Genomic DNA, 57,671 nt, shown 5'->3' with positions numbered 1-57,671 from the left:
GTCGTCCAGCAGGGCGCGTACTTCCTCGTAGCCGGTCACCAGCCAGGCGGGGTGGCCGAGCGCCGTACGGACGGCGTGGATCGGACGCTGCTGCTGAAGCACGCGCAGGTCCGGGGCCGGTCGCAGCGGATGGGGCTGTTTGAACGGCAGTTGCATGAACCCTCCTGATCACGGGGAGTTGCCCGGGCGCGGCAGCCAGGATGCGGGGCGACTCGCGGGCCACATCTCCCGTGTCCATGGATAGTCGGTGCGCGGTGATGGCCGGAAGTCACGTGCACGGGTTGCACAGAAGTCACGCATACCGTGTCAATCCCTATCTGGCTGTGGATTGTGCCGCGTTCGAGTCGGGCGGTGCCGGCAGGGATTGGCGGTAGGAGCTGGGGCTGATGCCGTAGGCGTGGCGGAAGGCGCGGGAGAAGGAGGACGCGTTGGGGAAACCCCAGCGCGCGCCGATCTCGTGAACGGGCTGCCGGAAGTTGGCGGGATCGGCCAAGTCGGCGTGGCAGCGTTCCAGGCGGCGTCGCCGTATGGCGGCGGCCACCGTCTCTCCCCGGCCTTCGAAAAGGGAGTAGAGGGTGCGGAGAGAGACGTTGTGGCCGGCGGCGACGGCCTGCGGCGTCAGCCCGAGGTCGGACAGGTGGTGGTCGATGAAGGCGTCGATGTGGCGCAGCAGCACTTGCCGGCGCGTTTCGGCCGGAAGATGTTGCCAGGCGTCGAGTTGCTGGGCCAGCAACCCGGAGACGAGCTCGAGTGTCGTACGTTCCAGTACGGGCAGTTCCGGCGGCGCGCATTCCGTGCCGTGGGCGTAGACGGAGACGAGGAAGCGGCGGAGAACGGCGCCGATGCCGTGCCTGGTGGTGAATCGACGGCCGAGCGACGCATCGAGCCTGTCCTGGGGAAGGGCGATCATCGTGCGGGGGATGTGCACGAGCGTCACCCCGACGTCCCCGGGGATCGGGGAACCGGCGGTGTAGGGGTGGGAGGTGTCGAACAGGACCGCGTCCCCAGCCCCTATGACGCTGACGTTTCGCCGTTGGGAGATCGCCTTCCGGCCACGGGTGATCAAGCCGAGGAGGTAGTTCTCCGGGTCGCTGCGCTGGATCAGCCGTGGGGTGCGCCAGGAAAGGAGGTCGGATTGCACATGCTGGGATAACTCGATCCGTCCCAGGCGCAGGACCTCCGCGGAGGCCCGGAAGGAGGCGGGGTTCGTGATCTTCAGGATGTGGGGGGCGATGGTCTGCGCCACCACGTTCTGATACCAATCCGTCCGCTCTCTCACCGCGACGGCGTCAGTGGACATGCGTGCCCACACCACGGTCTCCTTTCACGAAGGGAAGGCTGGACAGGTCTCCGAACACCACCCGCTCTCGGCGGTGACATGCCGGGTCGACGTGGCAGATGCGCACGCCTGACTGAAGCAGGTCGAGGGCCGCACGCCCCCGTCACGGTGTGCTGAGGCCCGCCGCAGGCCTCTCGCGCGGAGAGGCGACGACCGTCAGGAGAAGAAGTCCGCTTCCTCGCCTTTCCGCCATTTCACGAAGCGATAGCCGGCGAGAGCGAGGAGCATGGAGCCGAACAGAACCCCGCCCAGTGGCCAGCCGGGGCGCCAGCTCCCGTCGGATGAGTGCACCGCCATCAGGCCGCCGGAGTCCAGGGCGGGGAAACGGTCTCCCGGACCGGCGTCGGATGGCAGGGGTTTGGAGAAATCGACGTCCCGGCGAGGGGAGCCGCCGTCGTGCGGGATGAAGTCGGCCTTCCAGTCGCAGTAGCGTCGACATGACTCGGTGATGACCACGGTTCCCGGAGTGCCGAATCCCATGGCGGCGCGGGCGGAGGCGACCACCTCCCAGCAGAAGAGCAGATAGGCCGCGGCGATCACCGGGGCCATGACGATGATGACGAGCCGCTCTTTCAGGCCCACGTTCCCCCCGTTTCCTCCCGCTGAGCCCCAGCCGCGGGATCTTGCGTGAGTAACGCGCCCATACCCCCCGTTGGTTCCGCCCTGCCCGAGAAGTGCCGCTGTTTCGCGTGGATTGCACAGCCCGACCTCAGGTGATCCGGCGGTGTCGGCGGGCCGCGCATCGTGCGATCGCATGGGCCCATCACGAGTTCGCATTTCACGATCGGTGTCATCAGTGCCCATGATGGTGATGGAAGCCGGCACAGGGAGGATGACAACCGATGCCGCTCCTTTCGACCAGACTTGGAGGAGCAGGATGAGCGAACCAAGCGATGAGGAGTCCGAGAGCGTCGCTCTCGCCGGGACCCTCGTGGACCGCGAGGTCAAGCCTGTGGCGCGAATGACCATGGGAGAGGTCGCAGACGAGATTGAGCGCACGGTCGCCGTCAGGCGGCCGGCCAAGCGGTCCCCCGTCGCGCCATGAGTGCTGATACCGCCGTCACCTGGCTGTTCGTTCCCGGAGATCGTCCGGAGCGGTTCTGCAAGGCCGCTCAGAGCGGTGCCGATGAGGTGATCGTCGACTTGGAGGACGCGGTCGCGTCGGCGGACAAGGAGCGTGCCCGGGAGTCGGCCGCCGTGTGGCTCGCGGGCGGAGGCGCCGCGTGGGTTCGTATCAACGGTTCGGATACCCCCTGGCACGACGACGATCTCGCCTGTCTATCGGGTCTGACCGGGCTCGCGGGCCTCGTCGTGCCCAAGGCCGAGGATCCCGCGGCCTTGGACCGGATAAGTGATGCGTTCGGCGGCTCCGCCGCGCTCGTCGCTCTGGTTGAGACCGCCCGTGGGGTGCGCGACGCCCATCGTCTGGCCGAGATGACGCCGGTCGTGCGGCTCGCCTTCGGGTCCATCGACTTCGCTCTCGACATCAACGCCGCCGAGACCGACCGTGCCCTCCTGCTGGCACGGAGCACGCTGGTCGTCGCGTCGCGGGCGGCGGGCAAACCCGCTCCTATCGACGGAGTGACGCAGGCGCTAGGAGACCCGCGTGCGGCCGCCGGCGACGCCGCCCGCGCTCGGGCCTTGGGCTTCGGTGGCAAACTCTGCATTCACCCGGCGCAGATCGGAGCCGTCGCGTCCGCGTTCGAGCCGGCCGCCGATCAGATCGAGTGGGCTCGCCGGGTCCTGAGCCAGGCCGTGGGGCAGGGAGCGGGAACCACGTCGGACGGGCACTTCGTGGACAAGGCCGTCATTGAACGAGCACGGCAGATCCTCACCAGGGTCACCGGATGAGGCAGCCCTCGCCGTCGGTCGCTCCATCCTGACCATCGTCCGGCACCTGCTCTCCGATCCCACCGCCGACGCCGTCGACTCCGACGGCCGTCTCTACCCCGAGCGCGAGAAACGCCGCCATATCCGCGGCCTCAAGCCCTCGGCCACCGCGTCGCAGTCGCACCCGCCAGCCGGCCCGCCGATTTCCGGATCGCCTCCCGGCCGGGTCGCTGAATGTGCGTCTGCGGATCCGGGTCCTTTCCCGGTGTTCTTGTGATCGGAAAACCCTGCTCCCGCTGGCAGCCGACGCGACAGGCACCCTTGCGGTCACTTCAGTGGTGCCATATTCTGCGAATCCGGTTCATAGTATGAAAGAAGGTCCGGCATGTGGAGTCGCCCAGCAGTAGAGGGCTCTCGGGGCCGGCAAGCTCAGCGCGTGTGGTGGGGCGCAGCACTGACGGCGGTCGTATTGGTCCTGCCCGCGTGCGGGGGAGGCGGAGGTGGAGGTGGAGGCGACAGCACGTCCACGAAGACCGACTCAGGCGCCTGGGGAGCCACACTCAAGCGGGCGGGTGAGCCCGTCAAGGGGGGCACGCTGACGGTCGATGTCCTATCGGGTGCCAAGGGAATCAGTCCGCTGTACTTCAACGAGCAGCCGTCGAACAACACGATCCAGATCATGATGCAGGTCTTCGACCAGTTGGTGACCCTGGAGCCCGGCTCGCTCGACCCGAAACCCGGGCTCGCCGAGACCTGGGAGGTTTCGAAGGACGGCCTTACCTACTCTTTCCAGCTGCGGGAAGCGCAGTTCTCCAACGGGTCGCCGGTGACGGCGGCAGACGTGAAATTCTCCCTTGAGTCTGTCGGTGACTCGCTGTTCGCGAATCTCTTCTCGGCGGTCAAGTCGATTGAAACTCCATCGGAGCGGGCGGTCGTGCTGAAGCTCAGCCACCCGTCACCCGGCCTGATCTACAACCTCGCCTTCCCGGGCGCCTCGATCATGCCCAAGGCAGTGGTCAAGGACATGGGTGAGGAAGCGTACAACAAGGCCCCGGTCGGAAGCGGGCCCTTCGTGGTGTCCTCCTGGACCCGCGAGCAGCGGGTGGAGCTGACGCGAAACGACAAGCACTGGCGTACGGGCATGCCGTACCTCGACAAGGTCGTGCTCAACGTGGTGCCCGACGACAACACCCGCGTCCTGAACGTGCGCTCCGGGACCTCGGACGTCGCGGACTCGGTGCCGTTCTCCCAGATCGACAGCCTGGATTCCTCGGGCGACGTGGACGTCCTGCTGGGGCCCGGTGCGGATATGTTCACCGTCTCGCTGAACAACTCCAAGCCGCCGCTCAACGACCCTCAGGTGCGCCGCGCGCTGGCGCTGGCCACGCCGGTGGACGAGATCATCGGTGTCGTGTTCAAAGGCAAGGCGCCGGCCATGAACACGGTCCTCCCCAAGCTGAAGTACTGGACCGACGCGGCGAAGCGGGTGCCTTACGACCTCGAGGCGGCCAAGGCCGCGCTGGCCAAGTCCTCGGCGCCGAACGGCTTCTCGACCGTCATCCGGTACTCCGCGGAGGACCAGGCGTCGGGCCAGACCGCCCAGATCCTCCAAGAATCCTTCAAGAAGATCGGCGTCACGGTCAAGATCGAGCCCCAGGACAGTGCGACTTTCAGCGAGTTCACTCGCGGCAACTACGAGATCAGGATCCAGCAACCCGGGCAGTCCACCAGTGACGTGCCGATCGACGATCAGTTCACGACCCTGTACTTCAACTCACCGGCGATCGACAACCTTTTCACGTTCTTCAAGGACGACACGCTGGCAGACCTCACGCATAAGGCCGTCAGGACCGTCGACGAGCAGCAGCGGGCCGACTTGTTCAAGCAGATCCACATCCGCTCGATGGAACTGTTGCCCAGGATCCCGATCGCCTACACCCCGAACCGTGCGGCGGTGTCCGCCAAGGTCGGCGACTTCAACTACTTGCTCAACGGGTGGTGGCGTCTCGACCGGGTGTGGAAGACGAAGTAGGCGCGGGGAGGACTGACGTGGTGAAGTACGTGGGGACCCGCCTCCTCGAGGCCGTTCCGGTCCTCCTGGCGATGTCCGTACTGGCCTTCCTGTTGATCCACCTGGTGCCGGGTGACCCGGTGCGGATAGCCATGGGAACGCTGGCCACGGATGCCGACATCGCGACGCGGCGACAGGAGCTGGGGCTGGAAGCCCCGCTCCTGGACCAGTACCTCAGGTTCGTGAGCGGCGCGCTCCACCTCGATTTCGGCACCTCGATCAAGTCAGGGGAGAGCGTCGGTGAGCTCGTCGCCAGGCGTATATGGCCAAGCGTCCTGCTGGTCGGGTCGGCGCTCTCGCTCTCCGCGCTTTTCTCGATCGGTCTGGGTGCTCTCGCAGCGGCCAAGCGGGGCACCTGGGCCGACCAGCTGATCCGGGCCGGGCTGACGATCACCTTCGTCACCCCGCCGTTCTGGTTGGCGTTGCTCCTTATCCTGGTGGTGAGCATCGAGTGGAGGCTGCTTCCGACCTCCGGCTTCGGCTCCACCTTCGGCGGGCAGGTTCAGTCCATCGTGCTGCCCGCCCTGACCATGGCGCTGGCGCTTACTCCGGTCCTGCTCCGCCTGCTCCGCTCACAGCTCATCGAGACGCTTCAGTCGGATTACGTCGAGGCCGCGCGGTCACGTCGGCTCCCCTGGCCCCGGATCCTGTTCAAGCACGCCCTGCGTCCCTCGCTCGGGGCGAGCCTGAGCGTGTGGGGCTACCTGTTCGCCGTCTCTCTCTCCTCGTCCGTGGTGGTGGAGAAGATCTTCGCTATCCCGGGGCTGGGGTCACTCCTGGTCGAGGCGGTGGGGGGTCGCGACTACCCGGTCATCCAGGCCGTCACGCTCGTCATGGGCGCCGCTGTGGTGGTCGGCAGCCTGCTCACCGACATCGTGCATGTCGTGGTGGATCCCCGGGTGCGCGCATGAAGGCCGTGGCTGAGGCGCTTCCGTCTGTGCGGGGCAGGAAGCCGCGTCGTACCGGCAAGGTGTGGCGCAACCTGACGATCGCGGTGAGCCTGCTGTCGTTCGTCCTGCTCGCGTCGCTGGCCGCCGTGCTCTTCCTCCCCGATCCGGGTGCCCAGGACCTTCGAAACACGCTCCAACCCCCCTCGTTGCAGCATCCGTTCGGCACCGACGACCTCGGTCGCGACCTGCTCTCGCGGACGCTCCACGCGACGTGGCTCGACCTCGGGCTCGCGCTCTCCGTCACGGCCGCCTCCATCGTCCTGGGAGGCCTGATCGGGCTCCTCGCCGGCTACCGAGGTGGGTGGGTCGAGCGCGCCCTGATGCGGCTGGTGGATTTCGTGGTCGGATTCCCGTATCTCGTCTTCGTGCTGGTGGTCGTGGCCGTGCTGGGCCCGGGCATCCTGTCGCTGGTCGTGGCACTCATGATGTTCAACTGGGCACTCTACGCCCGACTGGTGCGGTCGGAGATCCTGACGATCCGCGAGGCGGCGTACGTCGACGCGGCCCGCAGCATGGCGCTGCCCACCCCGCGCATCGTGTTCAGGCACGTCCTGCCGAACCTGCTGCGGCCCCTGGCCGTGTACGCGCTCTCGGACGTGATGGGCGTGATCCTGCTCATCGCCTCGCTCTCCTTCCTGGGACTGGGCGTGCCGCCCCCCACCCCGGAATGGGGCGCGATCATCGCCGACGGCCAGGAGCAACTCGGGCTCGCGTGGTGGATGAGCACGCTCCCAGGTCTCGTCGTCCTCGTGGTCGGCTACGCCCTCATGCTGGCCGGGGACTCCCTGGGCGAGATCCTGGGCGTGAACAGGGACCTGACATGAGCGGCCCGCTGCTCGAGGTCTCCGGCCTCTCCGTCGACATCCGGACGTCGGAAGGGAACACGTTCCCGGCCGTGGAAGACGTGACCCTGGCGCTTCGGCCGGGGCAGACGATCGGGATCGTGGGCGAGTCCGGGTCCGGCAAGAGCATCACCCTGCGTGCCATCCAAGGAATCCTGCCCGGTGCCGCGCGCGTGAGCGGGGGCGAGATCCGGATGGAGGGGAAGCCGATCGACCCCGGGGCCGGCCATCCCGCGATCGCCATGGTGTTCCAAGACCCCCTCAACTCGCTCAACCCGGTGTTCACCATCGGGAACCAGATCGTCGAGACGATCCGGTTCACGCGCAGGTGCTCCCGTGGAGAGGCGCGCGCTCGAGCCGTCGAACTCCTGGGCGACGTCGGGCTCTCCGAACCCGCGCGTCGTATGTCGGCCTTCCCCCACCAGCTCAGTGGCGGCATGAGGCAGCGCGTCATGATCGCCCTCGCGCTGGCCCGTGATCCACGGGTTCTGCTGGCGGACGAGCCGACCACGGCCCTCGACGTCACCGTGCAGGACCAGATCCTGCTCCTGCTCGAACGCACCCAGGCGGAGCGCCGTCTCGGCATGGTCATGGTCTCCCACGACATCGGTGTCATCGCGCAGGTCGCCGACTGGGTGATGGTCATGTACGCCGGCCGGATCGTCGAGTCGGGGCCTGCTGACCGCGTCCTGTCCGACCCGGCCCATCCCTACACGGCGGGGCTGTTGCGCGCCGTGCCCCGGATGGACGACGTCGGCACCGGCCGCGGGTTCCGGGCGATCGACGGGCAACCCCCGACCCTCGCCACCCGTGCGAACGCCGGGTGCGCATTCCAGCCGCGGTGCCCGTCGGCGACTGACGCCTGCCGTACGTCGCAGGTGGCGCCGACCGAGCTGGAACCGGGCCGGCAGGTCGCTTGCCTACATCCGGAAGAAAGGTCCAGCCGTGACTGAGAGCCTTCTTGAGGTTCACCAGCTGGTGAAGTCCTATCCCGGCGGGCGCGGCCTCGGCCGCGCTCGTCCCCGGGTTTACGCGGTCAACGGGGTTTCCTTCGACGTCGCGGCCGGAGAGTGCGTCGGGATCGTCGGTGAGTCGGGCTGCGGCAAGAGCACGCTTGCCAGGGCGATCATGGGCCTTACCCCGGTCGACTCCGGTGAAGTGCGTCTCCGAGGGAAGCCCACAGCCGATAGAGCACGCGGCCGGCCGGCGCTCCAGATGGTCTTCCAGGATGCGTTCGGCTCGCTGAACCCGTTGATGACGGTGGCCCAGACGGTGGCGGAGCCCGCCGTCGTCCACGGATTGGTGTCACGCGAGGACGCGTTCGCCTACGTGGTGGACCTGCTGGCGCAGGTGGGGCTGCGGGAGGAGTTCGCCCGTCGACGCCCCCGCGACCTCTCCGGTGGTCAGCGTCAGCGGGTGGCGATCGCGAGGGCGCTGGCGACCGACCCGGACCTCATCATCGCCGACGAACCGGTGAGTGCCCTCGATGTCTCCATCCAGGCGCAGGTGCTGTCGCTGCTGCGCGACCTCGCGGCGCGGCGGGCATTGTCCGTGCTCTTCATCGGGCACCAGCTGCCGGTCGTGGCCAACATCGCCGACCGGGTCCTCGTCATGTACCTGGGGGAAATCGTCGAGGCGGGACCGTCGGCGGAGGTCTTCCGAGATCCCAGGCACCCGTACACCCGCGCGCTCCTGGCTTCCCAACCTGGCCGCCACCGCCGTGGAGCCTCTCCCATGCTGACCGGTGAGCTGCCGTCCCAGTTCGAAGCGCTGGATGGGTGCGCCTTCCGTAGCCGGTGCCCTCAGGTGGTGGCGTCCTGCCATGAGCCGGTGCCCGAGGTGATGTTGGGTGAGAAGCGGTCCTGCCGCTGCGTATTCGCGCAGGGGCCTGCGCGAGAGCTTCAGCCGGCTCCGGCGCGCACGGAATGAGCGGTCCCGACCTCCCCGCACGAAGCCATCCGGAAGCCGGACGAGCGCGGTGCGGTCGATGGACCCATGGGCACCATGCGCAGGTCTTGATAATTTCAGATTATGATATAGGTTTCATATTATGGCAAAGATGATCCAGGGGCGAACCTCTGGCTACCAGCGATCGTCACGCCGGATGCTCGTCGATCTCGAGATCCCGGCATGGGACGAGCGCTTCCTCTCGAAGCTGGACCCGGCTCACATGGCGGACCTCTACGTACGGGCGGGCGCCGAGGCCGTGATGCTCCCGTGCAAGAACCTCAGCGGCTGGCTGTTCTGGCCGATGCCCGGAGGCACGATCCATCCCCGGATCGGCGACCGCGACATCGTGGGCGAGACGACCTCGGCCGCGCGCAAGGCCGGGCTCGAGGTGTGTGCGTACTTCGCCGCCCTCTACGACAACAAGCCGTTCCACGACCATCCGGAATGGCGTTTCGTTCCCGCCCAGGGGTGGGGCAGGACCGAGACCGTGGCCGACCGGCACGGTCACTGCTGCCCGAACTCGGCCGACTACCGCGATTACGTGGCGGCGCAGATCGACGACCTGTTCACCCGGTACTCCTTCGACTGTGCCTTCGTGGACATGACGTTCTGGCCGGGTGTCTGCGTCTGCGCGAACTGCCGCCGGCGGCTGAAGGAGACCGACGGCCTGGAGATCCCCGAGCGCGTCGACTGGACGGACAGCGGGTGGACGACCTTCCAGCGGCGCCGGGAGGAGTGGATCGTCGAGTTCCAGACCTTCATCAGCGAGCGCATCAAGCAGGCGACCCCCGGGATCGCCGTCTATCACAACTTCGCCCCGGCACCCCATGACTGGCGGACGGCGCTGCCCTTCGACACCACCGACGCGCAGGACTTCCTCGGTGCGGACCTGTACGGCGACGAGACCGAGCAGTTGCTGGTCATGAAGCTCATGCGCACCTTGAGCCGACGGCAGCCGGCCGAGTACATGACGTTCGCCCCCCAGTCCTTCGCCGAGCACGTGGAGCTCAAGTCGGACGAGGAGCTCCGCGAGCACGTGCTGTCCGCTGCGGCCGAAGGTGTCGCCTCACTGTTCATCGAGGCGCTGGATCCCCTGGGGACCGTCAACGACGACGCCTTCGAGCATGTGGGCCGTGCTTTCGACGCCCGCAAGGGCCTCGACGACCACGAGCCGGACCTGCCCGTGGAGGAGGTGGCACTCTACTTCTCCTCGGACTCCAAGTTCGGCTTCGCGTCCCAGGGCACCTTCCTGCGCGACATCGCGTCCGCCGACCGTACCTATCCCCATCTCGCGTCGCTCCGGGGAGCGGCTCACGCGCTCCAGCGTTCCCAGATCCAGTTCGGCGTGGTGACCCACCGTCAGCTGGACTCGCTCGATCGGTACAAGGTCGTGGTGCTGCCGAACGTGCATCGGATGTCGGCCCGCGAGGTGGACGCCTTCCGCGCCTTCGTCGCCGGTGGCGGTCGCTTGTACGCCAGTGGCTACACCTCGTTGCTGGAGAGCGACGGGACCTTGCACGACGACTTCATGCTGGCCGACGTCTTCGGGGCATCCCTGGTCGAGGAGGTGCCCGCGAGGGTCGCCTACCTCCGTCCGTCCACCGACGAACTCGTCGGCTGCTGCCGGCCTCAGCGTTACCTCAGTCACCGCCCGGGCGACCAGACGCTCGCCGGCGGTCTCATGCGCATCCAGGCCACGGCGGAGGCCGAGGAACTGGCTCACCTGACCCTTCCGTACGCCAGTCCCGCGCCCGGTCACTTCTCGGCGGAGGACTGGGCGTCCATCCACTCGTTCCCGCCGTGGCACGACACGGGGGAGCCTGCTCTGGTGCGGCACCGGTACGGGCGGGGGCTGGCGGTGTACAGCGCGCTTCCCATTGAGACAGGTCTGTCCGAAGCGGCAGGACGGGTGTTCACCTCCCTTGTGTCGGACCTGCTGGGCGACGACCGGGAACTGGTGGTCCGCGCCGACCCGACGGTCCGCGCCTCCGCCTTCCGCAGCCCAGATGGACGACGACTCAGGATTGTGCTGCTCAACCATCCCCGACGCGTCCTCGATCCGGTCACGATCTCCTTCGCCGCCACGTCGACGAGCGTGGTCGAGGTGGTCGACGGACGGACGGGTCTCAAGGTCCCGGTCCGCCGGGTCGGAGACCGCGGTGAGATCCTCGTCGAGGAGCCGTTCGAGTACCTCGAGCTTCGCGCGACGCTCGGCGATGACGGCCGTACCGCATGAGACGAACCTGACATCTCCGCGGCGGCCGACGCGGAGATGTCAGGGCCGGGGCTGAGGGGCGTCCAGCCGGTCAGATCGTGTCGCGAGTAGGTGGTCGCGAGACAGGCCGGACGCGGGCCGGACGGACAGGGTTCGGCGCCTAGCCGGTCTGCAGGTCACGGACGACGACAGGGCGGGGGCCACATCCACCGTCGTGCGCCCGCGACCCGGTGTCAGTCGTCCAGGCGGAAGTCGTACGTCGCGGTCAGTCCGCCGTCGGCCACGACGGCCGCGCCGGCCATCGAGGATGCCCACGGGGTGGACAGGAACACCAGGAGCCTGGCCATCTCAAGCGTGGTCAGCAGGCGGCCGGCCGGTGTGGAGTTCTCGACGCGGCGACGCGCGGCCGTCTCGTCGCCGGTGCTGCTCAGGTGATGCCGCAGCAAGGGGGTGTCGACGGCGCCGGGGCATACGGCGTTGATCCGGACCCCGTGGCGCGTGTGCTCAACCGCAGCCGATCTGATCAGCTGAAGCAGCGCCCCCTTCGAGGTTGCGTAGGCGCCCATCATGTCTTCGGCGAAGAGCGAGTCCACGCTGGCCACAGCCACGACCGCACCGTCTCCCCGTGCCGCCATCGCCGGGACCAGACGCTGGAGGCCGTGCAGTACGCCCAGGGTGTTGATCCGGAAGAGTCGTTCGTACTCGGCCGGGTCGGCGGTCGTCACCGCTCCTATGTGGATCGCACCGGCGCACGTGATCAGCGCGGCGGCGCCGTCCGTACTCGTTTCGTCGACGTGCCGTCCCACGACCTCCCAGGTTCCGGGATCGGCCACATCGCCGGACACGTGCACGGTTGCGCGGGGCTGGTCGGCCAGGTCGACGGTCACGGTCGTCGCGCCGTGCTCGCTGAGCAGGTCCACCACCGCAGCCCCGATCCCGGAGGCGGCCCCCGTCACGACGTACGGCCGGGAATGGTCGAGCGGCAAGGTCAGGTCCGGCATCCGGTCCTCCGATAGGTATGCGCCCTGGTGGACGCTGGTGGGTCCAGGTTAAGAATGCTATTATCGATAATCTATTTCACCATATGAAGTGAGGTCGAGTGGTGGACTACCCCGAACGCTGGGAGATCGACGACGATCCGTCGCTCGATGAGGCGGCGCTTCTCGAGATGCTGCGGGCAATGCTCGAGATCCGCGGACTGGAGGACGAGATCCAGCGCGCCTTCACCAAGGATCTCGTGCGCGGGTCGACCCACCTGTGCACCGGGCAGGAGGCCGCTGTCGTCGGCGCCTGCTCGGTGCTGCGAACGACCGACTCGATGGTCTGCACCTATCGCGGTCATGGAGCGGTCCTGGCCAAGGGGGCTTCCCTGGCGGCCACGTTCGCGGAGATCGTCGGCCGCGAGACCGGCCTGTGCGGTGGCAAGGGCGGGTCGATGCACCTGACCGATGCCGGCGTCGGCGCCTACGGGTCCTTCGCGATCGTCGGCGCGCACCTGCCCATCGCCAACGGGCTCGCGCTGGCCGCCAGGCAGCAGGGGAGTGACGCCGTGTCCCTGTGCTTCTTCGGGGACGGCAGCACCAACATCGGCGCCTTCCACGAATCCCTGAATCTCGCCGCCGTGTGGTCGTTGCCGGTGATCTTCTTCTGCGAGAACAACCTGTACGGCGAGTACACCGCGTGGCGGGCGACCGCTCGCGTGGACCGCCTCGCCGATCGCGCCGGCTCCTATGGGATGCCGGGTGTCCGGATCGACGGCAACGACGTGATCGCCGTGCGCCGGGCGACCGGCCAGGCGGTGGAACGGGCTCGAGCCGGTGAGGGGCCGACGCTGATCGAGGCGGTCACCTACCGTCATCGCGGTCACTCGCGCACGGACCCGGCGAAGTACCGCCCGGACGGTGAGCTCGAACGCTGGCTCAAGGTCGACCCGATCCGCCGCTTGGAGAACCTGCTGGCCACCCGCGGGGTCTCACCCGAGCGTCTGCAAGAGATCACGGCTGCCGCGCGGGACGCCGTCCGGGACGCCGTCGAGGAGGCCCTCTCCGCAGCCCCGCCTCGCCTCGAGGCCCTTTACGAGGATGTCTACGCATGAGTGTCTTGACATATAGGGAAGCCATCAAGCAGGCGCAGGCAGACGCGCTGGCGGCGGACCCGACGGTTTTCCTGCTCGGGGAGGACATCGCGGCCGCCGGAGGCGCGTTCAAGGTGACGGACGGGCTGATGGACGCCTTCGGTTCCGATCGGGTGATGGACACCCCGATCTCCGAGCAGGCCATCATCGGCGCGGCGATCGGGGCTGCCCTGAAGGGGGCCCGGCCCGTGGCCGAGCTGATGTTCGCCGACTTCGCCGGAGTCTGCTTCGACCAGATCGCCAACCAGCTCGCCAAGTACCGCTACATGACCGCGGGCCAGGTCTCGGTGCCGGTCACCATCCGCTTGGCCAACGGAGCGGGCCAGGGCTTCGGCTCACAGCACTCACAGTCGGTCGAGAACTGGTTCCTCAACGTGCCGGGGCTCAAGATCGTGGCTCCCGGCAGCGTCGAGGACGCGTACGGACTGCTCCGCTCGTCCATCGCCGACGACGATCCCGTCCTCTTCTTCGAGCACAAGGCGATGTACAACGTGAAGGCGGACGTTCCGCCGGAGCTGGTGCCGATACCTCTCGGCCGTGCTCACGTGGTGCGCTCCGGGGACGATGTCACGATCGTGGCGAGCCAAGCCATGCGACGCCGCGCGGAGGAGGCGGCGGACAAGCTCTCCGCGCAGGGCATCGCAGCCGAAGTCATCGATCCCCGGACGATCCTGCCCTTCGACTACGAGTCGGTCGCGGCGAGCGTCACCCGCACGAACCGCCTGGTCGTGGTCCAGGAGTCTTCTGCGGCGGGGAGCTGGGGCGCCACGCTCGTCGCCCGGATGGCGGCGGAGTGCTTCGAGTCGCTTGACCTGGCACCCGTCCTGATTTCGGCGCCCGACACGCCGGTGCCTTATGCGGGCGCTCTCGAGGCTGCTTGGATTCCAGGTGTGGACGATATCTGCACCGCTGTGCTGGCCATGGACCGCTACTGATGGAGTTCCTCGTCAGAATCCAGGTCCGCCTGCCGGTCGACATGCCGGAGGCGGAGAAGAAGCGCTTGATCGACGCCGAACTCGTCGCCGGGCGGCGGATGCGGGCCGACGGCCGGATCGTGCGCATCTGGCGTGTGCCCGGACGGACGGCCAACGTCGGCGTCTGGCGGGCCGACGACGCGGACGAGCTGCACCGGCTCCTCGCGGACCTGCCGCTCTTCCCCTGGCTGGACGTCGACGTGCAGGCATTGGCGAGCCACCCGATCGAGGCCGCCGATGACTGATCTCATCAGGTCGGTGAGCTCGTGGCCGCTGATCTACAAGGAGCCGCACTACCGAGGCGCCCGCCGCTGCGTCACCCTGGCCAGGATCGAGACCCGTGGCGGCGTCGTCGGGTGGGGCGAGGCCATCTCGCAGATCCCCGAGGCGGCGCTCGCGACCGGTCTCGTGATCGACCGTGGTCTCGGCCCGACCTTGGTCGGGGAGGACGCCCGTGATGTCGAGCGGCTGTGGGCCGGCATGTGCCGGCACGCCTATTGGTACGGCGTGGAGGGCATCGCGGGATTCGCGATCAGTGCGCTGGACATGGCGCTCTGGGACCTGGCCGGGCAGCTGGCGGGGCGGCCGACCGCCGCACTGCTCGGCGGCGTGGGCGCGACCCGATCCCCCGCCATGGGGTCGGTGATCTTCGATATGCGCGACCTCGACCGGACGCTGGAGGAGTTCCGGTTCATGAAGGACGCGGGTTACCCCATCCTGAAGGCCGGCTGGGGCATGGACCCGGATGCCATGTTCGGTCAGGACGCGGCTCGCGACCTCGCCTACCTCCGCGCGGTGCGCGAACTCATCGGTCCCGATCTGGGCCTGGTCGTCGACGTCCCCGGGGCCCGGAGGGTGTGGAACCTCAAGACCGCGGTACGACGGCTCACCGAGTGGGAGGAGTTCGGCCTCCGATGGGTCGAGCAGCCACTGCATCCGGCGGAGCTCGACCAGCACCGCATCCTGCGCGAGCGGACCCGGACGCCGATCGGGACCGGCGAGGATGAGTGGTCACCCGAGAGCTATCGGCACGTGCTGCATGCGGGTGCGGCCGACGTGATCCAGATCGACCCCGGGCGATGCCTCGGGCTCACCGGGGCGCGCAAGGTCATCGCGGAGATCGAGATCGCAGGCGTCGACTACAGCATGCACAGCTGGAGTGGAGCGCTCAACACCGCGGCCAGCCTCGCGCTGCTGTCGGTCTCCCACCATGGCGACACGTTGGACTTCAAGCCGCACGAGTCACCGATGCAGCACGACGTGGTGGAGAACCCGTGGCAGATCGCCGACGGTCATCTTACGGTGCGTGACAGCCCGGGTCTGGGTGTCACCCTCCGTGAGTCGGAGCTGGAGAGGTTCCGGCTGACCTGAGCGGCGTCGCCGGATGGAGAGACGACGAGGAGTGTTCATGGAAGGGATCAAGGGTCGGCGCGCCCTGGTGACGGGCGGTGCCTCCGGCATCGGGCTGGCCGTCGCGCGTCGGCTGGCCGGCGGAGGTGCCCGGGTGGCCGTGCTCGACCTGCCTGGCGAGCCACTCGACCGGGCCGCGTCGAGCGGGCTGGTGACCGCTGCCGCCGACGTGCGCGACCCGGCGCAGGTACGTGGGGCGGTCGCCGCGGTCGAGGAGAGCCTGCACGGTCTCGACACGCTGGTCATCAGTGCGGGGGTCATCCACATCAAGCGGCTCGGCGAGGTCACGGAGGCCGACTGGGACCTCACTCTCGATGTGAACCTGAAGGGCGCGTTCCTCGTGGCCCAGGCCGCCGCTCCGGCGCTCGTCGACTCCCGGCGCGGTCGGATCGTCGCCATCAGCTCGGATGCGGGCCGGGCCGGCGTCCCCCTGCTGCACGCGTACTCCGCGTCCAAGGCCGGGATGATCGGGCTCGCCCAGTCCTTGGCCGGTGAGCTCGCACCGCACGTCACCGTGAACTGCCTGTGTCCGGTGAGCACCCCCGACACGGGGATGGGGCGTCAGGTCCTCGCGTGGAAGCGGGACAGTACGGCTCGCACCGAGGAGGAAGTGCTCGATGAGATCCGTCGGCTCTTCCCGCTCGCGCGGACCGGCACCCCCGAGGACGTCGCAGCGGCGGTGATGTTCCTCGTGTCGGACGCGGCCGGCTTCATCACCGGCACCGCGATCGACATCGACGGCGGTGCGGCGCTCAACACCATGCCGGGGGCCGGCTCGTGACCGGCCCCCGCGATGCCGTCGACTTCGTGGACACCCACGTCCACTTCTGGGACCAGCGGCACGAGGGTCTGCGATACGACTGGTTGCGGACGGACGGTGACCCGGCCGAGACGGCGGTACTGGGGGAGTACGGCGCCGTGCGGGCCGAGAAGTACCTTCCCGAGGACTTCCTCCGGGAGACCCGCTCGGCCAGGCCGTCGCAGGTGGTGCATGTCCAGGCGGCGCTCGGCACGGAGGATCCGGTCCGGGAGAGCGCCTGGCTCGACGAGTGCCGCCGTCGTACCGGAATCCCCGACGCCTTCGTCGGCGACGCCCGGCTGGTGTCCGACGATCTCGGCGCCGTCGTGGAGGGGCACGGGATGTTCCCCGGGTTCCGAGGTATCCGCGACCTGCGCCTCTCCGAGTATCTCGGCGACCCTCGCTGCGATCGCGGGCTGGAGCTGCTGGCGCGCGCCGGCCTGGTCCTGTGCGACTCCGACGCGCTGCATCGTCTTGAGGCCACGGTGGCCGCCCTCAAGCGCCATCCCGATCTGGTCTACTGCGTGGACCACACGATGATGCCGATGCGCCGTGACGCGGAGTACGCGCGGGAGTGGCGCGCGGCCCTGGCCAGGGTGGCCGCCGCTCCGGGAGCGGTGGTGAAAATCTCCGGGCTGGGCCAGACCGACCACGACTGGACGCCGGAATCGTGGCGTCCGTGGATCCACGCCTGCCTGGAGATGTTCGGCACCGAACGGGTAGTTTTCGGGACCAACTGGCCGGTCGACCGCCTGTACAGCTCCTATGCCGACGTCGTGGACGCATATGTCGGGGCCTGTGCCGACCTGTCGGCGCACGAGCGTGCCGCTGTGTTCGCCGACAACGCCCGACGAATCTTCGGCATCGGCGAGGAGATCCTGGACGAGGATCGGCAACGCCCGGCAGCCCCGCCCGGGACGTGAGGATGGCTTCCGGCGACCGCACACCGAGGGCTGGAGCCGGAGGGGGACGGGGTACGCGAGTGGGTGTCTGCCGCTGGGGATGGGTTTCAGCCACCCTGAGGTCGCGGACCACAGGAGGTCCATGATCAGGGCTTGTGGCACGGGCCCCATGGGCCGGCCGAGGGGGGCGTTCGAAAACCTCCTGGAATCCCTGACGCCGACCCCGGTACGGGGTGGAACGAGCGCTTCGTACTTGCGTGGTCGCCGCCGACCCGGCCTTTACTCCTGGATCGAGGTTCCGATCGACCCGACGACGTCGATCAGGGTCGCGAGGAGGACCTTCTCGTTCGCCCGGAAGCGCTCCGTGGGGACGGAGACCCCGAAGGCCGCCACGATCTCTCCGCCGACGAGGAACGGGGCGGCCAGGCAGCTGACCCCCTCTGCGTACTCCTCGTGGTCCACGGCGTAGCCGCGTTCGCGGATGGTGGCGAGCTCCTGGTCGAGCTTGCGCCGACCGGTGATCGTGTTAGGGGTCAGCTTGGGCGTCGGGTGGCTGTCGAGATACACGTCGCGGACGGCCTGCGGAGCCCACGCGAGCAGGACCTTGCCGTTGGCGCGCGCGTGGGCGTGCTCGTACGAGCCGCTCGTGACATCGCCCACGCGGACCTTGCGCGAGCCCTCCATCGAGGCGCGGACCCGGATGTCACGGTCGGCCCAGTCGGCCAGGTAGACGGTCTCGTGGGTGAGCTCGGAGAGTCGCTGCAGGGCCGTCAGGAGCCGTTCGGAGACGTTCTTCCCGCGTAGGTACGACTGCGCCAGCACTGCGATCGCGTCGCCGAGCACGTACTTGCGCTGACCGTTGCGGGTCAGCAGTCCCTGGTCGAGGAGCGTGTTGATCAGGTGGTATGTCGTGGGTAGGGCGAGGCCGAGGTCGGCTGAGAGCTCCTTGGCGCTGATCCCGCCGTCCGCAGTCGCGACGCGGAGGAGAAGCTGGGAGGCGCGTGCGACTGACTGGATCCGCGTCCCGCCCTTGGGCGTCGTTGGGACGTCGTCGGCGGTATTCACAGTATGAAACTCTACTCCATTATTCCGGGTCTGTGGCCATAAGGCGTAGCGCGGTGCGACGTCTCTCACGCGGCTGGAAAGGCACCCGGCGTCGACCTGGGTGGCGCCATGGGCGCCGGTGATGTTGCCGAGCCCGACGGGGTTGGTCGTCGAGTCGCCCGGACCGCTTCACGTCGTTGTGGCGGGCCTCCCGGTCAGCGGCCCCGCCGCGGCGTCGCTCTGATGATGTGCCTGGTCACCCTGGCCGTGCCCGAGTCTTTCCAGATCGAGGCGGTGTTGATATCCTTCATATTCAGAAGTAGATTATCACTATATGAAATGGCTGGTGTCATGCCAGAGATCGTCATGCCGAGGCTGTCCGACGCCATGGACGAGGGCGTGGTCCTGAAATGGCTCGTCGCGGACGGCCACCAGGTGGAGGTCGGACAGGAGTTCGTCGAGATCGAGACCGACAAGACCACCGTCGAGGTGGAGTCGGAGCACGCCGGCGTGCTCCGCCACGGAGTGCCGGAGGGGGCCTCGATTGAGGTTGGCGGACCGATTGGCTCGATCGATCCGGTGTTCGCCGGATCCGTGGTCGTCGTGCCGCCGTCCCAGCCGACGGCGGCGCAGCCGGATGCGTCCGGCGGCGAGTATGCCGGGGCGGCTGAAACCGTCGAGTTCGCCTCCCCTGGTCGCGCGGGCGGCACTCACGCGTCCAATCGGGAGCGGCCCCACTCCTCTCCGACGGCCCGCCGCCTCGCTGCGAGCCTGGATGTCTCATTGGGCGATGTTCGGGGTTCCGGCCCGCATGGGCGGATCCTGCGCGCGGACGTGATCGCCGCGCACGAGTCCCGCGGTCGCTCCGCTGGAGCGCAGATCCTTCCGGAACGACGGTTGGGCGTGCGGCGCGTGGCGCTGACGCGCCCCCAACGACTCATCGCGGAACGCATGAGCGAGGCGAAGCGGACCGCCCCTGAGTTCACGGTCGCCCGCAGCCTCGACTTCGGCCCCGCGCGCGATTTCCGTCATGACCTCCAGGCACGCGGCGACCAAGTCCCGTCGTACAACGACATCGTGGTGGCGGCCGTTGCCCGCACCCTCCCGGCCCACCCACTGCTGACGGCCCGGTTCGAGGACGGGGAGATCGTCTACACCGACGAGGTGAACATCGGCGTGGCCGTCGCCACCGACGCCGTGCTCCAGGCACCGGTCATCCGCGGTGCTGAGAAGCTGTCCCTGGGGGAGACGGGCCGGCAGGCGCGGCGGCTCAGCCACCTGGCGCGGGTCGGGCGCCTGGCCGTCGACGACCTGATGGGAGGCACATTCACCGTGTCGAACCTCGGTATGTTCGGCGTCGACGACTTCACGGCGATCGTCAACGGCGGTCAGGCCGCGATCCTCGCCGTCGGTGCTGTGCGTGAGGTGCCTGTGGTGACGGGCGGTTCCCTCGCCGTCGGTGTCCAGGCCCGGGCCACACTGACCTGTGACCACCGGATCGTGTACGGCGCGCACGCCGCTGCCTTCCTGCGGGACCTGGATACCGCGCTCCAGGCCCCCGAACTCTTCCGTTGACCATCTCAGGCTAGGGACGCACGCGGAGTGCCGGTCACTCCACGACGATGGATCCGCGTGCCGTCAGGCGACCGCCGATGTCGCGTGCTGCCGTCTCGGCCCGGCGTCCGTGCACGTCGGCCCGCACGATGAGTCCCTGGAACTCGAACAGCGGCGCGACGAGGCGGTAGTCGTACGTCGTCCCGGCGGCTGTGAGGCCGTGTCCTCGTGCGGCCTCCGCCATCACCAGGGCCTGCAGCGGGCCATGGGTGACAAGGCCGGGATACCCCTCGACGTCGCGAGCGTAGCCAAGATCGTAGTGGATCCGGTGCGCGTTGTAGGTGAGAGCGGAGAAGCGGAACAGCAGCGTGGGTGTGACCTCGATGTTCCACTCCTCCGCGGTGGGCGGTACCGGAGTCTGGGGCGGTGGGTCGCCGAGAGCGCCGGCCGGGTCACGGTAGACGAGGTCCTGACGTTCCTCGATGACGATCCGGCCGACTTGCTCGACCTCGTGGCGGACGGCCACAAAGGTCAGCGGACCGGTGCGTCCGTCCTTCTGCTCGGTTTTGAGGACTGTGGTCCGGCGGGTCGCGGTCTCTCCGCAGCGGAGTGGGCCGAGTGTGCGGATCCGGCCTCCGGCCCACATTCGGCGCTTGCCTGGAATGGGCTGGGGAACGGTGTTCCGCACCGGATGGCCGTCGGGCCCAAGGTCGCTTTGTGCAGGTCGATCGAGCAGGTAGAGCCAGTGCCAGCAGAGCGGAAGAGGCGCGCCTTCCGCCAGGTTCGGTAGGTCCACGCCAAGCAGGTTGCCCAGGGCGACGGCTGGGCCCGGCAGAATGAGCTCGGTCCGTTCGACGGTGGTCATGAGCCGATCCTGTTGCGTTTCACAAGCTCCCGGACGATGACGTTGCGCTGGATCTCGTTGGTCCCTTCACCGACGATCATCAGCGGGGCGTCACGGAAGTACCGTTCGACGTCGAACTCGGTCGAGTAGCCGTAGCCGCCGTGGATGCGGATGGCGTCCAGCGCGATCTTCATCGCCGTTTCTGAGGCGAACAGCTTCGCCATGCCGGCCTCCATGTCGGCGCGGTCTCCCGATTCGTAGCGGCGCGCGGCGTACATCACGAGCTGTCGTGCCGCGGTGAGGTGGGTGGCCATGTCGGCGAGGTAGTTGCCGATCGACTGGTGTTCCCAGATCTCCTTGCCGAAGCTCTCGCGTTCCTGGGCGTAGCGCAGTGCGTCTTCGAGTGCCGCGCGACCGACGCCCAGCGCACGGGCGGCGACCTGGATGCGACCGATCTCCAGGCCGCGCATCATCTGTGCGAAACCGCGGCCTTCCTCCTTGCCCAGCAGCGTCGTGGCCGGCACCCGGAAATCGTCGAACGACAGCTCGCAACTTTCGACTCCCTTGTAGCCGAGCTTCGGGAGATCTCGGGAGACCTCGAAGCCCGGGCCCTTCTCGACGAGCAGGATGCTGATACCGCGATGGGTCGGCTGCGCGTCGGGATCGGTGCGGCACAGCAACGCGACCAGCTGGGACCGGCGAGCGTTGGTGATCCAGGTCTTGGAGCCGTTGACCACGTAGGAGTCACCGTCGCGGCGGGCGGTGGTACACATCGCCCGCAGGTCCGAGCCGCCACCGGGTTCGGTCAGCGCCATGGTCGCACGGACTTCTCCGGTCGCCATTCTCGGCAGGTAGTGGTCCTTCTGTTCGTCGCTGCCGAAGGCCAGCAGCAGCTTGGCGACGACCGTATGGCCCCCTATGGCGCCGGCGAGGCTCATCCAGCCGCGGGAGAGTTCCTCGGTGACGGCGGCGTAGCACGGTGCGGACACACCCGTCCCGCCCCACGACTCGGGGATGGTCAGCCCGAAGACTCCCATCTCTTTCATCTGCTCGATGAGCTTCTCCGGGTAGGTGTTTGCATGTTCGAGGTCGTGAACCACGGGTTTCACCTCGCGCTCGGCCCACTCCTTCACCAGATCGACGATCTGGGCCTCCTCGGCGGTGAGTTCATGCATGGGAAGTCCTTCCAGTGGCGGCCCTGCCGGGCGGTGCGACGCTCCTAATATCATGCGGACTGATAGCACATCAGGTGAACTAACAATTGTTGATGGGCCTATTGGGATCGGCCATACCAAAGGGAGGGTTCGCCGTGGACCTGAAGCAATTGACCGCGCTGATCACCGTTGCCGAGGTGGGCAGCATCACCAAGGCGGCTCGGCTGCTCCACCTCGTGCAGCCCGCAGTCACACGGCAGATCCGGCTGCTCGAAGAGGAGATGGGGGTGCGGCTCTTCGAGCGCACCCGTCACGGCATGGTCCCCACGGCCGCCGGAGAGGTGCTGATCGAGCGGTCCCGGAGAGCGCTGCACGAACTCGAACGGGCCCGTGCGGAGATTCGGCCCGAGCCGCGGGTCGTCACGGGGATCGTCACGGTCGGTGTGCTGGAGAGTGTGATCGATCTCCTGGTGGAACCGCTCGTCCGTGATGTCACCGAGCGCCATCCGGGGATCGAGCTGCGGATCGTGACCGCGTACTCGGGTCACCTGCAGCAATGGCTCGATGCCGGTGATGTGGATCTGTCGCTGCTCTACAACCTGGCCGACACGCCGTCACTGGCCGTCGTGCCCCTGCTGGAAGAACGGCTCTGGGCGGTGGCCCCGCCGCATGCGGGGTTGACATTCGAGGAGCCGATGGCCTGGGAAGAGTTGCTTGCCCGGCCTTTGGTCTTGCCGGCCCCCGGACACGGGTTGCGGATCCTGATCGACCAGGCTCGCTCGTCGCTGGAGATCGAACCGCGAATCGCCGTCCAGGCAAACTCGATGTACCTGCAGAAGATGCTTGTCCTGGGCGGACACGGCTGGACGGTGCTTCCCGCCGTCGGCGTGGCGCGGGAGGTCTCCCAAGGTGTTCTCAGTGGTGCTCCGCTGACCGGCCCGGACACGTCCCGCTCACTGGTCCTGGGACTTCAGCGAGGCACCCGGACACCGCCGCCGGTCGAGGCGGTGGCCACCGAGATCGTTCGCCTGGTTCGCGCCCTGGTCAATTCGGGCGCCTGGCCGTCTGCCCGCCTCAGCGGTGGAATCGAGAAGCCGCATGTCGGTGACTGAATCGGTCGGCGACGACGGCAAGAAGATCGATACGCCGGAATACCGTGGGTCGGAATTTGGGTCGGCCGCTTCGCGCAGTCCGGCGGCGTGCACATCCGCGCCTGCGCGCCGAGCCCCCGGAGCCGAGTCCACCGGCGGCCGCGCACCCATGCGTCGGCAACAACCCACGTACTTGGTGGATCTGTCGTTTCCGCAGGTTCTGACCTTGGCGGTCATTCTGCGGCACGACCCGGGTCTTGCCGCAAGCCCACCGGTGCGCTATACGTTAGAAGAGGCAAGGAGCGGCAACCTCCTTGCTTTCTTTTTTGCCCTCCTCTGTGGGCGGACGAGTTCCTCCCGAAGCCATGAAGCGCCGTGTACGGCGTGCCGGGCCTGCGGATAGAGCCGCGGAACAAGAGGCTCTTCGCCTTCTTGCCGGATCGGCTGGAACGTCGTCAAGGGTTTCCTCGCCGTACTGCACAAGCGCCTGGCTGAGCTCACCAAATGAAACGGCACCGGACAAGTCGACCGGTGGATGAGTGGCGCTCCCAGTCGATCTCCGATGGCCACGCTATTCTTCTCTATACCTTAGGGGGGTATAGTACATGGGAACATCAAGGAGGACACATGCGACGCCTTGCCCCGCTCGACCCCGCCGAGGCCCCCGAGAAGTCCGGAGCGCTGCTGACCGACATCATCAGCAGACGGGGCAACGTGGGAGAAATGGTCGCCACCATGGCGCATTCCCCCGCGCTGCTCCAGGGCTACCTGGACTTCTCACGCGCCATGAAACGTGTGAAGATCCCACGCGCGCTCAGCGAGAAGATCTCCCTCGCCGTACAGGAGTGGATCGGTTGCGGCACCTGCCGCCAAGCACACACGCAAGCGGCACGTGCGGCGGGGCTCAGTGAGAACGACATCGCGCTGGCCAGGCAGGGGACGTCCACGGACGCCAGGGAGGCCGCGCTGATCTCCGTGGCCGTACGCGTCCTGGCGGAGCCTTCGTCCCTCACCGACGAGGACGTCGCGGAACTGCGCGCGCACGGCTGGAGCGACCGGATCATCGCGGAGGTCGTGGGGGTGGTCACCCTGAACCTGCTGACCGGTGCCTTCAACCTCCTGATCGGGCTGGAGCCCGCGGAGTAGGGAGGCAGGCGTACGCGTACCACGAGCGGTTTGCCGCCCTCATACGGAGTAAACCGAAGATACCTATACCCGGTATATGGCCCGTGAGCCGCGCCGGCCGCCCCTGCGAGCGAGGGGCGGCCGGCGGCGGCCTTTCCGGCTTCAGCTGCCAACTAGCCCGTAGCCCGCGTCCTCGACGGCGCTCCGAATCAGCGCGTCGTCGATGGGACCCGGGCCTGTGACGGCGACCTTGCCGCTGGCCAGGTCGATGTTCACCTCCGCCACGCCGGAAAGCTTGCCGATCTTGGCCCGCACCGTGCCGACGCAGCCGCCGCACGTCATGCCGACGACGATGTAAGTGCTGGTTTCCATGTGTCCTCCATATACCCCCATGGGGTGTGCCGGAAAACCCTACGCCCCAGTCGCCCATCCGCCAAGACACATACCCCCTATAGGTATGTGTGAGATGTATCACGTAGACGACTATACCCCCCATGGGTATATCTTCCCAGGTCATGAGAGACCTGAACCGGATCGTCGTCGTCGGTGCTTCGCTGGCCGGGCTGCGTGCGGTGCAAGCGCTACGGGCCGAAGGGTTCGAAGGCGACGTCACGCTGATCGGTGCGGAGGCGCATTCGCCCTACAACCGTCCGCCCCTGTCCAAAAGCGTGCTGAACGGCGACGACGATGTGTCGCTGCCCGGCGCGGAGCAGCTCGACGACGGATGGCTCCGGGGCAGGACGGCCGTCGCCCTGCGCCTCGCGGAACAGTCCGTCGTCCTGGACGACGACACCGTGATCCCCTACGACGGGCTCGTCGTGGCCACCGGCGCCCGGCCGCGCCGGCTCAAGAATCACCCCTCGGGCGTGCACACCCTGCGCACCGTCGATGACGCGCTGACCCTGCGGGCCGCGCTCGGTGCGGGACACGACCGCGTCACCGTGGTCGGCGGCGGGTTCATCGGCGGCGAAGTCGCCTCCACCGCGAGGCGCCTCGGGCTGGCCGTGACCCTGGTGGACCCAGGGCCGTACCCCATGTCCGGCACTCTCGGCGAGCAGGTCTCGCGCTGGCTCGCGGGCCACCACGAGCGGCACGGCGTGGAACTGGTCCCCGGCACGCGCGTGGTCTCCTTCGACGGCGGCGATCGCGTCACCGCGGTACGGCTGAGCGACGGGCGCACCCTACCGGCGACCCTCGTCGTGGCGGCCCTGGGCGTCGAGCCCGGCACCGACTGGCTGGAGGGCAGCGGGCTCAAGCTCGACGACGGAGTCGTCTGTACGAGCTCCCTGTTCGCCGAGGGGACGACGACCGTCGTGGCGGCGGGCGACGTCGCCCGCTGGCCGCATGACCTGTACGGCGGAACGCCCGTACGCGTCGAGCACTGGTCCAACGCCAACGAACAGGGCGCCGTCGCCGCGCGCAACCTCCTCGCCGGGCCGGACGCGGCCCGGCCGTACGCCGGGATCCCGTCGTTCGCGACCACCGCGCACGGCGCCCGGATCCAGACCGCCGGCCTGCCGCACCTGGCGGACGAGGAGCGGGTCGTCGACGGCTCACCCGCCGACGATCGCTTCACCGTGGCCTTCCTCAAAGAAGGCGTGCTGGTGGGCGCCGTCGCCGTCAACGCCCCCAAAGAACTGATGCGCCTCAGGAACGGAATAGCAGCACGCGCCTCCCTCGACGCGCTCACCACCTGAATCTCTCACCCACCGCAACAACGCATCCGCCTCAGCCTGGGGGATGCGAGAAAGAAGGACGGCATGAACGCCGTAAACCCTCGTCGATGGTGGGCACTCATCGTGCTCGCCGCCGCGCAGTTCATGGTCATCATGGACACCTCCATCATCGGCGTCGCGCTCCCCGACATGCAGCGCGACCTCGGTTTCTCGGCCGGTGACCTGCAGTGGGTGTTCAACGCCTACGTGGTCGCCTTCGCCGGGCTCCTGCTTCTCGGCGGGCGGCTGTCCGACCTGCTTGGTGCACGCAAGGTCTTCGCCGCAGGGTGGGTGATCCTCGTGGCGGGCTCGGTCGTGGCCGCGTTCGCAGGAACCGCCTGGGTCGAGATTCTGGGCCGCGCCATCCAAGGCGTCGGCGGCGCGCTGATCGCCCCGGCAGCCATGACGCTGCTGATGATGCTGTTCTCGCACGACCCGCGTGAACTGGGCAAAGCCATGGCCCTGTACGGCGCGGCCGCGCCCGCCGGCGGCACCGCCGGAGTGTTCCTCGGCGGCGTCATCACCGAGTACCTGAGCTGGCCCTGGGTGTTCATCGTGTACATCCCGATCGGCCTGCTCACCCTGCTGGCGGTACCGGCCCTGCTGCCCGCCACGTCCGGGAGGCGCGGCTCGGTGGACGTGCTCGGCGCCGTCGCGGTGACGGCGGGCATCGCCCTGGTGGTCTACGCCATCGTCGCGGAGAACTGGGTCGCCGCCCTCGCCGGCGCGGCTCTGCTGGTGCTGTTCCTGCTGATCCAGCGCAGCGCACGCCGGCCGCTCATGCCGCTGTCGATCTGGCGCGTCCCGGGCCTGGCCGCGTCGAACCTCGCGATGACGCTGCTCGGCGCGGCGTGGATTCCGATGTGGTACTTCCTCAACCTGTACCTGCAGCAGGTTCTGGACTACGGCGCCTTCGCCAGCGGTGCCGCGCTGCTGCCGATGACGATCGCGGTCATGATCTTCATGATCGGCATCACCGCCCGCCTCCTCGGCCGCTTCGGCGCCAAGCCGCTCATCGTGCTCGGCCTGCTGGTGCTGGCCGCGGGCATCGGATGGCTGGCGTTCGCCCGGCCGACCGGCACCTTCGTGGTGGACGTCCTTCCGGCCAGCCTCGTGGCGGCGGTGGGTATGTCGCTGGCCTACATCCCCGCCATGATGTCGGCCATGTCCGGCGCACGGCCGGAGGACGCCGGCCTGGCCTCGGGCATCGTCAACACCACCTACAACGTGGGTTCGGCGCTCGGGCTGGCGGTGATGACGGCGATCGCCATGTCTCAAGGGGCGGCCGAGCTGGGCGACCCCGTCAAGCTCACCGACGGATTCCAGGCGTCGTTCGTGGGTGCCGCCGTGGTCGCCCTGGCGGGTGCCGTACTCGCACTGCTGTTGATGCGGCGCAAGCCGGCGTCCGTCCCCCAGGGGGAGACGGCGGCCACCCGCGTCTGACTCATTCCGGGACAGGGCACAGCCCTGTCCCGGAATACATAGCCGTCGGGTCAGGCAGCCCGGCCAACGGTCACAACCGCACTGGGTGTACGGCGGCGGCACCGTGGCCCTGTTCGCCGTTGACCCGACATATCGCTCTCAGTCCATCCAGCGTGCGCCCCCTGGCCAACGCGGTAAAGGACCCGGGAAGTGAAGTGGTCGGACCCTCGATCTGACCGAGCAAGCCCTGTCCTGGTGGCTGTCTCCGGCCGCCCGTAGAAGGACGGCGGAGGGGAGTGCACGCCCCGTCACCGCTCACGGCTTCAGCTGAAGCCTCTTCCTCGACGCACCCGGGAACACGACGACCAGGTGCTCCTCCCCCGCATCGGCGACCCGCACGTAGACACGGAGCCGGTAGCGGCCTTTCCCCGCGATCGCCAGGTTCGGCATCGGGGCACCCGCGCCCACTTCGCCCTCGCCCATCTCCGGCACGGTGAGACGGCCGCTGCGGCTGACGATCGGCACCTCGTCGACCTGATCCCATCCGGCCGTCCGCTGTGGTGGCGCGGTGCGGAAGGCCTTCACCGTAAGGCACAGATCAACGACGTCTTCGACGTGTCCGATGAGCACCGCGCTGCCGCCCACCTCGATGAGGGTTCTGTCGTCGTAGAGCTTGCCCATGGCCTGCTCCGCCGCTTCGTCGGCCGCTTCGTCTTCGGGGTCGTGGACCAGATAGCCGGGATCGCCGTCGACGAACAGGAAGTAGTTGGCCGTGGCCTGGACGACACCCTTCGTCCGAGGCCACGGGTCGCGGCACTTCGCGTTCTCCTCGGCGATGTAGGCGGTGTTCGCCGCCTCCGATTCCTTGGTCGACCGCAGCAACTCGGGATGGGTTGCGCCGACGATCTCCGGGCAGACGTAGACGAGGTCCCACAGGTCCGCGCCCCACGCGGGCCGCGCGCTCCCGGCCCGCGTCAGAATCGCCTTCTGCTGGTCGCGGTCCCTTGTACGGCACAGCGCCCGCCCGTACGCGAGGATCTCCTGATCCGTCAGGCTGTCCGGGAACATGGGCGGGATTCCGCTCTGTGTGCTCCGCGCCCGGCACAGGAACGCGGCGTCGCGTTCCGCAGGTTTCAGGTCGCCGAAGCGGGGCCGGTCATAGCAGTCCGTCGACCAGCCGGTGTAGGTGAGGCGCGGGGTCTGCTCCGGGGGGATCAGTGCGATGACCGGCAGTACGGCCACGGCCGTCACCGCGACGCGGATCACGCGGCGCCGCGCGGGCGGAAGGTTCGCCGGGCTGCCCTCGGCAGGCAGTTCACGAGCGGTCGCCGCGATCCACACAATGCTGACGAGCCCTACCGCGTTTATCATGACCGGCATCGCCGGAATGTCGCTGGAGGTGCTTTCGATGAGAACGTTAAGCGGGATCACCAGCGCGTAGAAGCCCACCGACAACCATCCGGCGGCCAGCGTGCCGCGGCTCCACCGGCCGTCGCGCTGTTGCCCGACGACCGTGAGGATGGTCGCCGCCACTCCGCCCAGCACCAAGCCCAGTCCGACGATGTCGTCCGATCCAAGCTCTAGAAGGTCGAGTCCGTCGAGCAATTCGCCTGCCGTCCCGGCCAGCACGACCGCGAACGTCGCGCCGGCCGTCGCACGCAGCATGGGGGACCGCCAGCGGATGACGAGCAGGTAGAGGATGTAGATGGCGGTCCACAGCGCGAGCCGGAATGCCGCGTCGACCACGTAGGGGAGCAGCGCGATCGGGTACCACAGCACGAGGGTGTACGCCACCGCCAGATACAGCAGCCGGCGCAGCGCCTTCTCCCGGGGGTCCAGCGGTCCCGGCGCGGGGGCACGCAGGATCAGCCACAGGAGCTCGGCTTTCAGCAGGGCGACCACGAGCAGCGCCACAGTCGTCGGGGTGTCAAACCCGTCGCTCGCGTAGAAATCCGCATAGGCCGACGGAGACCATTCGACGGCCGCCCAGAGCCAGGCGTCTCCGAGCACCAGCCCCGCGACCGCCGCCGCAAGAACTAGACCGACTGCTCCAATCCTGATAATTCGCCAGAAACTATCCGGAGGCATGGGACGCGATTCTAGCGCGGCACCGCCGTACAGGCGGGCAAACCGGAACGAGTGGTCCCGCCTCGCCGATCAGACTTCATGATCTTCAACGCGAACCGGGCGACCCCGTGAAGCTCACCGACGGACTCCAGGCATCGTCGCCGTGGTCGCCCTGGCGGGCGCCGTACTCGCACTGCTGTTGATGCGGCGCAAGCCCGGGCGTCTGTCCCCCAGGGGGAGACGGCGACCACCCGCGTCTGACACGTTCCGCGAAATACGGAGGGTGTGGCGGCCGACGCTCACAATGCCGGCCGACCCGATGGGCTATGCAGCCAACGGCCGCGACCGCACCGGGCGTGCGGTCGCGGCTCGGGGCTTCGGCTAGGAGATGCCGTTCCACAGGTCGCAGGCGTGCCGGGCGCCCAGGTCGGCGGGCCTTGGGCCGTCGGCGTCCAGCGACTGTCCCGCCGGGTAGGGCGACCAGCGGGGCAGCCCGGGTCCGTTGGGCGAGCCCGTACGGGCGAAACGCGTCCAGTATCCGATCATGGCCTCCGACAGGCGTTCCTGCCGGGGTGTGAGACGCACGCCGGGATCGGGGAACAGATAGGGGAGCTCCGAACCGTGGTAGGCGCCGAGCGGGAACGGCGGCGGCGTCGTGCCCTGCCAGGGGGCGGTGCGGTCGGCGAAGTCGAAGGCGTAGACGGTGGTCCGGGTGGCCAGGGTGCGGTCGTCGGCCTGGGCGGGGCAGGCCCAGTTGGCGTCCGTCATGATCGCGGACCAGGCCTCGGACGGTGAGGCGTACTCGCTGAGGGGGTAGCGGGCGGCCACACGCGGTGCGTCGGCGGCGAAGGCGTCGGCCACGAGGTCGCGGTACTGCCCGGCCGTGATGGGAGGCGAGTAACCCCAGGCGGTCAGCAGGCGGTGCTCGTCACGGGTGTGGCCGTTCATGATCGGGACGCGGTGGAAGCGTCCCTCGGCCAGGGCGGTGGCGGGGTGCGAGGGGAGCGTCGGGTTTCCATAGGTCGGACGGGACATCAGCGGGGCGAGCTGTCCGCCGAGGAGCTTGCCGGTCGTGAGCCCGCGCAGGCAGGCGATCGTGTCGCAGCCCAGCTGGGCGGCATAGGCCACGGCGAGCTGGGCGGCCTCCTCCGGCGGCGCCCACAGGGCCAGCGCCGGGCTACCCGGGCCGAGGCTGTTCTTGGCCCAGCTCGCGCCGCAGGTGCCGCTCTGCAGGATGGCCCGATGGAACAGTCCGGCCGAGCCCGGCGAGGTCAGATGGGCGCAGGTGCTGAAGGCTCCGGCCGACTCGCCGAACAGGGTCACGTTGCGCGGGTCGCCGCCGAACGCGGCGGCGTTGCGCCGTACCCACGCCAGGGCGGCCTGCTGATCCTCCAGGCCGAAGGCACCCGCGCCCGGCTCGCCGGGGTGGGCCAGGAAGCCGAAGACGCCCAGCCGGTAGCCGACGGTGACCACGACGACGTCGCCCTCGGCGACGAGCCGGGAGGCGTCGTAGTCGTGTCCCGCGCCGGAGACGAAGCCGCCGCCGTGCAGGTAGACCATGACGGGACGTGGCCCGCTGGGCGCGCGCGGGGTGGTGACGTTGAGGAAGAGGCAGTCCTCGGCCTCGCTGCCCGGCAGTCCGGCCAGGTCGTTCGGCGCCTGGGCGCACGCGGGCCCCGGACGGGTGGTCGCGCGTACGCCCTTCCACGGTACGGGCGGCCGCGGGGACCGCCAGCGCAGCTCACCCACGGGCGGAGCCGCGTACGGGATGCCGTGAAAGACGCGGCGGTCCTCCAGGACGGCGCCGCGGACGAGCCCGGCATCGGTACGCACCACCGGGCCCTTCGCGACAGCCAGGGCAGGGGTGGCCGGCAGCAGCACGGCCACCAAACCGGCTGCCGCAAACAAGATCCTTTTGATGCTCACGGTCCGACTCTAAGAAGCTCGGTGATCCGTCCGGAATACGGTTACGTGCCGTCTGGGGTGTATCTACCCCCACCCTCTCAGCCGGAGAGATCTTCTGGTCGGCCGGGTCCAACTGACTTGGGTGCCTGATACCGGCGGAGCGATCGACCCGGGCAACGAGGCCCACGAGCCGGTGATGAGCGAGAGAGCGAAACCAAGGTCCGGGTCGGCGGCGTCGGTCCAAGTCCGGTTGGAGAGCCGGTTCCTTGGCAGGCGCCCGTACGGCTGCCGCCTGGTTGATGTCGGCCCGCACCCGAACCCCGCCAAGGCGGCCGACGGGCACCGACTGCATCGGCTGGATCCGGCTCAAAGTGCCGCGGTCACGGGGCGGCGGCCGCCGAGGTGGGCGGGGACGGCGGTGAGCGCCGTCACCGCCAGCACGGTTGCCGACACCAGGGCGATCAGCTGCCAGGGCGCGGGAAGCGTGGCCTTCCCACCGTCGCCGCCGGTGATCGTGTTGATGGTGGCGAACAGCAGGAAGCCTCCCGGGAAGGCACCCAGGACGGCACCGAGGAGCGCGGGCAGCACCTGCGCGGCCGCCAAGGCGACGGTGGTTTCCCACGGGGTTGCGCCGAGGGCGCGTGCCAGCGCCGTCGCATGGCGGTTGTCGAGCACCGTCGTCCATGTCATGACGACGGCGTTGACCGCCGCCAGGGTGAGCAGGACGACCGTCCAGACGAGGAGCGCGTGCCGCAGCACCGCCACCTGAGCTTCCGTGTACACGCCGGTGCCCGGCTGATCGCCGAGGAAGGCGTTGAGCACCAGAAGGACGTAGATCCCGCTGACCGTGACCGCGATGCCGGCCACGCCCAGCGCGACCCGTCGCGGCCGGCGGGCGGCGACTCGCAAGGCCAGAAGCAGCGGGACCGGCAGGTGCGCCGAGACGGCGATCAGCCAACCGGTGCGCTGGGGCGGGCGGGCCGCGTCGGCCAGCGCGCCGACGGTGCTGGAGCGGGCGCCGCGTACGGCCGGAACGGCGGTCGCCACGACCGCGACCCCGAGGGCCACCGCGGTCACCAGGCCGACCGTGGACCACGTCAACGACGCCGCCCCCGCGCTGCCGACGAGGCCCGCGCTCGACTCGGTGAGCAACGGGGCGGTCAGCGCTCCGATCACCAGCCCGGCTGCCGCCGCGACGACGGCCACCAGGAGATACTCCGCGAGCAGCACGGCGGCGACCAGACCCGGTGTGCCGCCGACCGCCTTCAGCAACCCGACACGCCTGGTCTGATCGGCCATCCGTCCGCCGACCAGTACCGAGAGACCGGCCACGGCGAGCAGACCGAGCAGCCAGGCGCCGAGCAGCAGCAGAATCTGTGAGTCTCGCGCCAGCTCGGTGGCGTCGTTGAGGATGTCCTGCCAGCTCTGCATGGGCAGGGGGCGGCCGCGGTCGCCCTGGTTGGCGTCGACGAACACCTGGGTCTGGGCCGGGTCGGCGAGCTTCAGGTTCAGCACGTAGGACAGGGAGGCCGGGTCCGAGGTGAGGCTTCGGACATCGGCCTGGGTGAGCCAGACCAGCCCGGGGTTGTGCAGCAGGCCTGGCGGCGCTTTGCCGTCGTCGACGACCGCGCCGTTCACGCAACCGGCGGCGACGAGGCAGGACGACCCCGGATAAGGCGGCATGGCGGCGGTGACCGCCTCACCGACGACCTTGAACGACCGGCCGTCCAGGGTGACCGAGTCACCGACGTGCACGTCGATCGCGTCGGCGAAGGCGGCTTCGACCACCACCCCGCCGTCGCCGACCCAGCTTCCCCGGATCACCTTGGGCTGATCGACGGATACGGACGCGGTGTCGCGCCCCACGACCTGCACGTCGGACGTTGTGCCGGAAGTCTGCAACTTCGCCGCCTCGACCGGATACGGCCCGCTGTGCTCGGTGACGCCGGCCGCGGTCACCAGGTTCTCGAGGCGGTCGAGCCCGGCGGACTGGACGTTGGCCACCACGTCGGGTCCCTTGGCCGCCGCCCGGGTGCTCTCGTAGGGGTCGCCGGCCGCGTCGCGCAGGACGAGGCCGAGCGTCAGCGTCGTGGTGGCGGCCAGGATGGCGATCAGCAGAAGCGCGGCCTCGGTGCGGCGCCGCAGGAGGTCTCGCCGGGCGAGACGGATCACGAGGAGGATGCGGCCCATCGCGGTCAGTCCTCCAGCCCGATGAGCGCACCGAGCCGCCCGGGGGCGCCGGTCGGTCGGGTCTCGTCCACGAGTACGCCGTCGCGCATCGAGAACATTCGGTCCGCGGTGGCCGCGATCCGCGCGTCGTGGGTGACGATGACCAGCGTCTGCCCGGACTCGTGCAGGTCCTTGAAGAGGTGGAGGACGTCCAGGGTGGCCGCGCTGTCCAGGTTTCCGGTCGGTTCGTCGGCGAGGACGACCAGCGGCTCGTTGCTCAGCGCCCGGGCGACCGCGACCCGCTGCCGCTGGCCGCCGGAGAGCGCGGAGGGTAGGAAGCGCGACCGGCCGACGAGCCCGAGCCGATCCAGCAGCTCCTCCGCACGTCGCCGGGCGGCCTGCGGTGAGCGTCCGGCGAGCAGCGCCGACAGCTCGACGTTTTCGACGGCGGTGAGCTCTTCCATCAGGTGGAAGGACTGGAAGACGTAGCTGACGTCGGTCCGCCGCATCCGGGCCAGGGCATTCTCACTGGTGTTGTCGATGCGCCGGCCGTTCAGCAGCACCTCGCCGCCCGAGGGCCGGTCCAGCCCGCCGAGCAGGTGCAGCAGCGTGGACTTACCGCAGCCGCTCGGCCCCATGATCGCTACCGTCTCTCCCGCGCCGACGTCGAGATCGACCCCGCCGACGGCGCGTACCAGCCCTTCCCCCTTGCCGTACTCCTTTCGCAACCCGCGGGCGCTCAGTACGGGCGTGGCGGCGGCATTTCCCATGATCCACTCCTTCACCGGGTCCGGTTCTTCTCACATGTTTCGAGCCGGAGCACGATTTCCTCCGACTACAGCGCTGTGGCCGAGCGACCCGGCTCGGCCACGGCGGCGCTCCGGTTGTCACGCGGCGACTCCCGGCGCCGGGTGCCGACGATGATGAGCGGGCCGGCCGCGATCCGTCAGGTCGGGTCTTGACCGACCCACCGCGGCAACACGCAGCCGGCCCCTGCGGCGAGCACGTCAAAGAAGCGTGAGCGCCTTGGCCACGCCAGGGTCGCGCCCGGTGGCCAGGTCGAGGGCGGTCATGGGGGCGTAGTGGTCGACCGGCACGCCGATCGTGTCGATGATCTCGCGGGCGGGCCCGAGGTGCCGGACCCTGGGCAGGAGCAGGACGCTGCCGTCGTCGAGGAGGTATCCCTCGCTGGGGCCGGAGACGCCCCCGGCGGTGCGGGTTCCGATCAGGGTGCCCAGGCCGTTGTCCTTGACCGCCGCGCTGAAGTCCTCGCAGGCCGAGGCACATGCGCGGTCGGTGAGGACGATCAGGCGCGAGCCGAGCAGCGGGACGCCGTCATCGGTCCGGTTGGGGACGCAGTCGCCCTTGAGCGGGCAGAAGTAGCTGGTGATCTTGTCGTGCGCGAACGCGCCGAGCAGCCGCGTCACCTCGCGTGGCGACCCGCCGCCGTTGCCGCGCAGGTCGAGGACCACCGCCTTCGGCTTGTCCTGCAGCTTGGCGATGACCTGGTCGGCGGCGCCTCCGTGGAATCCGGGCAGTTGGACGTACGTGACGCCGTCGGCAAGTTTCTTGGACGTCACCGCCGGAGGCTGCCGCGTGAGAGGACCCTCTTTGAGCTCGACGGTGCGGGTTCGTCCCGTTGTGGAGCGCTTGAGCGTGAGCCGCAACGTGCTGGAGGCGAAGACATCGAGAAGGCCCTGATTCACGGTGTCCCCGATGAACGTCGGCACGCCGTTGACCTTGACGACGATGTCACCGGCTTTGATGTCGGCCTTGGCGGCGGGGCTGCCGGGCAGGACGCGGGTGATGAACAGCGGCGGCCGGGCCGCGGGGTCGAGCTGCGATCCCTGCTGGGCCGACAGGCCCACGATGCCCGTTCCGACCGGCCCGCCCTCCGACGGCGGGGTCGGCTTGATCCAGCGGGCGTGGTTGTCGTGCAGTCCGGCGACCATGCCGGTGATCGCGGCGCGCAGGGCGGCGGGGTCACCGGCGCCGAGGACTTTCGCGAAGGCGGCCCAGTCGGTGTCGCGGTTCCCGGTCAGTGCGGGCAGCTGAAGGTCGGCCTGGTCGGCGCCGCGGCGCATCAGGTTCTGGGTGTAGGCGGCGAAGGCGCTCCGCAGCAGCGCCTTCGAATCCATGACCGGGCCGCTGTAATAGTTGTTCAGTACGCAGAAGTAGGCCTGGCGGAGCGTGTTCACCGATGTCGGCGGTGCCGATGCCGGCGGCGGCGCCGTGATGGCGGTGCAGCCCCCGCCTGGGGCGGTGGCCGAGGGGGACGCCGGCTTCAGCTGGTGAATCGGGGCCGATGCAAGCGCGGACATGGAGCAGGCCGTCACCAGGACGGCGGCGCAGAGGGATTTGATCACGGCCGCCAGCGTGGCCTGACCCGGGTTGCACGGTCGTGAGCGGATCCGTTAACGCCACTGTCACCCCAGTTCGGGTACAAACATCGGCATGCGGGTTCTGGTGGCAGAAGACGAACGCGACCTGGCCGATCTCGTTGCGGTGGGGTTGCGCCGCCATGCCATGGCCGTCGACGTGGTGTACGACGGGGCCGCCGCGGTGGAGAGGCTGGCGGTGCACGACTACGACGTACTCGTGCTGGATCGGGACCTGCCCGAGATGCACGGCGACCTCGTCTGCCGTGAACTGGTGGCGCGCGGGAGCCGTACCCGGATCCTGATGATGACGGCGGCGGCGTCGGTGCCGGAGCGCGTCGCGGGTCTCGGGATGGGGGCCGACGACTACCTGCCCAAACCGTTCGACTACGCCGAGCTGGTCGCACGGGTGCAGGCGCTGGGGCGGCGCAGCCGGTCGCCGGTGCCGCCGGTGCTGACGCGGCACGGAATCGTGCTCGACACCCACCGGCTGCAGGCCTCGCGGGACGGGCGGCACCTGCACCTGTCGCTCAAGGAGTTCGCCGTCCTTGAGGTGCTGATGAGGGCGGACGGCGCGGTCGTGAGCTCCGAACGGCTGCTCGAAGACGCATGGGACGAGAACGCCGATCCGTTCACCACGGTGGTGCGGGTCGTGGTCAGCCGCCTGCGGGCCAAGCTGGGCGACCCGCCGTGCGTTCAGACGGTTCCCGGTGCTGGATACCTGCTGTGACGACGATTCGGGTACGGCTCACGCTGATCTACTCCGGACTGTTCCTGGTGACCTCGGTCGTGTTGCTGGTCACGGTCAACCTCCTGCTGCGCCGGACCCTGGAAGCGCGGATCGCCCGGCTGTCCGGGGGAGTGGTGGCGCCGTCGGCGCCGACGGCGCCGACGCTGGGGGGGCCGGTCGACCGGCCGCCGCCGCGGCTGCCCGAGCTGGTGAACGATGTGATCGGCTACCAGTGGGAGGTGACCGCGGTGACGGTCGGGATCCTGGCGCTGGTCTCGCTGGTCGTCGGATGGCTGGTCGCCGGGCGGATCCTGCGGCCCATCCACCGGATCACCGCCACCGCGCAGCGGCTGTCCCTGTCAACCCTGCACGAACGGATCGCGCTTGCCGGGCCGAGGGACGAGCTGAAGGAACTGGCCGACACCTTCGACGCGATGCTCGACCGGCTCGAACGCTCCGTCGAGGGGCAGCGGCGGTTCATCGCCAACGCATCCCACGAGTTGCGGACCCCGCTGGCCGTCCAACGGGCGGCGATCGAGATCGGGCTTCCCGAGGACGTCGGCGAGATCCGCGACACGCTCCTGCTCCACAACCACCGCGCGGAGAGCCTCATCGGCGCCTTGCTGGTCCTGGCCCAGGCGGAGCACGGTCTGGACAGCAGGAGTCCGGTGGCCTTGGACCAGGTGGTACGGCTCGTCCTGGCGGAAAGAGGTTCGGACGGCGTCACCGTGACGGGGCGGGCGGAGCCGTTCGTCGTCGACGGGGACCCTGTCCTGCTGAACCGGCTCGTCACCAACCTCGTCGACAACGCGGTTCGCTACAACCATCCCGGTGGAACCGTCGAGGTAGCCCTTTCCCATGGAGTTCTGATGGTTCGCAACACCGGCCCGCACGTGCCCCAGGAACGTTTCGGTGAACTCTTCCAACCCTTCCGGCGGCTGCAAACGACCCGTGGACAGGGCGCCGGGCTCGGGTTGTCGATCGTCGCGTCGATCGCAAAGGCTCACGGGGCCGACGTGCGGGCGAGCCCCAACCCGGGAGGCGGTTTGGAACTTGTCGTGATCTTCCCGGGATCCGCGCATGCGATGCCTGCCACGGACGACGGTGGTCTCAGCGGCTCGTTCTAGATCGCCGGGGGCTGATGGTGGCCGGGACGGGGCGGGCGGCGGCCGAAGCCGCCGCCCGCCCTGTGGTTATCCGTTCATCATGCTCTCGAACTTCGCCACCGCGATGTTGAAGAATCCGCCGGCGATTGGTGATCCCAGGTTCGCAAGGCTGCCGCCCATGTCCTTGGCCTGCGTGTAGAGGAGGGACGGGAAGTAGTAGGAGGACGGCATTTTCTTGTCGTTGCCGTCGACGATGCCGTGGGCGATGAGGCCGCTCCCCATCCGCAGGCCTTCCTGGCCGAGGCTCGCCAGGCCACGTGGCATCTGCTGATTTCGTCCTCTCGGTGTGCGGGACATGGGGATGGGAGTGGAGCCGAGGATCGCCACTGTCTCGGCGGCCTTCTGCCAGCCGTCCCTGTCGGAGGAGTGCGTCATGTACAGGCGGATGAGCATCGTGTTGCCGGGGTTGGGAACCCCGGCGCACGCGGTGACCTCCTTCGGGCACAGCTCGATCCCGCCCTCACCCGCGTGCAGGGCCTGCATGCGCTTGTGCCTCTCGGTGAAATACTGACCGCTCCACCGGCACCACGCCCACCAGTTGGGGCAGGCCTGGCGAGCGATGAGCTCCTGCATGATCGGGGAGATCGGCTCGGACTGGGCCTTGGAGTGAACGGGGTCGGCCACGTCCTTGAAGCACCTGGAGTTCTCGCAGCCGGGGCGCCCCCACGGCGGGGGCTTCCAGGCGCCCTTCGGCGGCGGGGGAATGTCGTCGTCGGACCGCACGGGTGGTTGCGGCAGTGGCCTGCCGTCGGGGCGGATGCCGTAGTCGGCGCACTCCCGGCCGTCGCACACGCGCAGGCCGGTCGGGTCGGACCAGGTCGTCGGGTTGTTGCTGGCGTAGGCATAGCCGTTAATCTGCTGGGGATCGGTCAGATCCATGATCGGATCGGCTGAGATGAACCGCCCGTTGGCCGCGTCGTAGGCCCGGGCGCCGATGTGGGTGAGGCCGGTCGAGGCGTCGATGGTTCCGCCGACGAACCCCTTCTGCGAGGACCAGGTGGCGGGCGCCGGGCCGCGTACCGTGCCGAAGGGCGTGGTGGAGCGGCGCACGGCGGCCAGGGTGCCGGCGTCGAGGGAGAGCTCCGCGGTGCCGTGGTGGTCCTTCAGGAGGTACTCCACCCGTGTCGCGGAGTGGCGGACGACTCCGTCGAGGTAGGTGCGGCGGGCGGTCACCACGCCGCCGGACAGGGTCAGCTCCTGGGCGCCGAGGTAGAGCGTGGTGGTGCCGTCCGGCTCGCGGCGCAGCAGACGCTCGCCGTCGACGCCGTAGAGGAACGAGGTCGTCCGGCCGCCGATGACGGAGGTGGCGAGCTTGCCTTCGGCGTTCCAGGTGAGTGCCTGGTCACCGAGAGCGGTGACCCGGCGCTTGGTGTTGCCCGCCACGTCGTATTCGAAGGTGTCGGTGCCCGCGGTCCGCACGGTGTGGCCGCCGGCGTAGGTGTAGGTCCTGGTGGACCCGCCGGAGGTCTCGGAGGTGCGGTTGCCGGCCACGTCGTAGGTGTAGGCGATCTGGTAGGGGGCGGGGCCTCCGGTGCCCGCGGTGCAGTCGCCGCCGGTGGCGCGGGCGGAGGTGAGCCTGCGCCGGTGGTCGTAGGCGTAGCACTGGGTGTCGGTGACGCGCCCGTCGTCGCGCGCGTTGACGACGCTCGTGAGGTCGCCGGCCGGGTTGTAGGTGTAGGTCAGGTCGTCCACCCAGGTGGAGTCATTGCGGTCCCTGGTGTTGATCACCTGGGTGAGGCGGCGGGTCGGGACGTCGAAGGCGAAGGTCTGCGCGGCCCGCAGGCCGTAGTCGCCGTAGACCGTCTGGAGTTTCTCCCCGAACGGCGAGTACGCGACCCCGCCCAGGTAGACGCTCTCGCCGGCGGTGGTGGAGACGTGCTGGTCACGCTCGTTGTAGCCGGCGACCACGTTCTCCGCGGGCAGGTCGGCGACCGCCTCGTAGGTGGTCGTCCTGGGCAGGCCCACGCGCGCGGTGTAGGTCTGCCGGACGGTGTACGTGCGGGCCGGCGCTCCTTCGGCGGCCGGGATCGTCACCGAGGTGCCGGTCGGCCTGCCGCCGGTGTCGTAGCCGAGCACGGCGGTGGAGTAGGCGCGGCCGCCGTCGAAGCGGGTGGAGCCCGCGGGCAGGCCCTTGCCACCGGGAGCGGTGTCGTAGGCCCAGGTGGACAGGACGACGGCGTTGTGCTTGAGCGCGCTCTTGCGGCCGAGCGGGTCGTAGTCGATCGCCAGCTCGACGCCGCGGGCGTCGGTCGAGGCGACCATCTGGCCGGCGGCGTCGTAGCGGTAGGTGGAGGTGCCCGTGTCCGGGTCGCTCGCGTGTACCTTGCGGCCGCGCAAGTCGTAGGCCCAGGTCCAGGTGTTGCCCGCCGGGTCGACGACCTTCGTGCGCCGTCCCATCGCGTCGTGGGTGTACCAGGTGGAGTCGTAGGGGCCGTCGAGCGAGCGGTTCTTGTACTGGCGGAGCTCGACCGTACGGCCCTGCGCGTCCTTGATCCGGGTGCTGGCCGAGGCGCCGTCCGGCGGGATGACGGAGACGTTGTCGCCGTCATAGCCGGTGGCCGTGCGCCACTTCAGGGCGTTGAGCGAGAGCAGGCTCTCGCCGGTGATTCTGCCGCGACCGTCGTATTCGTTGACGGTCTGGGCGGGGATGAGGTTGTCCGCGGTTCCCCACAGCTCGGGCGCGATCGCGGCGCTGTTCCAGTAGGGGGCGTTGACCTTCCAGGGCCTGCCGTGGGAGTCGAGGTGGGTGTCGGTGATCACCCGGCCCGTTCCGTCGGCCGACTCCCGCTGGGTCTGCCGTTCGCGCAGCAGGCCGTCCAGGAAGGTCAGGGTGGTGGCGTAGGAGCCGTTCTCCCGCAGGGTGCGGGTGGTGACGACGGTCGGCTTGGTGCCGGTGACCGCGTAGTCGAAGGTCATGGAGGGCGGGTCGACGGTGGCGCGGCCGGGCCGCCAGACCTTGGCCAGGCGGCCGAGGGCGTCGTGGGCGGAATGGGTGGTACGCCCGTTGGGGTCGGTCACCGCGACCGGCAGGCCGCGCACGGGTTCCAGCGTGGTGGTCGTGGCGAAGCCTTTGGCGTCGGTGACGGTGACCGAGGCGGGCACGCCGGTGGCGGGCGTGTAGGCGGTCGTGACGGTCCGGCCCAGCTCGTCGGCGGAGCTGACGGTCCGGCCGTAGACGTCGTAACCGGTGGTCGCCGTCACGAAGACGTCGCCGTGGTCGAGGGTGTCCACGTGCGTGGCGAAGGCCGCGCCGGGCTTGGGCGCCGCCTTGTAGGGCTGCCCGTCGTACCGGGTCCTGGTCTCGGCCAGTACGGCGCCGCGGGCGGCGCACGTGCCGGCTTCGGTACGGTTGCCCGCCACGTACCCCACGAGCCAGTTGGCGGTGTCACGGGCGGTGTAGGTGGTGGTGACACAGGTCTCGTCGCCGGTCACGGCGGTGTCCCCCTCGTCGCTGAGGGAGGTGACCTGGCCGAGGTCGTCGAACTCGCGGTCGGAGACGGTGCGCCGCCAGGTCCCGTTCTGGAGCGTGCGCGTACGGACGACGTCGACGGTGCTGATCCGCGCGGTGAGCGGCGTCGTTCCGGCGCGGGCCCGGGTCGCGGTGACCGGTGACAACCAGGGCTCGCTGACGGTGGCGGCGGCGAGTGCGCCGTCCTCGCCGGTGTAGGTGAGGGTCTCCAGCGCGCTTCCGGCCAGCGCCGGGTCGTCGGTGAAGGACCTGCCCTCCGAGTCGGTGACCGTGCCGCCCAGACCGCGGAGATAGAGCGTCTGGGCCTGGGTGCGCCGCGTGGCGCCGGTCTTGACGGTCACGCGGGCGAAACCGCGGAAGACGCTGTGGGTACGGTGCTCGGCCTTGGTGAACTCGCTCTCGTCCTTGGCCCAGCCCGGCTGCAGGTAGTCGTAGCGGGTCTCGATCGACTCCGAACCCGAGCCGGCCACCTTGTCGTCCTCGACGACCATCCGCACGGCGTACTTGTGGAACCAGTCCTTGCGCGGCGTGCTCTCGCCCGGCGGCGTCCAGTACACCGGATAGCAGAGCTTGCCGCCTGCGGCCGGGTCGGGCGTCTGTCCCGCCACGCACTCCTTGGCCGAGTAGGTGACCAGGGTGTCGGCGCCGGTCGCCGAGGCGATCCGGATGACGCGGTACTTCACCAGCGGCGCCAGCCCTTCGATCCCGTCGACCCGGTTCTCCATGCGGGTGCCGTGGAAGGTCGTCGGCCGTGCCGTCCCGGCGCGCTGGATCTGGGTGAGCCACAGGGCGCGCGAGGTGCTGTCGCCGGTGTCGGGGAAGTCGTGGGACAGCGTCCACGAGTCGACCTGGCGACCACCCAGGTAGGTGGTGATGCCGGTCAGCCGCTTGCGCGTCCAGAAGGAGGGGCCGGTCTGCTTGCAGGGGGTGGCCGAGCAGTTCAGGTCGAAGGGGACGTCGGGCCAGTTGCCCGCGTTCGCCGCGTCGAAGGTCCCACAGCCCGTCAGGCAGCGTTCCTCGGTTTTGAAGTCGATCGCGGCCGAAGGCGTGCCGTAGGCCTCGCGCAGGCCGTACTCGATTCTGCGCAGCACTCCGGCGCGGTCGTAACCGCTGCCGGCGTAGGAGTTGCGTTCCCTGTCGTAGTAGAAGGTCATGACGTTGCCGTGCGGGTCGACGACGTAGTCGAGCTGCCAGCGCCAGGGCAGGACGCCCTTGCCCTTGATCGGAACGCTCAGCACCGACTGGGTCTGCGGCTTGCCCGAGGCCCAGCCGGGCAGCCGGTCGCGCCCGAACCAGTACTGCGTGCCGTTGGGCTTGGTGATGACCCAGGCACCGTCGACCTGCTGCACGCGTGAGCCGTCGTCGTCGGCCATCCGCCAGCCGCCGGTGGCGTCGTCGCGGACGAGCGCGACGGACGGGCCGCCCAGCGACACGGTCGCGTTGTCGGACTTCCAGCACATCTCGCCACTGCCGGGGCAGTTCTCGTAGCTGCGCTCGACGAAGCCGGGGTGGTAGTCCCAGCCTTCGCCGATCCAGCTCGGCTGGTTGTTGGACGAGGCGGTACGGCCGTCGACGACGGCGGAGTTGTAGCCGAGCGTCACCACCGGCTCCAGCGACCCGGGCACCTGCGGCGCCTGGATCGGGTAGCTGTAGGTGAAGGCGCCGGAGTTGCCGCCCGCCGACCAGGATCCGGTCGGCGACAGGCTGGTGGCCGTGTAGGTGCCGGCCGCGCCCGAGGGCCCGGCCTGGACGCCGATCACCGTCGCGTCCGCGACCCGCGTGCTGAGCGTGCCCGCCGATCGCGTCGTCTTCAAGGGCGTGCCGGTACGGCAGTGCGGCGCGTCAGGCGTGGTGAGCGCGCATTCCGGCAGGCTGACCAGGGTCAGCCGGGAAGCCCAGTCGCCGCCTCGGGCTCCTGCCCAGGCGCCGGTGTCCAGGTCGACGGTGAGTGGGCCCTTGCCCGTGGGCCGCAGGGCGAACACGGGTCCGTCCCCACCCCGGCGGCCGGTTTCGACCACCGTCCCGGCGGAGGTGCGGGGCTGGGCGAAGGTGGCGGCCGGCGCGCCCTTCCACCGGAGCCGGTCGGATTCGGCGGCGGCGGTGGGCGCGTCGGGCGTGACCACCCGGCCGGGTATCGAGTGTTCCTTCTGGATTTTGGGCAGCGTGAACGCGTCGGGCGCGGCCGACGCCGGTAGCGCGGGCAGCAGCCCCGCTACCAGCGACGTGACCACGACCGCGGCGATGGGTCGCATCAGTTGGCTCCTGTCAGAAGATCGCGTGGACCCAGGTGTGCCAGCCGGAGCCGCCGACCTGGACGGCCGGGCCGCGGCCCGTACCGGAGAGGGGATAGAGGTACAGGCCCGGCGTGTCGGCGCGGACCACGTAGAAATCGGAGCCGCCGTCGCCGGTGAAGGCGCCGTCCACGACCTTGCCCTGCAGGTCGCCGGGCATCGCCAGGACCGGGAAGCCGGAGGCGGGCCACAGCTCGCCGCCGATCGGCGCGGGTGCGGTGTAGCCGGAGCCGACGTCGCCCCTTGCCCTGCTTACCTGGCCGGTGTCGCGCTTGCGCAGGATCAGATCCTTGCTCTCGACCGGGACGAGGACGTCGTAGGCGGAGAAGTCCGTGATTCCGGGGACGGTGACCTCCACCGGGGCCGCGAGCTTGCCGAGGTCACCGGTCATGAGCGGGCCGTTGACCGTACCGGTGTAGAGCCAGAGCCTGCCGTTCTCGACGACCAGCAGGTCGTTGCCGGGATCGAGGTCAAACGGGCCCGGCGCGACGAGCTGGGTGACCCGGCTCCAGTCGCGGCCTTCCGGGTGGCCGTAGTCGATGCGGCCGGAGCTCGCCGGCCGTCCGGTGCCGTCGCCGGGGTGGAGGATCAGCTTGCCGGAGGTGTGCCTGGCGAAGACGTCCTCGTAGCCGTCCTTCTTCGGTCCGGCCGGGCTGGTGAAGTCGCCGCGGTGGGCCAGCAGCGTGCCCCGGCTCCAGTCGGGGGAGGCGGCCGTCACGTCCGCGTACTCGTCGAATTGTCCGCTGTTGGGACGGCCCCGGTAGAGCCGCAGATGGCCGCCGGCGTTGACGGTGAGCAGATCGGGCAGACCATCGCCGGTGAGGTCGCCGGGCCGGTCCTTGGTGCCGACGGCGCCGGGCCGGTCGGCGACCCAGGCGGGGTCGGCGACCTTGACCAGGATCTCGGCGGTGGGGGAGACGTTGCCCGCCTCGTCGACGGCGGCTACCTTCAACCGGCTGACCGGCCTGGTGAGGAAGGCGATCGGCACGTCGGCGCTGCGTACGCCGGGATTGACCGGCACCCAGGTGCCCGCCTTGCAGGTGCCGCCGGACAGGTCGACGTTCTCCTCGACCGCGTAGCAGAAGCCGGTCAGATTCCAGTCGCCGTTGGACAGGCGCACGGTGAACGGCCGGCGAGCGGTGGCCACGCCCAGCGCCTGGTCGTCGGGGCCGGTCACGTTCACCGGCGGTGGCGCTGATTTGTCCACCTTGATCGGGCAGGCAGGCAGCGACCAGTCCTCGGCCCGGCCGTCGGTCGCCGAGGCCCGCCACCAGTAGTGCCCGTTGTCCTGCAACTGGTCCGGTCGCAGGGTGAGGTGGGCGGTGCCTCCGCTGCCGATCCAGTGGGTGGCGTCCAGGACCAGGGGGCCGTCGTGCAGGGACATTATGAACCGGATGCCGACGTTGTCGCCGTCCGGGTCGTGGGCGGAGGCGGTCAACGTGACGCCGGTGCCGCCCACGGTGATCCAGGCGGGGCCGCACGGGATCGGCCGGTCGGAGCCGTTGCCGCTCCACGGGCCCTGGTAGGCGACCGACGAGGTCATCTTCGGCGCGCGGTTGTAGCTGACGCTCAGGACCGGCACGTAGTTCCACCAGTCGCCGCCGACGTCGACCAGGAACTTCTTCCAGCCCTTGGTGTCGGATTCGTTGGCGGCCTTGAGCCCGATGGTGGCGTGCGGCCAATGGCCGTTGACCGCCTGCTGGGCCACGCTGGTGACGTCGAATTCGACGTTGGCCGCGGGATTGGCTCCCCAACCGTGGGCGAAGGAGGCACTGGCAACCGTCCTGTGCCAGGTGGGCTGGTTGTTCCAGGTGGTGCCGGGGCCGATCGCGTCGGTCAGGCCGACGTCGAGCTGCCGGGCTTCGCCGGACCAGGAGTGCACGTTGCGGATCCGGAAGACCGCGCGCTCCACCTGAGCGCCGCCGAGGCCGTGCATGTTCATCTCGAAGAAGCTGCGGGCGGTTATTCCGGTCTCGCGCTCGTAACCGACCCGGGCCTCAGGAGGCCACTCGGCGCCCAGCCGGTTGCCGCCGTCGTAGAAGGCGGTCCCGGCCACGCTCGGATGCCCGGCCCGCTTGGCCGCGGTGGCCCAGTGGTTCTTGTAGCCGCCGTGCCAGGACGGGTCGATCGTGACCGGGTAGACCGTGGCCGGGTCGTCCAGCAGGGTGGCGTCCGGGACGATCTCCAGCCGGTCGCCGCTCACCTCGGCGGCCATCGGCGCCTCGCGCAGGATCTTCTTGCTCCGGTGCGAGGAGTCCCACATCGTGGGCTCGGGCGCGGTGAAGACCTCCTGACCGCCGGGCGCGGTCGCCCTGAGCCCGCCAACAGGGGTCTCGCTCACGTTCACGCCGCGTTCCCGGAGGCCGAAGCGCAGCGTGCGCAGGGCCGGATTGGCCGCCGCCGCACGGTTCTTGACCACCAGGTGATGGACGAAGCCGTCCGGGTTGGCGATGATCAGCAGATCCACGTCCGGCAGCACCTCGGCGTAGGTGGCCGTGTCACCGGATATCGAGGGTTCGGGCAACGCGCCCGGCCACATCAGCGACATGCTCGAGCCGCCCTTGGCCATCGTGGCCAGCGGTGTGCCCGAGCCGCCGCCGGAGAACGTCATCGGGAAGGTGGACGCGGCCGGCGAGTAGGTGCCGTCGGCGTTGCGGCGCAGGTCGTCGTCGACCGCCGTCCACCGGCCGTTGATCTTGGCCCGGACCGGGCGCACGTACTCCGAGCGCGTCATCGAGCCGTCCGGCTCGGCGAACACCTCCGTGGTCTCGGTTCTGGACTCCAGGACCTCCGTCCGGCGTCCGGTACGGCGGGCCTCGTCCACCGCCGCGGACTCGGCGGCCTCGACCGTGGGCGCCGGGCTCGGGCTCGGGTCGGCTGCGGCTATGGGGGACAGACCCGTCATCGCCAACGCGAGGGTCAATCCCATCACCGTTGTCCTGCGGGAAAATGACATGAGGGAGAACTCCGCTTCTGGCCGACCTCGGGCAAGATCGCCTCTTCGGCCGGAGTCAAGGTAGAGCCCCGCGTCCTCGTATCGTCCTCGTCGCGATTCGGGCCGCTCCACGGCCTTACGCTGCACTCATATGGACGGAACCTGGTTTGGGGTGCTGGGCCCTCTGGAAGTGCGCGTGAACGGCCGGCCCCTGCGGCTCAACGGCAGGCGGCAGGAACGAGCCCTGGCCCTGCTCCTGCTGAACGCCGGTCAGGCCGTCACCTTCGACCGGCTGGTCGACGCCGTCTGGGACGAACCGCCGGCCACCGCCAGGAGGCAGGTCCAGGACCTGGTCACGCGGCTGCGCCGTACCCTCCTCGAAGCCGGGGCGGCGCCGGGCGTCCTCACCACGTGGGGCGGCGGATACCGGTTGCGGCCCGAGCCGGACGGGTTCGACCTGCGCTTCTTCGACGACCTCGTCGCCGCCGCGCGGCGGCACGCCGGGGAGCGGCCCGCCGAGGCCGCGGGCGAACTGCGGCGCGCACTCGGATTGTGGCGAGGCGAGCCGCTGGAAGGGCTCGGCGTCTTCGTCGACGGCCAGGTGTCCGCGTGGCGCGAACGACGCCTGCTGGCCTTGGAGGACTACCTGGCCCTGGCGCTGGCGCTCGGACGGCATCGCGAGGTGATCGCCGAGGCGATGGCCCTGGCCGAGCGGCACCCTTTACGCCAGACCCCGATAGGGCTGCTCATGCGGGCGCTGGCCGAGTCGGGCAGGCTCGGCGAGGCGCTGGAGGCCTACCGCGCCCTGCGCGGACGGCTGGCCGAGGAGCTGGGACTCGACCCCACACCCGTCCTGCGCGACCTGCACGAACGCCTGCTGCGCGCCGAAGCGGAATCGGCCTCCCTGCCCGCGGCCCTGCTACCCCAGCAGGTACGCGCCTTCACCGGCCGGGAACGCGAACTCGCCAGGATCGACGCGATCGTGGCCGAGTCCGCCATAGTCGTCGTGTCGGGCGCCCCCGGTGTCGGCAAGAGCGCGCTGGCCCTGCAATGGGCACACCGCGCACGTGGACGCTTTCCCGACGGGCAGCTCCACGTCGACCTGCGCGGCTACGACCCCGCCGGAACGGCCCTGCGTCCCGCCCAGGCGCTGCGGCGGTTCCTGCACGCGCTGGGGGTGCCCGGCAAGCGGGTGCCGAGCGACCTGGACGCCCTGGTCAGCCTCTACCGCGGGCTGCTGGCGGGGCGGCGGATGCTTCTCGTCCTCGACAACGCGCGCAACGCCGAGCAGGTACGCCCGATGCTGCCCGGCGCGCCGGAGTGCGCGGTGATCGTCACCAGCCGTGACCGGCTCCCCGGGCTGGTGGCGGGAGAGGGGGCCCGCGCGCTCCCCCTGGACCTGCTCACCCCCGCACAGTCCCGTGACCTGCTGGCCCGCCGCCTGGGAGCCGAGCAGATCGCGGCGGCCCCCGCGGCGGTCGCCGAGATCGTGGCCGCCTGTGACGGCCTTCCGCTGGCCCTCGCCATTGCAGCCGCCCGAGCCGCCACCCACCCCGGCTTCCCTCTGGCCACCACCCCTCCGGACCCCATCCCGGCCACTTCGCTCGCCGCCCGGCCCGGTGTCACGCCGGCCGGTGCCGCAGCGCTTTCGCCGCTTGCGGCCATCGCCGCCGAACTCCGGGAGACGCATCCCCTGGACGCGCTCGACGGCGGCGAGTCGGCGCTCCGGCTGCGCGCGGTGTTCTCATGGTCGCTGCGGACCGTCTCCGCACCCGCCGTACGCCTGCTTCGCCTTCTGGCCACCTGCCCGGCCTTCGACCTGGGGCTGCCTGCCGCAGCCAGCCTCGCAGGAGTCCCCCGTCCGACGGCCAGGCGCCTCCTGGACGAGCTGGCCCGCGCGAACCTGGTCACCGAACCGTCCCCCGGCCGTACGACCATGCACGATCTGCTGCGCGCGTACGCCGCCGCGCTGGCCACCGACCGCGAACGCCAGGAGGCGCCGGCCCGCCTGCGCGACCACTACGCGCACTCCGCACAGGCCGCGGCCCTAGCCTTGAGCCCCCACCGAACCCCGGTCCTGACCACCGCCCCCCTGACCGGGGTCACCGCGGAGAGGTTCTCCGACGCGGACAAGGCGGTGGCCTGGTTCCAGACCGAACACCACCTTCTCATGTCCCGAAGTTTCGTCACCTGGCATCTGGCGTGGGCCGTCCACGACTTCCTGGACCGGCGAGGCCGCTGGCAGGAGCAGACCCACCTGCAACGAGCCGCCCTGGCCGCCACCCTGGTGTCCGGAGACCGCGTCGGCCAGGCGCACACCCGCCGCAACCTCGGCTGGGCCCATGCCAGGCTCGGCCGTCCCGACCTGGCCCACGCCCACCTGGGCTACGCGCTCAACCTCTACGAAGCCCTGGGCGACCAGCCCAACCAGGCACACACCCACGGAACCCTCTCCGGCGTCCTGGAGAGCCAGGGCAGGTACGGCGAAGCCATCGCCCACGCGCAGGCCGCGCTGGACCGCTACCGCGCCCTCGACCTGCTGCCCGGCCAGGCGCACGCCTTGAACGCCCTGGGCTGGCTCCACGCGCTGTCCGGCGACCACCACGCCGGTTTCGCCCACTGCCGGCAGGCCCTGGACCTGCACAGCCGCACCGGAGACCGAGCCGGAGAGGCCGTAACCTGGGACAGCCTCGGCTACGCCCACCACCACCTGGACCAGCCGGAAGCGGCCCTCACCGCCTACGACAACGCGCTGAGCCTGTACCGCTCCCTCGGCGACCGCACCAACGAGGCCGCGACCCTCGGCCGCCTCGGCGAAGTCCAGCGTGCACTCGGCCTGACCGCCGAAGCCACCCGAACCTGGCGCGAGGCCGTGGCGATCCTGGAAGACCTGGGCGACCTTCAGGCGATCCAGCTCCGCTCCCGCCTGCCTGTCCGCTCCCTCACCTCCTGAGAGGTGGGCTTACTCCGCGCCGCGGCTGCCGAGATCCCGTCCCGGGCCGCGGCCTGGAAGGCGGGGTACCGGTCGGCTTGCTCGGTGCGCTTGCGGATCCGGTCTTCCATGTAGGTGTGCCGCAGCAGGGCGACGCCTTGGGTTTGCCCTGTTCGAGCTGGTCGGGTCATCACACAGGCGCGTGGTCCGTCTGGCCCCGTCACCCGACGAGGCCAGACGAATTACGCGCCGCTCAGCTAAGGGGAGTGACGTGGTCGAAGGCGATCAGCACCCCTCCCGTCAGCGGATGGGTCACCACGTCGGCCCTGACGCCGAACACCTCGGCGATCAGCGACGGCGTCAGCACCTCGGCCGGCGCCCCGGAGGCGACGATCCGGCCCGACGACAGCACATGGACACGGTCGCAGACCGCGGCCGCGGCGTTGAGGTCGTGCAGGGCGGCCAGCGTGGTCGTCCGCTGCCCGCGCAGTTGGGCCAGCAATTCGACCTGGTGACGGATGTCCAGGTGGTTGGTGGGCTCGTCCAGGACCAGCACCCGGGGCTCCTGCGCCAGCGCCCGGGCCAGGAGCACACGCTGGCGCTCCCCGCCCGACAGCCCGGTGAAGGGCCGGTGGGCCAGCCCGTCCATGCCGACCTGGCGCAAAGCGCCTTGGACGAGCGCCTTGTCATGGGCGTTGTCGCGGGAAAAGGCGCCCTTGTGCGGTGTGCGTCCCATGGCCACGACCTCGGTCACGGTGAGTTCGAAGTCGGTGGCCCGCTCCTGCGGCAGGGCGGCGACGAGGCGGGCGCTCGCGGCGGGTGGCCGCCGCCAGAGGTCCTCTCCGGCCAGCAGGACCCGCCCGGAGGAGGGTCGCAGGTGCCGGTAGAGGGTGCGCAGCAAGGTGGACTTGCCACTCCCGTTCGGGCCGACCAGTCCGGCGATCTCACCGTCGGCGACCAGGAGGTCGACGCCTGCGACGACCCGGTTGCCCGCCAGGTGCACCGACACCGCGTCGACGGTCACGTTCATCGCCGCTCCAGCCGCCGGTCCAGCAGGTACAGGAACAGGGGCGCACCGATGAGCGCGGTCACGATACCGATGGGGATCTCCTCCGGTTCGAGGGCGGTACGGGCGACCACGTCGACGGCCACCAGGAGCACGGCGCCGGTCAGCGCGGACAGCGGCAGCAGTTTGCGGTGCTCGGTGCCCGCCAGGAGCCGGACGACGTGCGGGACCATCAGGCCCACGAAGCCGATCGCGCCGGAGACCGACACCATGAGCGCGGTGAGGGCGCTGGTGACCACGAACAGCTCCCGCCGCAGCCGCGCCACGTCGACGCCCAATCCCGCGGCGGTCTCGTCGCCCATCAGCAGCGCGTTGAGCGGCCGTGACCTGGCCAGCAGGGCCAGCAGGCCGAGGGTGACGCCGATCACGGGCAGCGGCAGCAGCCGCCATTCGGTGCCGCCGAGGCTGCCGAGCATCCAGAACAGGATGCCCTTGGTCTGCTGCTCGTCGTCGGCGCGCAGGATGACGAAGCTCGTCAGACCGGCCAGGAGCTGGCCGACGGCGACGCCGCCGAGGACCAGCCGCATCGGCGCGTAGCCGCCGCCTCTGCGGGCGATCAGCCAGACCAGTCCGAAGGCGAGCAGTGCGCCGGCGAACGACGCCGTCGGCAGGCCGACACCGGCCAGCGCTCCGGCGCCGCCGTACACGATGACGGTGACGGCGCCCAGCGAGGCGCCCGAAGAGATGCCGAGCAGGTAGGGGTCGGCGAGGGGGTTGCGGACCAGCGCCTGGACGACGGCGCCGACGATGCCCAGACCCGCGCCCACGACGACGGCGAGCAACGCCCGGGGCAGGCGGACCTGCCAGACGACGACCTCCTCGCTGACCGTCCAGCCGGAGGCGTCGCCGAGGCCGGTGATCTTGTGCGCCACGATGGTCCACACGGTGCCCGCGGGGATGTCCAGGGGGCCGAGTGAGACGGCGAGGGTCACCGCCAGAACGAGCGCGATCAGCAGGACCGCCGTGACGCCGTACGGGCGCGCTGATGTCGGGATCTTGAGCTCGCGCGACGCGGGCGCGACGGTGCTCACCCGGCCGCCTTGATCCGGCCGGGGTGGATCGTGGCGGCGATGGTCCGCACGGTGCCCGCGGGGATGTCCAGGGGGTCGAGTGAGACGGCGAGGGTCACCGTCGGCGCGAGAGGGACCGCCGTGACGCTGTACGGGCGCGCTGATGTCGGGATCTTGAGCTCGCGCGACGCGGGCGCGACGGTGCTCACCCGGCCGCCTTGATCCGGCCGGGGTGGATCGTGGCGGCGATGGTCCGCACGGTGTCGGCGCTGCGTACGCCGCCGATGGTGGTCACCTCGGAGCGGATGCGCAGGAACCTGCCCGCCTTGACCGCCCTGAGGTCGCGAGTGGCGGCGAAGGTGGACAGGAAGGCCGCGGCCTCGTCGAAGGCGCGCTCGTCGGCGGCGGTGTCGCCACGGCTGCGGACGCCGAGCTGGATCCAGTCGGGATCGCGCTCGACGATCTCCTCCCAGCCGACCTTCTTGAAGTCGTCGGCACAGTCGTCGAAGACATTGCGGGCGCCGGCCAGCGTGTAGACGGCGTTGGCGACCTGGCGGTTGCAGGGGGTGAAGGGCGCGTCGGTGCCGGCGTCGTAGTCGAAGAAGAACACGGTAGGCCGCTTGGCGCCCGCGACCGCCCGTTCCACCTCGGTCAAGGTGGCGTTCATGCCGGCGAGGACCCGTTCGGCCTCCTTCACCCGGCCGGTGACGGCGCCGAGCCGGGCGATGTCGGCCTGCAGGACCGACAGGTCGGTCTGCGGGCCGTTCATCACCGGGGCGCAGGCGGTGGAGCGCAGCAGGAACTTCCTGATGCCGACCTGCGCCAGTTGCTCCGGGGTGGCGACGTCGTCCATCCCGGCCAGCGCGCCCCACGCCTCGACGTAGGTGTCGGCGCCGGAGCCGAGCAACTGCTCGCGGCTGATGCCGCGCATCGACCCTCCGGTGGCGTCGCCGCCGAGCGAGGGGACCTTGGCGGCGGCCGCGGCGATTTCGGGCGGCAGGTCGCCCTTGCCCGGCGGGAAGCCGGTGCCGATGACCTGGTCCCGCGCGCCGAGCCACAGGAGGATCTCCAGGCCGGAGGCGTTGCTGGTGACGATCTTCCGAGCGGGCTTGTCGAAGGGGGTGACCTTGCCGGTGCAGTCGGGCACCTGGACCGGGAAGCCCGCCGCGGCGGGCGGCGGCGGGGTCGACGGCGTGACGGCGCATCCTGTCATCAGGGCGGAGGTCAGAAGGATCAGGGCATGCGAAAGACGAGACACGTGGATTGCTCCAGGATTGTGGTGAACCGGTCGGTACGGCATGCGGCCGCGACCGGCCCGGTGTCACCAAGCCCGGTCGTCGACCGCCACGATCCCGGGGGGAGGGCCACGCCGGACCACCGCATGACGGAGCGGAGCGAAGGACGGACTCGCGCAGGCGCGCGCCCGTACCGGCCGGGAAGGCGGGCGGTGCTCGACGAACCCGCCGGACACCAGCCACAGCAGCCGCAGCCCGCGGGCCAGGAGCAGGCGCAACAGCGTCCACAGGGCGCGTTCGCCCCGCGCCAGCCACAGCGCCGTCAGCACGACCGCCCACGCGTGTGCCACGAGCATGCCCGCGCCGGGCGCACCGTGCGCCGGATGCTCGGGCGCCGGGACGGCCTCCACCGGGCACATCGCGCCGAACAGCGTGTGCAGTCCCGCCTGGACCAGCGTCAGGACGAAGAGGATCGGCGGGAGGGAGCGTTCACGCCAGGCCAGGGCAAGCGCGGCGGGCAGCGTCAGGGCGAGCCCGGTCACCAGCGCGTCGACGTGGACCATACCGCCGCCGACGAGGTGCGCGAGGCAGGCGAGCACGACGCACGCCACGGCGAAGACCGTCGCTCGCGCGACCCGCAAGATCCAGTCCCCGGCCATGTCAGCGAAGTACTCTTACACGCGCCCGACGGGCTGCCCGCAGGAGTGGTTCACTGCGGTCGTTCCCCCGCCACACAGCCGGGAACCGGCGATCGCCTGGACCGTCTGCCGCGCCTGGAAGCGGCGCCGGGCAGCGGGGTGAGCAGGATCGCGCGGCCCTTCTTGCGTCTTCGACATGGTGATGGTGCTCGCGTTCGGCGTCGGCGGGTGTTTTGGGGCCGCATGAGTACGGCAGGGCGGCAACGGCCGGTATGGCCCGGGTGCCTCACGCTGATCGTTCGCCTGCTACCGGCGCTCCAGCACCGCCCTCAGCGTGAGACGGTGCGGGGAACTTCGATGATCTTCGTGCTGGTTGAGTGGCGCCTCCGGCAAGCGTCCTCAATCGATAGGGTGCCATGCCGGGCGTGCGGGGCTACCTTCGTGGGTCCGCATCAAGCCGCGCCCGCCCGACATGGCTGGACGCGCTCAGCCGAAGACCTCAGTGCCTGAGGTCTCGCGTCCCTTCGTGGGTCAGGAGGGCACCTTGTCAAGGAAACCGAGGACCTTGCGGATCCTGCCGTCCTCGGCCAGTTCCACCACGTCGAAGCCGACGACCATCGGCTCGGCCGCGTCCGTCGGCGCCAGGTGCCAGGTGAAGCGGGCCAGGTTGTGGTGGGTGTCGAACACCTCCCCGGCGGTGAACACGCATCCGGGGAACAGGTCCTGCGCTCCGGCGATGACCGCGGCGATGCCCTCATGGCCTGCCACGTCCGCCATGGGGTCGGTGTAGGTGGCGTCCTCGGTCCATAGTTCGGCCACGGCCTTGGCGCGGGCTTCGTCGTCGGTTTCGTTCCATGCCGCGATGTATCGGTCGATCAGGGTCATCAGGGTTTTCCTTTCGTTGGGCGCCATCCGGCGCTGTCTTGGCTACGTTTGTTCATGGGTTCGGACGACGGCGCGGTTCAATGCGCTCGATCGCCCCCGTCAGTCGTCCCAGCCGCTCGCATCGAGGATGTTGTCCCAGGTGGTGTAGGGGGCATCGGGATGCCGCTGGTGCAGGACCTCGCCGGGCAGGGTCATGGGCGGCGCCTTGCGCGGATCGGCGAGGCCTTGGGCGACGATGGCGTCGGTCATGGCGCGTGCGCCGCCGTGGCGGGGGTAGAGCGCATGTACGCGGTCGGCGTAGCCGACGGGGAGCGCGTCGGGGCCACCGGCCACGTCGATGCCGATGCCGTCCTGGGCGATCGTGATCTCGGGTGGGCGGCGGCGGATGAACACCGGCGATCGGTGCAGGCCGTAGGAGGTGTGCAGGGCGATGCCGTCCCAGACGGTGTCGACGCGGCGGTCGGTGATGCCGCGCTCCTCCAGGAAGGCGGCGGCGAAGTCGGCGCCTTCGAGTTCGAACCGCTGGCCGGTGTCGGCACGGGCGGTCAGTCCCATGTCGTGTAGCGCGCAGATGAGGAACATGACCTCGGCGTCGTAGTCGCGGCCCGGTCGGCGGCCGGCCCGCGCGGCGGCGGCGCGGGCGAACAGGAAGCTGCGCAGGCTGTGATTGCGCAGGTACGGCTCTTGGGCGTCGGTGATCAGCCGGTGGGCCGCCCGGGCGGTCGGCGTGCTGGGGAAGGACAGGTCGGCCGACTCGGCAGGCTCGGCCGTCTGGGCGGAGGCGGCGCGGGTGTCGGCCGCGAAAGCGGCCACACCGGCGAGGCCGGCTCCCAGCAGAGTTCGGCGGGGCAGGGACGAGCTCATTGGGTTTCCTTTGAGGCGATCGCATCGGGGTTGGCACGGGAAGTGCGGAAGCGCTGGCGGTAGGCGGTCGGTGTCGTGCCCAGGACCTGCAGGAACGCCCGGCGCATCGTCTCACTGGATCCGAAGCCGCATCTGTGGGCGACCGAGTCCACCCCGGCCGCGCTGGTTTCCAGGAGAGTCTGCGCCGCCTCGACCCGGATCCGTTCGACGTACTGGCCGGGGGTCAGGCCGACCTCGCGGCGGAACAACCGGGTCAGATGACGTTCGCTCACCGCGACCCTGTCCGCCATCGCGGCGAGGGTGTGATTGGCCGCCGGTTCGGCCGCGATCGTGTCCAGGAGCTGACGCAACCCGGGCCGGCGGGGCGTGGCGACGGCTTCGCGAACGCTGAACTGCGACTGGCCGCCCGGGCGTTGCAGGAACACCACTATGCGCTTGGCCACCGCCCGTGCGATGTCCGGGCCGTGGTCCTCCTCGACGAGGGCGAGCGCCAGATCGATCCCGGCGGTGACACCGGCCGAGGTGACCATGGGCCCGTCCCGTACGTAGATGGCATCCGGTTCCACGGTGACCAGCGGAAACCGCGACGCCAGGTCGGCGCAGGCGGCCCAGTGCGTCGTGGCCCGCCGCCCGTCCAGCAGCCCGGCTTCGGCCAGCAGCAACGCTCCTGTGCACACCGAGGCCACCCGGCTCGCGCGCCGGGCGAGATCGGGAAGCAGCTTCAGGAGCGGCTCTGCTGGGTGCTTGACGTTGGGGGCGTAACCCGGCACCAGCAAGGTACCGACCGATCCCACCAGCTCGCCCAGAGCCAGATCGACCCCCAACGGCACACCGACATCCGTACGCACCGAGCGTCCGTCGATCGAGGCGAGCCGGATCCGGTAGCCGCCGGACAGGTGCAGAACCTGCACCGGACCGGCCACGTCCAGCAGCACCACTCCGTCATAGACGGCCACGACCACCTCTCTCACCTCGCCAGTCTTGCGTTTTCCGGCGATGTCCACAAGGACCAACAGCCCACAGATCAGGACATAACAGAGGGTGACGTATTCGCTACCACAGGCAGGGTGTCCAAGCAGAGCACGGGCCGTGGCCGTCTCCTGGCCGCCGAACCGCTGAGGCACCACCTGGCCACCAGGAGCACGATCCCGTCCCAAGGTCAGCAGACCAACGATGAACACCCCCGGCGCCTGCCTGTATCCCAGCACGGTGGCGCGAGCGGTTACTAGGAGCGCGCGGGAGGCGAGAAGGGTCATGGCGGCGCCGGTATGGCGGGCAGAGACCTGACTTTGACGACCGGGGAGACGAACAGCGCGCCCACCACGACGGCTGATCCGGCCGCGGCCGCGGTCAGCGCGCCGTGCGCGCCCAGCCAGCCTGCCAGCAGGCCCGCCGCCAGTCCGCCCAGGGCTCCGCCGCCGAACAGGAGCGTACGGAAGACCGCCGTCATCCGGCCCATCATCGCCTGAGGGGTGCCGCAGGCCGGTGTGCATCAGCGGGCGAGCTCGGCGACGGTGCCGGCCACGAAGGTGATCTCCTCGGTGGTGTTGTAGTAGTGCGGTGACAGGCGTAGGCACCAGTCGACCTCCTTGTCGCCGAAGTCGAACTGGGCGAACTCGCGGAAGCTGAGCGCTGAGTTGATGCCGCGGGCGTCCATGGCGGTCTTGAACGGCTGTGGTTGCCAACCGTGGATCTGGAAGGTGACCAGTGCGCCCAGGTTCTCTCCGTGGTCGAGCACGCGTACCCCGGGGACCGCCGCGAGGCGTTCGCGCAGCCGTGCGGCCAGGGCTGTGCTTCGGCGGGCGATGGCGTCGATGCCGACTTGGCGGGCGTAGGCGACGGCGGCCGCGCACCCGAGGACGGTGGCGTAGGGGAACTCCCACTCCTCGAACCGGGCCGCGGTCGCGACGGGTTCGTAACGGCCGGGGGAGGTCCAGCGCGAGCCGTGCATGTCGATGAACAGCGGCTCATAGCCGGCGGCCAGTACCCGGTCGGAGACATACAGAAAGCCCGACCCTCGCGGCCCGCGCAAGAACTTGCGGCAGGTGGCGGTGAGCAGGTCGCAGCCGATCTCGGCGACGTCGATCGGGAGTTGACCGACGGATTGGCAGGCGTCCACCAGGTACAGCAGGTCCAGCTCACGGCAGTGGCGGCCGACGGCGGCGACCGGCTGGATGAGGCCGGAGTTGGTGGGGATGTGGGTGACCGCGACGAGCTTGGGCCTGTGCCGGCGCAGGAGCGTCGCCATCGCGGCCACGTCCACCCCGCCTTCGGGCAGGTCGGGCGCGTGCACGACCCGCACACCGAATCGCCTGGCCAGGGAGAGGAAGGCGATCTGGTTGGAGATGAAGTCGTTACGCGTGGTCACGATGACATCCCCGGCCTCGAACGGGATCGAGGACAGGGCGGTGGAGTAGGCGTGGGTGGCGCTGGCGGCGAAGGCGATGTTCTCTGGCCGGGTGTTGATGAGGGCGGCGATCTCGGCGTAGAAGCCCTTGACCTGTCCGGTACGGGCGGCCGCCGCTTCGTAACCGCCGATGCGGGTTTCCATCTGCAGGTGCTCGAC

At 69.8% G+C, this 57,671-nt stretch carries 48 protein-coding genes (2 of these 48 cut by a window edge); 22 read left to right on the top strand and 26 right to left on the bottom strand.

From position 1 onward, the window contains the following. The 3 genes from RUR_RS34265 to RUR_RS34255 form a co-directional block, all read right to left on the bottom strand. Positions 1-156, bottom strand: partial view of a cytochrome P450 gene (locus RUR_RS34265; RefSeq protein WP_283139383.1) — the beginning only. The gene continues 1,029 nt to the left of window position 1, outside the view; 156 of the gene's 1,185 nt are visible here — the first part of the coding sequence; it begins with the start codon at positions 154-156; the stop codon falls past the left edge of the window. Positions 157-313: 157 nt separating this feature from the next. After that, positions 314-1,300: an AraC-like ligand-binding domain-containing protein gene (locus RUR_RS34260; RefSeq protein ID WP_283139382.1), complete on the bottom strand. Its 987-nt coding sequence runs from the start codon at positions 1,298-1,300 to the stop codon at positions 314-316. 195 nt (positions 1,301-1,495) lie between these two features. After that, positions 1,496-1,921 carry a hypothetical protein gene (locus tag RUR_RS34255; protein WP_283139381.1) on the bottom strand — a complete coding sequence of 142 codons (426 nt, stop codon included), beginning with the start codon at positions 1,919-1,921 and terminating at the stop codon, positions 1,496-1,498. 295 nt (positions 1,922-2,216) lie between these two features. On the opposite strand from RUR_RS34255, the gene RUR_RS34250 reads away from it, so the two are divergent. The 8 genes from RUR_RS34250 (at position 2,217) to RUR_RS34215 (ending at position 11,218) form a co-directional block, all read left to right on the top strand. Beyond that, positions 2,217-2,384, top strand: a complete 168-nt coding sequence (locus RUR_RS34250; protein ID WP_283139380.1) for a hypothetical protein — start codon at positions 2,217-2,219, stop codon at positions 2,382-2,384. After that, the gene (locus RUR_RS34245) at positions 2,381-3,190 is read left to right on the top strand and encodes an HpcH/HpaI aldolase/citrate lyase family protein (protein ID WP_283139379.1); all 810 of its coding nucleotides are present in this window, start codon (positions 2,381-2,383) and stop codon (positions 3,188-3,190) included. The genes RUR_RS34250 and RUR_RS34245 overlap by 4 nt, the downstream gene beginning before the upstream one ends. 415 nt (positions 3,191-3,605) lie before the next feature. Then, positions 3,606-5,201 carry an ABC transporter substrate-binding protein gene (locus RUR_RS34240; protein WP_283139378.1) on the top strand — a complete coding sequence of 532 codons (1,596 nt, stop codon included), beginning with the start codon at positions 3,606-3,608 and terminating at the stop codon, positions 5,199-5,201. Between the two features lie 17 nt (positions 5,202-5,218). Then, positions 5,219-6,151, top strand: a complete 933-nt coding sequence (locus RUR_RS34235; RefSeq protein ID WP_283139377.1) for an ABC transporter permease — start codon at positions 5,219-5,221, stop codon at positions 6,149-6,151. Continuing rightward, positions 6,148-7,014 (top strand): ABC transporter permease, encoded by an 867-nt coding sequence (locus RUR_RS34230; protein ID WP_283139376.1) that lies wholly within the window; start codon positions 6,148-6,150, stop codon positions 7,012-7,014. The genes RUR_RS34235 and RUR_RS34230 overlap by 4 nt, the downstream gene beginning before the upstream one ends. Continuing rightward, complete coding sequence (locus RUR_RS34225; RefSeq protein WP_283139375.1) at positions 7,011-7,985, top strand: ABC transporter ATP-binding protein; 975 nt, start codon at positions 7,011-7,013, stop codon at positions 7,983-7,985. Before RUR_RS34230 ends, RUR_RS34225 begins: the two co-directional genes overlap by 4 nt. Further along, the gene (locus RUR_RS34220; protein WP_283139374.1) at positions 7,978-8,961 is read left to right on the top strand and encodes an oligopeptide/dipeptide ABC transporter ATP-binding protein; all 984 of its coding nucleotides are present in this window, start codon (positions 7,978-7,980) and stop codon (positions 8,959-8,961) included. Before RUR_RS34225 ends, RUR_RS34220 begins: the two co-directional genes overlap by 8 nt. Before the next feature lie 175 nt (positions 8,962-9,136). Next, the gene (locus RUR_RS34215) at positions 9,137-11,218 is read left to right on the top strand and encodes an alpha-amylase family protein (RefSeq protein WP_283139373.1); all 2,082 of its coding nucleotides are present in this window, start codon (positions 9,137-9,139) and stop codon (positions 11,216-11,218) included. 212 nt (positions 11,219-11,430) lie between these two features. On the opposite strand, the gene RUR_RS34210 is transcribed toward RUR_RS34215, so the two are convergent. Beyond that, positions 11,431-12,198, bottom strand: coding sequence for an SDR family NAD(P)-dependent oxidoreductase (locus tag RUR_RS34210; protein ID WP_283139372.1), 768 nt, complete (start codon positions 12,196-12,198; stop codon positions 11,431-11,433). 98 nt (positions 12,199-12,296) lie between these two features. On the opposite strand from RUR_RS34210, the gene RUR_RS34205 reads away from it, so the two are divergent. From RUR_RS34205 to RUR_RS34180, 6 genes are read left to right on the top strand one after another with little or no spacing between them, the layout of a single operon-like run. Further along, a complete protein-coding gene (locus tag RUR_RS34205; RefSeq protein WP_283139371.1) occupies positions 12,297-13,292 on the top strand; it encodes a thiamine pyrophosphate-dependent dehydrogenase E1 component subunit alpha in 996 nt (331 codons plus the stop codon). Continuing rightward, positions 13,289-14,266, top strand: a complete 978-nt coding sequence (locus RUR_RS34200; RefSeq protein WP_283139370.1) for an alpha-ketoacid dehydrogenase subunit beta — start codon at positions 13,289-13,291, stop codon at positions 14,264-14,266. Before RUR_RS34205 ends, RUR_RS34200 begins: the two co-directional genes overlap by 4 nt. Then, a complete protein-coding gene (locus RUR_RS34195; protein WP_283139369.1) occupies positions 14,266-14,550 on the top strand; it encodes a muconolactone Delta-isomerase in 285 nt (94 codons plus the stop codon). The genes RUR_RS34200 and RUR_RS34195 overlap by 1 nt, the downstream gene beginning before the upstream one ends. Beyond that, on the top strand, positions 14,543-15,676 hold the full coding sequence (locus tag RUR_RS34190) for a mandelate racemase/muconate lactonizing enzyme family protein (RefSeq protein ID WP_283139368.1): 1,134 nt from the start codon (positions 14,543-14,545) through the stop codon (positions 15,674-15,676). Before RUR_RS34195 ends, RUR_RS34190 begins: the two co-directional genes overlap by 8 nt. A 37-nt stretch (positions 15,677-15,713) precedes the next feature. Continuing rightward, positions 15,714-16,496: an SDR family NAD(P)-dependent oxidoreductase gene (locus RUR_RS34185; RefSeq protein WP_283139367.1), complete on the top strand. Its 783-nt coding sequence runs from the start codon at positions 15,714-15,716 to the stop codon at positions 16,494-16,496. Next, positions 16,493-17,437 (top strand): amidohydrolase family protein, encoded by a 945-nt coding sequence (locus RUR_RS34180; RefSeq protein WP_283139366.1) that lies wholly within the window; start codon positions 16,493-16,495, stop codon positions 17,435-17,437. The genes RUR_RS34185 and RUR_RS34180 overlap by 4 nt, the downstream gene beginning before the upstream one ends. A gap of 258 nt (positions 17,438-17,695) precedes the next feature. Here the strand turns inward: RUR_RS34180 and RUR_RS34175 are convergent, their stop codons facing one another. Further along, the gene (locus RUR_RS34175) at positions 17,696-18,481 is read right to left on the bottom strand and encodes an IclR family transcriptional regulator (RefSeq protein WP_283139365.1); all 786 of its coding nucleotides are present in this window, start codon (positions 18,479-18,481) and stop codon (positions 17,696-17,698) included. A 222-nt stretch (positions 18,482-18,703) separates the two neighbouring features. On the opposite strand from RUR_RS34175, the gene RUR_RS34170 reads away from it, so the two are divergent. Then, positions 18,704-20,035: a dihydrolipoamide acetyltransferase family protein gene (locus tag RUR_RS34170; RefSeq protein ID WP_283139364.1), complete on the top strand. Its 1,332-nt coding sequence runs from the start codon at positions 18,704-18,706 to the stop codon at positions 20,033-20,035. A gap of 34 nt (positions 20,036-20,069) precedes the next feature. On the opposite strand, the gene RUR_RS34165 is transcribed toward RUR_RS34170, so the two are convergent. Then, entirely contained in the window at positions 20,070-20,879 is an 810-nt protein-coding gene (locus tag RUR_RS34165) for an HTD2 family dehydratase (RefSeq protein WP_283139363.1), read from the bottom strand. Beyond that, on the bottom strand, positions 20,876-22,033 hold the full coding sequence (locus RUR_RS34160) for an acyl-CoA dehydrogenase family protein (RefSeq protein ID WP_283139362.1): 1,158 nt from the start codon (positions 22,031-22,033) through the stop codon (positions 20,876-20,878). Before RUR_RS34160 ends, RUR_RS34165 begins: the two co-directional genes overlap by 4 nt. A 134-nt stretch (positions 22,034-22,167) precedes the next feature. Here RUR_RS34160 and RUR_RS34155 point away from each other — a divergent pair, with 134 nt between their 5' ends. Both RUR_RS34155 and RUR_RS34150 read left to right on the top strand, forming a co-directional pair. Then, positions 22,168-23,124, top strand: a complete 957-nt coding sequence (locus RUR_RS34155) for a LysR family transcriptional regulator (RefSeq protein ID WP_283139361.1) — start codon at positions 22,168-22,170, stop codon at positions 23,122-23,124. A gap of 606 nt (positions 23,125-23,730) precedes the next feature. Next, positions 23,731-24,249, top strand: a complete 519-nt coding sequence (locus RUR_RS34150; RefSeq protein ID WP_283139360.1) for a carboxymuconolactone decarboxylase family protein — start codon at positions 23,731-23,733, stop codon at positions 24,247-24,249. Between the two features lie 141 nt (positions 24,250-24,390). On the opposite strand, the gene RUR_RS34145 is transcribed toward RUR_RS34150, so the two are convergent. Continuing rightward, positions 24,391-24,600 carry a heavy-metal-associated domain-containing protein gene (locus RUR_RS34145; RefSeq protein ID WP_283139359.1) on the bottom strand — a complete coding sequence of 70 codons (210 nt, stop codon included), beginning with the start codon at positions 24,598-24,600 and terminating at the stop codon, positions 24,391-24,393. A gap of 143 nt (positions 24,601-24,743) precedes the next feature. Here RUR_RS34145 and RUR_RS34140 point away from each other — a divergent pair, with 143 nt between their 5' ends. Together RUR_RS34140 and RUR_RS34135 are read left to right on the top strand one after the other, a co-directional pair. Beyond that, complete coding sequence (locus tag RUR_RS34140) at positions 24,744-25,925, top strand: NAD(P)/FAD-dependent oxidoreductase (protein ID WP_283139358.1); 1,182 nt, start codon at positions 24,744-24,746, stop codon at positions 25,923-25,925. A gap of 63 nt (positions 25,926-25,988) precedes the next feature. Then, positions 25,989-27,386: an MFS transporter gene (locus tag RUR_RS34135; protein WP_283139357.1), complete on the top strand. Its 1,398-nt coding sequence runs from the start codon at positions 25,989-25,991 to the stop codon at positions 27,384-27,386. Positions 27,387-27,680: 294 nt separating this feature from the next. On the opposite strand, the gene RUR_RS34130 is transcribed toward RUR_RS34135, so the two are convergent. The 5 genes from RUR_RS34130 to RUR_RS34110 form a co-directional block, all read right to left on the bottom strand. Then, entirely contained in the window at positions 27,681-29,375 is a 1,695-nt protein-coding gene (locus RUR_RS34130) for a hypothetical protein (protein ID WP_283139356.1), read from the bottom strand. 438 nt (positions 29,376-29,813) lie between these two features. Further along, positions 29,814-31,358, bottom strand: a complete 1,545-nt coding sequence (locus RUR_RS34125; RefSeq protein WP_283139355.1) for a carboxylesterase/lipase family protein — start codon at positions 31,356-31,358, stop codon at positions 29,814-29,816. Positions 31,359-31,703: 345 nt separating this feature from the next. After that, positions 31,704-33,527 (bottom strand): FtsX-like permease family protein, encoded by a 1,824-nt coding sequence (locus RUR_RS34120; RefSeq protein WP_283139354.1) that lies wholly within the window; start codon positions 33,525-33,527, stop codon positions 31,704-31,706. Positions 33,528-33,532: 5 nt separating this feature from the next. After that, the gene (locus RUR_RS34115) at positions 33,533-34,276 is read right to left on the bottom strand and encodes an ABC transporter ATP-binding protein (protein ID WP_283139353.1); all 744 of its coding nucleotides are present in this window, start codon (positions 34,274-34,276) and stop codon (positions 33,533-33,535) included. A gap of 237 nt (positions 34,277-34,513) precedes the next feature. Continuing rightward, positions 34,514-35,872 (bottom strand): S41 family peptidase, encoded by a 1,359-nt coding sequence (locus tag RUR_RS34110; protein ID WP_283139352.1) that lies wholly within the window; start codon positions 35,870-35,872, stop codon positions 34,514-34,516. 88 nt (positions 35,873-35,960) lie between these two features. Here RUR_RS34110 and RUR_RS34105 point away from each other — a divergent pair, with 88 nt between their 5' ends. Together RUR_RS34105 and RUR_RS34100 are read left to right on the top strand one after the other, a co-directional pair. Further along, complete coding sequence (locus RUR_RS34105) at positions 35,961-36,614, top strand: response regulator transcription factor (protein WP_283139351.1); 654 nt, start codon at positions 35,961-35,963, stop codon at positions 36,612-36,614. Then, positions 36,611-37,741, top strand: a complete 1,131-nt coding sequence (locus tag RUR_RS34100) for a sensor histidine kinase (RefSeq protein ID WP_283139350.1) — start codon at positions 36,611-36,613, stop codon at positions 37,739-37,741. The genes RUR_RS34105 and RUR_RS34100 overlap by 4 nt, the downstream gene beginning before the upstream one ends. Positions 37,742-37,807: 66 nt before the next feature. Here the strand turns inward: RUR_RS34100 and RUR_RS34095 are convergent, their stop codons facing one another. Together RUR_RS34095 and RUR_RS34090 are read right to left on the bottom strand one after the other, a co-directional pair. Further along, a complete protein-coding gene (locus RUR_RS34095; RefSeq protein WP_283139349.1) occupies positions 37,808-43,501 on the bottom strand; it encodes an RHS repeat domain-containing protein in 5,694 nt (1,897 codons plus the stop codon). A gap of 13 nt (positions 43,502-43,514) precedes the next feature. Continuing rightward, complete coding sequence (locus tag RUR_RS34090) at positions 43,515-46,469, bottom strand: DNRLRE domain-containing protein (protein WP_283139348.1); 2,955 nt, start codon at positions 46,467-46,469, stop codon at positions 43,515-43,517. 202 nt (positions 46,470-46,671) lie between these two features. Here RUR_RS34090 and RUR_RS34085 point away from each other — a divergent pair, with 202 nt between their 5' ends. Further along, positions 46,672-49,428 carry an AfsR/SARP family transcriptional regulator gene (locus tag RUR_RS34085; RefSeq protein ID WP_283139347.1) on the top strand — a complete coding sequence of 919 codons (2,757 nt, stop codon included), beginning with the start codon at positions 46,672-46,674 and terminating at the stop codon, positions 49,426-49,428. Here the strand turns inward: RUR_RS34085 and RUR_RS34080 are convergent. The 11 genes from RUR_RS34080 to RUR_RS34030 all read right to left on the bottom strand — a co-directional run. Beyond that, the gene (locus tag RUR_RS34080) at positions 49,377-49,598 is read right to left on the bottom strand and encodes a hypothetical protein (RefSeq protein WP_283139346.1); all 222 of its coding nucleotides are present in this window, start codon (positions 49,596-49,598) and stop codon (positions 49,377-49,379) included. The two genes, RUR_RS34085 and RUR_RS34080, sit on opposite strands and share 52 nt — an antisense overlap. Before the next feature lie 62 nt (positions 49,599-49,660). Beyond that, the gene (locus RUR_RS34075; protein WP_283139345.1) at positions 49,661-50,437 is read right to left on the bottom strand and encodes an ABC transporter ATP-binding protein; all 777 of its coding nucleotides are present in this window, start codon (positions 50,435-50,437) and stop codon (positions 49,661-49,663) included. Beyond that, positions 50,434-51,504: a FecCD family ABC transporter permease gene (locus tag RUR_RS34070; RefSeq protein ID WP_283139344.1), complete on the bottom strand. Its 1,071-nt coding sequence runs from the start codon at positions 51,502-51,504 to the stop codon at positions 50,434-50,436. Before RUR_RS34070 ends, RUR_RS34075 begins: the two co-directional genes overlap by 4 nt. Then, on the bottom strand, positions 51,501-51,692 hold the full coding sequence (locus RUR_RS34065) for a hypothetical protein (RefSeq protein WP_283139343.1): 192 nt from the start codon (positions 51,690-51,692) through the stop codon (positions 51,501-51,503). The genes RUR_RS34070 and RUR_RS34065 overlap by 4 nt, the downstream gene beginning before the upstream one ends. Continuing rightward, complete coding sequence (locus RUR_RS34060) at positions 51,689-52,741, bottom strand: ABC transporter substrate-binding protein (RefSeq protein ID WP_283139342.1); 1,053 nt, start codon at positions 52,739-52,741, stop codon at positions 51,689-51,691. The genes RUR_RS34065 and RUR_RS34060 overlap by 4 nt, the downstream gene beginning before the upstream one ends. A 63-nt stretch (positions 52,742-52,804) precedes the next feature. Next, complete coding sequence (locus tag RUR_RS34055) at positions 52,805-53,359, bottom strand: MFS transporter (RefSeq protein ID WP_283139341.1); 555 nt, start codon at positions 53,357-53,359, stop codon at positions 52,805-52,807. 528 nt (positions 53,360-53,887) lie between these two features. Further along, the gene (locus RUR_RS34050) at positions 53,888-54,241 is read right to left on the bottom strand and encodes a nuclear transport factor 2 family protein (protein ID WP_283139340.1); all 354 of its coding nucleotides are present in this window, start codon (positions 54,239-54,241) and stop codon (positions 53,888-53,890) included. A 99-nt stretch (positions 54,242-54,340) separates the two neighbouring features. Continuing rightward, positions 54,341-55,105 (bottom strand): HD domain-containing protein, encoded by a 765-nt coding sequence (locus RUR_RS34045; protein WP_283139339.1) that lies wholly within the window; start codon positions 55,103-55,105, stop codon positions 54,341-54,343. Next, on the bottom strand, positions 55,102-56,361 hold the full coding sequence (locus RUR_RS34040) for a GlxA family transcriptional regulator (RefSeq protein ID WP_346349089.1): 1,260 nt from the start codon (positions 56,359-56,361) through the stop codon (positions 55,102-55,104). Before RUR_RS34040 ends, RUR_RS34045 begins: the two co-directional genes overlap by 4 nt. Beyond that, positions 56,358-56,555 (bottom strand): hypothetical protein, encoded by a 198-nt coding sequence (locus RUR_RS34035; protein ID WP_283139338.1) that lies wholly within the window; start codon positions 56,553-56,555, stop codon positions 56,358-56,360. The genes RUR_RS34040 and RUR_RS34035 overlap by 4 nt, the downstream gene beginning before the upstream one ends. Before the next feature lie 42 nt (positions 56,556-56,597). Next, positions 56,598-57,671, bottom strand: the 3' portion of a protein-coding gene (locus RUR_RS34030) for an aminotransferase class V-fold PLP-dependent enzyme (protein WP_283139337.1). Its footprint extends 93 nt past the window's final position; 1,074 of the gene's 1,167 nt are visible here — the last part of the coding sequence; the start codon falls outside the window, past its right edge; the stop codon is at positions 56,598-56,600.

The organism is Rhizohabitans arisaemae (assembly GCF_025996515.1).
In the GTDB taxonomy this organism is placed as follows: Bacteria; Actinomycetota; Actinomycetes; order Streptosporangiales; family Streptosporangiaceae; genus Rhizohabitans; species Rhizohabitans arisaemae.
This window is presented reverse-complemented; position numbering and strand designations above follow the sequence as displayed.

Excerpts from the sequence above, each read along its gene's own strand:
- RUR_RS34190 (WP_283139368.1), top strand. The coding sequence starts at position 14,543 with ATGACTGATCTCATCAGGTCGGTGAGCTCGTGGCCGCTGATCTACAAG.
- RUR_RS34170 (WP_283139364.1), top strand. The coding sequence starts at position 18,704 with ATGATGTGCCTGGTCACCCTGGCCGTGCCCGAGTCTTTCCAGATCGAG.
- RUR_RS34150 (WP_283139360.1), top strand. The coding sequence starts at position 23,731 with ATGCGACGCCTTGCCCCGCTCGACCCCGCCGAGGCCCCCGAGAAGTCC.
- RUR_RS34045 (WP_283139339.1), bottom strand. The coding sequence starts at position 55,105 with ATGAGCTCGTCCCTGCCCCGCCGAACTCTGCTGGGAGCCGGCCTCGCC.
- RUR_RS34185 (WP_283139367.1), top strand. The coding sequence starts at position 15,714 with ATGGAAGGGATCAAGGGTCGGCGCGCCCTGGTGACGGGCGGTGCCTCC.
- RUR_RS34120 (WP_283139354.1), bottom strand. The coding sequence starts at position 33,527 with ATGGGCCGCATCCTCCTCGTGATCCGTCTCGCCCGGCGAGACCTCCTG.
- RUR_RS34210 (WP_283139372.1), bottom strand. The coding sequence starts at position 12,198 with ATGCCGGACCTGACCTTGCCGCTCGACCATTCCCGGCCGTACGTCGTG.
- RUR_RS34225 (WP_283139375.1), top strand. The coding sequence starts at position 7,011 with ATGAGCGGCCCGCTGCTCGAGGTCTCCGGCCTCTCCGTCGACATCCGG.
- RUR_RS34195 (WP_283139369.1), top strand. The coding sequence starts at position 14,266 with ATGGAGTTCCTCGTCAGAATCCAGGTCCGCCTGCCGGTCGACATGCCG.
- RUR_RS34245 (WP_283139379.1), top strand. The coding sequence starts at position 2,381 with ATGAGTGCTGATACCGCCGTCACCTGGCTGTTCGTTCCCGGAGATCGT.
- RUR_RS34200 (WP_283139370.1), top strand. The coding sequence starts at position 13,289 with ATGAGTGTCTTGACATATAGGGAAGCCATCAAGCAGGCGCAGGCAGAC.
- RUR_RS34105 (WP_283139351.1), top strand. The coding sequence starts at position 35,961 with ATGCGGGTTCTGGTGGCAGAAGACGAACGCGACCTGGCCGATCTCGTT.
- RUR_RS34095 (WP_283139349.1), bottom strand. The coding sequence starts at position 43,501 with ATGCGACCCATCGCCGCGGTCGTGGTCACGTCGCTGGTAGCGGGGCTG.
- RUR_RS34145 (WP_283139359.1), bottom strand. The coding sequence starts at position 24,600 with ATGGAAACCAGCACTTACATCGTCGTCGGCATGACGTGCGGCGGCTGC.
- RUR_RS34135 (WP_283139357.1), top strand. The coding sequence starts at position 25,989 with ATGAACGCCGTAAACCCTCGTCGATGGTGGGCACTCATCGTGCTCGCC.
- RUR_RS34140 (WP_283139358.1), top strand. The coding sequence starts at position 24,744 with ATGAGAGACCTGAACCGGATCGTCGTCGTCGGTGCTTCGCTGGCCGGG.
- RUR_RS34040 (WP_346349089.1), bottom strand. The coding sequence starts at position 56,361 with ATGACCCTTCTCGCCTCCCGCGCGCTCCTAGTAACCGCTCGCGCCACC.
- RUR_RS34230 (WP_283139376.1), top strand. The coding sequence starts at position 6,148 with ATGAAGGCCGTGGCTGAGGCGCTTCCGTCTGTGCGGGGCAGGAAGCCG.
- RUR_RS34260 (WP_283139382.1), bottom strand. The coding sequence starts at position 1,300 with ATGTCCACTGACGCCGTCGCGGTGAGAGAGCGGACGGATTGGTATCAG.
- RUR_RS34090 (WP_283139348.1), bottom strand. The coding sequence starts at position 46,469 with ATGGGATTGACCCTCGCGTTGGCGATGACGGGTCTGTCCCCCATAGCC.
- RUR_RS34075 (WP_283139345.1), bottom strand. The coding sequence starts at position 50,437 with ATGAACGTGACCGTCGACGCGGTGTCGGTGCACCTGGCGGGCAACCGG.
- RUR_RS34165 (WP_283139363.1), bottom strand. The coding sequence starts at position 20,879 with ATGACCACCGTCGAACGGACCGAGCTCATTCTGCCGGGCCCAGCCGTC.
- RUR_RS34115 (WP_283139353.1), bottom strand. The coding sequence starts at position 34,276 with ATGGGAAATGCCGCCGCCACGCCCGTACTGAGCGCCCGCGGGTTGCGA.
- RUR_RS34160 (WP_283139362.1), bottom strand. The coding sequence starts at position 22,033 with ATGCATGAACTCACCGCCGAGGAGGCCCAGATCGTCGATCTGGTGAAG.
- RUR_RS34050 (WP_283139340.1), bottom strand. The coding sequence starts at position 54,241 with ATGACCCTGATCGACCGATACATCGCGGCATGGAACGAAACCGACGAC.
- RUR_RS34250 (WP_283139380.1), top strand. The coding sequence starts at position 2,217 with ATGAGCGAACCAAGCGATGAGGAGTCCGAGAGCGTCGCTCTCGCCGGG.
- RUR_RS34215 (WP_283139373.1), top strand. The coding sequence starts at position 9,137 with ATGCTCGTCGATCTCGAGATCCCGGCATGGGACGAGCGCTTCCTCTCG.
- RUR_RS34080 (WP_283139346.1), bottom strand. The coding sequence starts at position 49,598 with ATGACCCGACCAGCTCGAACAGGGCAAACCCAAGGCGTCGCCCTGCTG.
- RUR_RS34035 (WP_283139338.1), bottom strand. The coding sequence starts at position 56,555 with ATGACGGCGGTCTTCCGTACGCTCCTGTTCGGCGGCGGAGCCCTGGGC.